We start from the raw sequence: 55548 nt of genomic DNA, 5'->3' as shown, positions 1-55548 counted from the left end.
AACAACCTCGAGCACGCCACCCGCAACCTGCTGCAGACCAACATCCGTACCGTGCTCGGCTCCATGGAACTGGACGCCATGCTCAGCCAGCGCGACGCCATCAACGAGCGCCTGCTGCGCACCGTGGATGAAGCCACCGCACCGTGGGGCATCAAGATCACCCGTATCGAGATCAAGGACATCAGCCCGCCGGCCGACCTGATGGCCGCCATGTCCGGGCAGATGAAAGCCGAGCGGGTCAAGCGTGCGCAGATCCTCGAAGCCGAGGGCCTGCGGGCGGCTGCCATCCTCACCGCCGAAGGCAAGAAACAGGCGCAGATCCTCGAGGCCGAGGGTGAGCGTCAGGCGGCCTTCCTGGAATCGGAGGCCCGCGAGCGCCAGGCCGAAGCCGAAGCCCGCGCCACCCAGGTGGTGTCCGAGGCCATCGCCAACGGCAACGTGCAGGCCATCAACTACTTCGTGGCGCAGAAATACGTCGACGCGCTGGGCAAGCTGGCCTCGGCCAACAACAGCAAGGTGGTGCTGATGCCGCTGGAGGCCAGCCAGGTGATCGGCGCCGTCGGCGGCATCGGCGAAATCGTGCGGGCCACCTTCGACGGCAAGAAGGGCTGAGCATGTGGGACTACCTGCAACACCTGTCGTTCTGGGACTGGCTGGCGCTCGGTACGCTGCTGCTGATCCTGGAGGTGTTCGGCGCCGGCGGCTACCTGCTGTGGATCGGGGTGGCGGCGGCGGGCGTGGGCGTGATCACCTTCGTCGTCCCGCAGCTGCCGTGGACCTTGCAGTTCCTGCTGTTCGGCCTGCTGTCGGTATTCACCGCAGTGTTCTGGTGGCACCGTCAGCGCAGCAATGCCAGCCCCAGCGATGCGCCGGGGCTGAACATGCGCGGCCAGGAACTGATCGGCCGGACCTTCGTGGTGCAGGAGGCCATCGTGGGCGGTCGCGGCAAGATCAAGGTCGGCGACGGGGTGTGGATGGTCCGCGGGCCGGACCTGCCGGTGGGCACCCCGGTGCAAGTGCTGTCGCAGGACGGCGCGATACTGCAGGTTGGCCCCGCACCGTAGGCCCTGGGGAACTTGCCTGGGGAAATCACGATCCAACGCACCATAATAGCCCCCACACTGGAGTAAGCCCCATGCGCGTCAAACTTGCGGTTGCCACCCTTGCCTTGTTGTCGCTGCCGGTTGGCTCGGCGATGGCTGATGGCTTCTGGCGTGATGTGATTTCGTCCGGTGCCACCACCGGCTCCACCTACCTGACCTTCAAGGACCACAAGCTGGTGGTGGCGGCGCAGGAAGATGCCAGCAGCTATGTGGCCAGCAACGGCCAGATCAGCGGGCCGTATCTTGAGGCTGCCATGCAGCGTGTGCGTGCCGAGCAGCCAGGGCTGCAGGTCAGCGACATGGAGCTGGCCAATGCGATCCTGGCGCAGAATGCCGTGACCGAGTAATCACCTCGCCGGCAATGCCGGCTCCTACAGGAGCCAGCCTTGTCGGCCACGAGGCCCTGGCCTCAGCGATAATCCTCCACCGGCACACACGCACAGAACAGGTTGCGGTCCCCGTACACGTTGTCCACCCGGTTCACCGCCGGCCAGTACTTGTGCAGCCGCGCATGGTGGCTCGGCGCAACACCCTGCTCGATCGAGTAAGGTCGTTCCCACACCCCCAGCACATCCGCCAAGGTATGCGGCGCCCGCTTGAGCGGGTTGTCCTCGGCTGGCCAGTTGCCGTTCTGCACCTCTGCAATCTCTGCCCGAATCTTCAGCATCGCCTCCACGAAGCGGTCCAGCTCGGCCTTGGACTCGCTCTCGGTCGGCTCCACCATCAAGGTGCCCGGCACCGGGAACGACATGGTCGGCGCATGGAACCCGTAGTCCATCAGGCGCTTGGCCACATCCTCTTCGGTGATGGCGGTCAGCGTCTTCAAGGGCCGCAGGTCGAGGATGCACTCATGCGCCACCCGCCCATTGCGCCCGCGGTACAGCACCGGGAACGCGCCGCCCAACTGCTGGGCCAGATAGTTGGCCGACAGGATCGCCACCTCGCTGGCATCGGCCAGTTGCGGCCCCATCATGGCGATGTACATCCAGCTGATCGGCAGGATGCTCGCACTGCCCCAGGGCGCCGCACTGACCGCGGTGTTCTGCGGGTCGGGCCCGGGCACCGGCACCACCGGATGGCTGGCCACGAACGGTGCCAGGTGTGCACGCACGCCGATCGGGCCCATGCCCGGCCCGCCACCGCCATGGGGAATGCAGAAGGTCTTGTGCAGGTTCATGTGCGATACATCGGCACCGATGTCCGCCGGCCGCGCCAACCCGACCTGGGCATTGAGGTTGGCGCCATCCATGTACACCTGGCCACCGTGGCTGTGGATAACTTCGCAGATCTCACTGATGCCTTCCTCGTACACGCCGTGGGTCGACGGGTAGGTGGCCATCAGGCAGGCCAGGCGCTCACCCGCCGCCAGGGCCTTGGCCTTGAGGTCGACCAGGTCGACGTTGCCCGCCACATCGCATTCCACGATCACCACCTGCATGCCGGCCATCTGCGCAGACGCCGGGTTGGTGCCGTGCGCCGAGGCCGGGATCAGGCAGATATCGCGCTGACCCTGCTGGCGGCTGCGGTGGTACTTGCTGATCGCCAGCAGCCCCGCGTATTCACCCTGGGCACCGGAGTTGGGTTGCATGCAGATGGCATCGAAACCGGTGATCGCGCACAGCCAGCGCTCCAGCTCGTCGATCATCGCGGTATAGCCCTGGGCCTGGGTGAGCGGCGCGAACGGGTGCAGGTTGGCGAAGGCCGGCCAGGTGATGGGGATCATCTCGCTGCTGGCGTTGAGCTTCATGGTGCACGAGCCCAGCGGGATCATCGACTGGTTGAGGGCCAGATCCTTGTTCTCCAGCTGCTTGAGGTAACGCAGCATCTCGGTTTCGCTGTGGTGCAGGTTGAACACCGGGTGCGTCAGAAACGCCGACTGGCGCTGCAAGGCGTCGGGGATGCCGCTGTGCTGCGCCTGGGCATCCAGCTCGGCCACGCTCAGCCCATGGTCGGCGCCCAGAAAGATGCCGAACAGGCGCAGCACCGTGGCCTCGTCACAGGTTTCATCCAGGCTTACGCCCAGGTGCCCGCGGCCCAGGATGCGCAGGTTGATCTGCGCGGCCTCGGCGCTCTGGATGATCGCGGTCTGGCTGCCGCCGACGTCCAGGGTCAGGGTGTCGAAGAAGTGCTCGTTCAAGCGCTTGAGCCCCTTGGCTTGCAGGCCGGCAGCCAGGATCACCGTGAGCCGGTGCACCCGCTGGGCGATGCGCCTGAGCCCTTCGGGCCCGTGGTACACGGCATAGAACCCGGCGATGTTGGCCAGCAGCACCTGCGCGGTGCAGATGTTGGAGTTGGCCTTCTCGCGGCGGATGTGCTGTTCGCGGGTCTGCAGGGCCATGCGCAGCGCCAGGTTGCCGCGCGCGTCCTTGGAAACGCCGATGATGCGCCCTGGCATGGCGCGCTTGAAGTCGTCGCGGCAGGCAAAGTAGGCCGCGTGCGGGCCGCCGTAGCCCATGGGCACGCCAAAGCGCTGGGTCGAGCCGAGCACCACGTCGGCGCCCTGCTCGCCCGGCGGGGTCAAAAGCACCAGGCTCAGCAGGTCGGCGGCGACGCAGGCCAGCGCCTGCTGGGCATGCAGCTGCTCGATGGCCGGGCGCAGGTCGTGCACCCCGCCGTGGGTGTTGGGGTATTGCAGCAGCGCGCCGAACACCCGGTGCTTGTCCAGGTTGTCCAGCCCATCGACGATCAGCTCGAAGCCGAAGCCCTCGGCGCGGGTCTGCAATACGGACAGGGTCTGCGGGTGGCAATGTTCATCGACGAAGAACGCATTGCTGCGCGACTTGGCCATGCGCCGTGCCAGAGCCATGGCTTCGGCAGCGGCCGTCGCTTCGTCGAGCAGCGAGGCATTGGCCAGGTCCAGCCCGGTCAGGTCGATGACCATCTGCTGGTAATTGAGCAGCGCCTCCAGGCGACCCTGGGCGATCTCCGGCTGATACGGCGTATAGGCGGTGTACCAGCCGGGGTTCTCCAGCACGTTGCGCAGGATCACCGTGGGCGTCAGGGTAGCGTGGTACCCCATGCCGATCAGGCTGGTCCACACCTGGTTCTGCTCGGCGTAACCGCGCAGTTTTGCCAGGGCGGCCTGTTCATCAAGCGCCGGGGGCAGTTCCAGCGGGCGGTTCAGGCGAATGCCCGGCGGGACGGTCTGCTCGATCAGTTCACTGCGACTGCTCAGGCCCAGGGCCTGCAACATCGCCTGCTGCTCGGCCGCATCCGGGCCAAGATGACGACGCAGGAACGGGTTGGGATCGTGCAGTTGGCTCAGGGACGGCGACTGGGACATAGCGGCTCTCTCTTCCAAGACCAAGCCTCGAGGGGTCGAGGCTTATTGAGTCTAGGAAGGGATTGCCGTTCGTGCGGGAAAAACTACTCGCCGATGGCGGCCTTGTAGCCGGCGGCGTCCAGCAACTGCTCCAGCTCTGCCGGGTTGGACGGCTTGAGCTTGAAGATCCAGCTGGCGTAAGGATCGTTGTTCAGGTTCTCAGGGCTGTCGCTGAGGTCTTCGTTGACCGCGATCACTTCGCCGCTGACCGGCGCGTAGATATCCGAAGCGGCTTTCACCGACTCCACCACCCCGGCGGCGTCCTTGGCCGCGAACACCTTGCCGACCTCGGCCAGTTCGACGAATACCACGTCGCCCAGGGCTTCCTGGGCGTGGTCGCTGATGCCCACGGTGACGGTACCGTCGGCTTCCAGCCTGGCCCACTCGTGGCTCTCGGCAAAACGCAGGTCGGCGGGGATATTGCTCATAGTGTCTTTCCTCAACAGGTCAGCGGTCGGCCCGCCGGAATGAATTCAGATCAGGATCTTGCCCTGGCGCACGAAGGTCGGCTTGACCACCCGTACCGGGTACCACTTGCCGCGAATTTCCACCTCGGCGCGGTCGGCGGTAGCCACCGGCACGCGGGCCAGGGCAATCGCCTTGCTCAGCGTAGGAGAGAAACTACCACTGGTGATCTCCCCTTCGCCAATCTGTGCGATTCGCACCACCTGATGCGCACGCAGCACACCGCGTTCCTCGAGCACCAGGCCGACCAGTTTCAGCTGCACGCCTGCGGCCTGTTCGGCCTCCAGCGCACGGCGTCCGATGAACTCGCGGTCGGCCGGTTCCAGGGCGATGTTGTGGGCCAGGTTGGAGGTCAGTGGCGAGTGTGCCTCGTCGATGTCCTGTCCGTACAGCGTCATGCCCGCTTCCAGGCGCAAGGTATCGCGCGCGCCCAGCCCGCTGGGGGCAATACCGGCGCCGACCAGGTCGTTGAAGAACGCCGGGGCCTGCTCTGCCGGCAGGGTGATCTCCAGGCCGTCTTCGCCGGTGTAGCCGGTACGCGAGATGAACCAGTCGCCACTGCTGCGGCCTTCGAAGGGGGCCAGTTCACGAATCAGCGCCGCACGGTCGCTGCTCACCAGTTCGGCCAGCTTGTCCCGCGCATGCGGGCCCTGCACAGCGAAGATCGACAGTTCGGGACGCTCGCGCACCTGCACGTCGTAGTCGCCGATATGGGCCTGCAGCCAGGCCAGGTCCTTGTCGCGGGTGGCGGCGTTGGCCACCAGGCGGTAGCCGTCGTCGGTGCGGTAGACCAGCAGGTCGTCGATCACACCGCCCTGTTCGTTGAGCAGGGTGCTGTACAGGGCCTTGCCGTGGGCATTCGGGCTGGCTACATCGTTGGCCAGCAACCAGCGCAGCCAGGGCGTGGCCTGGGCGCCGTGCACATCGATCACGGTGAGGTGCGAGACATCGAAGACCCCGCAGTCGCGGCGCACCTGGTGGTGCTCCTCGACTTGCGAGCCGTAATGCAGGGGCATGTCCCAACCGCCAAAATCGACCATCTTGGCGCCAAGCGCCAGGTGCAGGTCATAAAGAGGCGTACGCTGTCCCATGGGTTTCTCCTTCCGGGCGTGGCGAGGCTGCGGCTGAGGGCAGCGTTTCAGCTACCCGGTGCTGATCGGCCGCAGCGAATGCCGCGCATTGTAGCCGCAAGGGCGCAGCCTTACACCCTCAGTGACTCTGACCCGGGTGACGCGCCGAACGCCTTATCAAACCGATGACCGGCAGCAGCCCCACCAGCACCAGCGTCAACGCCGGCAGCGAGGCACGCGACCACTCGCCCTCGCTGGTCATCTCGAATACCCGCACCGCCAGGGTGTCCCAACCGAACGGGCGCATCAGCAGGGTGGCGGGCATCTCCTTGAGCACATCGACGAACACCAGCAGCGCTGCGCTCAGCGCACCCGGCACCAGCAGCGGGAGATACACCTTGAAAAACAATCGCGGGCCGCTGACCCCGAGGCTGCGCGAGGCCTCCGGCAGCGAGGGCCGAATGCGCCCCAGGCTGTTTTCCAAGGGGCCGTAGGCCACGGCGATGAAGCGCACCAGATAGGCCAACAGCAGTGCCGCCAGGCTGCCCATCAGCAGCGGGCGGCCGGCACCGCCAAGCCAGCTCGAAAGCGGCACCACCAGCTGGTTGTCGAGGTAACTGAAGGCCAGCATGATCGACACCGCCAATACCGAGCCGGGCAAGGCGTAGCCCAGGTTGGCCAGGCTGACCCCGGCGCGCACCACGCGGGTGGGGGCCTGGCGTCGGGCAAACGCCAGCAGCAGTGCCACCGCCACGGTGATCAGCGCAGCCATGGCGCCCAGGTACAGGGTATGCAGGATGAGCGCGCCATAGCGCTCGTCGAGGTCGAAACGCCCGCGCTGCCAGAACCACACCAGCAACTGCAGCACCGGGATAACGAACGCGCAGGCAAACACCAGCAGGCACCAGCTGCTGGCAGCCAGCGCCTTGACCCCACGCAGGTGGTACAGCGCCGCCACCCGGGGCCGCTCGTTGCTGCTGCGTACCGCACCGCGGGCCCGGCGCTCGCCGTACAGCACCAGCATGACGGCCAGCAGCAGCAGGCTGGCGAGCTGGGCGGCGCTGGAGAGGCTGAAGAAGCCGTACCAGGTCTTGTAGATGGCGGTGGTGAAGGTGTCGAAGTTGAACACGGCCACCGCGCCGAAGTCGGCCAGGGTTTCCATCAGCGCCAGCGCCACGCCCGCGCCGATCGCCGGCCGCGCCATGGGCAGGGCCACGCGCCAGAAGGCTTGCAGCGGCGATTGCCCGAGCACCCGCGCCGCTTCCATCAGGCCCTTGCCCTGGGCCAGGAAGGCGGTACGTGCCAGCAGGTAGACATAGGGGTAGAACACCAGCACCAGCACGATGATCACCCCGCCGGTGGAGCGCACGCGCGGCAGGCGCATGGGGCCGAACCATTCGCGCAGCAGGGTTTGCACCGGGCCGGAGAAGTCCAGCAAACCGACGAAGACGAACGCCAGCACATAGGCGGGGATGGCGAAGGGCAGCATCAATGCCCAGTCGAGCCAGCGTCGGCCGGGGAATTCGCACAGGCTGGTGAGCCAGGCCAGGCTCACGCCCAGCACGGTGACGCCGACGCCCACGCCGAGGATCAAGGTCAGGGTGTTGCCCAACAGGCGGCTCATCTGGGTGTCGAGCAGGTGCGACCAGATCTGCAGGTCGATGCTCTGCCACGACAGCACCAGCACGCTCAGCGGCAGCAGCACCAGCGCGCAGACGGTGAAGACCAGGGGGTACCAGCGGCGTTGGGCGGGGTGTGACACGGGGGGAGATCTCTGGCGAAGGTGAGAGCGACCGCGTTGCGGTCTATCGCGGGTCAAGCCCGCTCCCACAAGGGCCACGGTGATCCCTGTAGGAGCGGGCTTGACCCGCGATGGGCCCCGACAGGGGCCCCGCAAGAATAAAGCCTTGCGCTCAGTTCCAGCCAGCCCGATCCATCAGGCGAATCGCTTCAGCCTGACGCTTGCCCGCCACTTCCACCGGCAGGCTGTCGGCCTTGAACTTGCCCCACGCCGCCACTTCTGCCGAAGGTTCCACCTTGGGGTTGGCCGGGAACTCCTGGTTCACATCGGCGAAGATCTTCTGCGCCTGCGGTCCGGTCATCCACTCCACCAGCTTGATCGCGGCCTCCTTGTGCGGCGCGTGCCGGGTCAAGCCGATGCCCGACAGGTTGACGTGCACGCCACGGTCGGCCTGGTTGGGCCAGAACAGCTTGATCGGCAGTTGCGGCTGCTCCTTGTGCAGGCGGCCATAGTAGTAGGTATTGACGATGCCCACGTCGCACTGCCCGGCCTCGATGGCCTTGAGCACTGCCACGTCATCCGAGAACACGTCGGTGGACAGGTTGTTCACCCAGCCCTTGAGGATCTCTTCGGTCTTCTCGGCGCCGTGGGTTTCGATCAGGGTCGCGGTCAGCGACTGGTTGTAGACCTTCTTGGCGGTACGCAGGCACAAGCGCCCTTCCCATTCCTTGCCGGCCAGCGCCTCGTAGGTGCTCAGCTCCTCGGGCTTGACCCGGTCGGTGGCGTAGGCAATGGTCCGTGCGCGCAGGCTCAGGCCGGTCCAGTCATGGGACGAAGCGCGATACTGCGGGGGAATGTTGGCGTCGATCACGGCCGACTTGATCGGCTGCAGGATACCCATCTGCTCGGCCTGCCAGAGGTTGCCGGCATCCACGGTCAGCAGCAGGTCGGCCGTGGCGTTGCTGCCCTCGGCCTTGATGCGCTGCATCAACGGCGCTTCCTTGTCGGTGATGAACTTGACCTTGACCCCGGTTTCCTTGGTGTAGGCATCGAATACCGGCTTGATCAGCTCGTCGATGCGCGAGGAATACACCACCACCTCGTCCGCCGCCTGTGCGGTACCGCCCAGCAGGGTGAGCGCCAGGGCGGCGAGTAGATGCTTGCGTGGCAACATGAAGGCGGTCCTCGGAATGCGGGAGAGGCGCAAATGGTAGTGAATGCCATTTGCCTTCTCAACCGAACTGCCAAGGGAGGAGTTACCAGATGTTGCGGTGCCGCCTCAGGCCCGTGCCAGCTCCGGCAGGTCGCCGCTCAGCCCCAGCGCCTGGCGCACGAACAGCGCCTTGGCCTCCGGCAGTTGCTCCACCCACTTCAGGCCACTGTTGCGCAGCCAGCGCAGCGGCAGCGGGTCGGCCTGGAACAGGCGCTCGAAACCCTCCATTGCGGCCATCAAGGCCAGGTTGTGCGGCATGCGCCGTCGTTCGTAGCGGCTCAGCACGCGCACGTCGGCCAGGCGCTCGCCGCGCTCATGGGCATGCTGCAGCACTTCGGCCAGCACCGCCGCGTCCAGAAAGCCAAGGTTCACGCCCTGCCCGGCCAGCGGGTGAATGGTATGTGCCGCATCGCCGATCAACGCCAGGCCCTCGGCCACGTAGCGCTTGGCATGGCGCTGGCGCAGCGGTACGCACAGCCGTGGGTCGGCCGCCAGCACCGTGCCCAGGCGGCCCTCGAAGGCCCGCTCCAGCTCGGCGCAGAAGGCTTCGTCCGGCAGGGCCATGAGGCGCTCGGCCTGCGCAGGCGTGGTCGACCACACGATGGAGCACCAGTGCTGCTGGCCGTCGCGCAGCAGTGGCAGAAACGCCAGCGGGCCGTCATCGGTGAAGCGCTGCCAGGCCGTGGCCTGGTGCGGCTCGGCACAGCGTACGCTGGTCACGATGGCGTGGTGCAGGTAGTCCCACTCACGGGTTTGGCAGCCGGTCAGGCGGCGCACCGCCGAGTTGGCGCCGTCAGCCGCAATCACCAGCGGCGCGCGCAGGGTGCGGCCATCGGCCAGGGTCAGCAGCCAGTCGTCGCCACTGCGGCGCATCTGCTCCAGGCGGGCGTTGGCCAGCAGGCCGATCTCGCTGTCGTGCAGGCGCTGCAGCAGACCGTCCTGCACCACGCGGTTCTCGACGATGTGGCCGAGCACCTCGGCGTGCACGCTGGCGGCCGAAAAGTGGATCTGCCCGGTGCCGCTGCCGTCCCACACGTGCATGTCCGAATACGGGCTCAGGCGCCGCTCGCGGATGTGCTGCCAGGCGCCCACGCGCTCGAGGATGCGCTGGCTGGCCATCGACAGCGCGCTGACTCGCGGCTCGAAGGGCGCCTGTGCATCGAACGGCTTGACCGTCAGGGGGCTGCCGTCGAGCAGCAGGATGTCCAGGCCACTGTGCTGCAAGGCCAGGGCCAGGGCGCTACCGACCATTCCGGCACCGACAATCAACAGATCTGCGCGCATTTCCATGCTTTCAAGCCCGATAAAGAGAAGAAGGGGTCATTGGCCAGGCTGGTCCGGGCGTGTACCCAGGCCCATGGCCTGGCGGGCGAACCAGCGCTTGGCCGGGGGCAGCAGGTCCAGGCCCAGCAGGCCCAGGTTGCGCCCGGTGGCGAGCAACGGCTGGCCGCTGCCGAACAACCGCGTGACCTTGTCGGAGAAGCCCACGGTCATGTCCTGGTCCAGGCGCTGGCGCTCGCGGTAGGCCTGCAGGGTCGCCAGGTCGCCCGGTACTTCAGGCCCGGCCAGCAGACCGTCGGCCAGCGACTGCACGTCGCGCAGCGACAGGTTGAAACCCTGCCCGGCAATCGGATGCAGGCTGTGCGCGGCGTTGCCCAGCACCACCAGGTGCGAGCGCACCTGCTCCTGGGCCTCTACCAGCGACAGCGGGTAGAGGTGACGCGCGCCCACCTGGCGCAAGGTGCCCAGACGGTAGCCGAACACGCCTTGCAGCTCGGCCAGGAAGGCTCGCTCGTCGATCTCGGCCAGCCGTCTGGCATCCATTCCGGCACGGGTCCAGACCAGCGCGCAGCGGTTTTCCGGCAGCGGCAGCAAGGCCATCGGGCCGTCATCGGTGAAGCGTTCGAACGCCTGCCCGCAATGGGCCTCGCTCGGGGTGATGTTGGCGATCAGCGCACTCTGGTTGTACGGACGCTGGCTGACGTGGATGCCCAACTGCTCGCGCAGCCCGGAACGCCCGCCGTCGGCCAGTACCGCCAGGTCGCAGTCCACCGTGGTGTCGTCATCCAGTGTCAGGCGGTAGCCGTCGGCCAGCGGCTGCATCGCGCTGACCTGCGCCGGGCAGCGCCAAGTCACCACCTCGGCATCCAGCCCCTGCCACAGGCACTGGCCGAGCCAGGCGTTCTCGACCACGTAGCCGAGCGCCGGCACGCCTTCTTCCAGGGCGTCCAGGCGGGTGGCGCCAAAGCGGCCACGGTCGGACACCTGGATCTGGCGGATCGGTTCGGCGCGGCGGCTGATCGGCTGCCACAGGCCCAGACGCTCGTAGATCTGCCGGGTGCCGTAGGAAAGCGCCGAGGAACGTGCGTCGTAACTGGGCTGGAAGCTGTCGCCGGGGGCGAACGGCTCGATCAGCAGGATCTTCCAGCCACGCGCCCTGGCCCCGGCCTGCAGGGCCAGCGCCAGGCTGGCACCGACCAGGCCGCCACCGATGATGGCAAGGTTGACCCGGCTCATGCGGCGTGGCTGCGTGCAGCCGCCATCAATGCTTCGATTTCGGCCACCGTGCGCGGTACGCCGGAGGTCAGGATTTCACAGCCCTGCTTGGTCACCACTACGTCGTCCTCGATTCGTACGCCGATACCGCGCCACTTCTTCGCGACGCTCTGGTTGTCGGCAGCAATGTAGATGCCCGGCTCCACCGTCAGGGCCATGCCCGGCTCCAGCACGCGCCACTGGTCGGCGACCTTGTACTCGCCGACGTCGTGCACATCCAGCCCCAGCCAGTGACCGGCGCGGTGCATGTAGAAGGCGCGATGGGCCTCGGCCTCGATCAGCGCCGGCACGTCGCCCTTGAGCAGCCCCAGCTCCACCAGCCCTTCGGTGATCACCTGCACGGTGGCCTCGTGGGCATGGTTCCAGTGCTTGCCCGGTGCAATCGCGGCAAAGGCTGCAGCCTGGGCCTTGAGAACCAGCTCGTAGATCGCTTTCTGCTCCGGCGAGAAGCGCCCGCTGACCGGGAAGGTGCGGGTGATGTCGCTGGCGTAGCAGTCGATCTCGCACCCGGCGTCGATCAGGACCAGGTCGCCGTCCTTGAGCAGGGCGTCGTTCTGCTGGTAATGCAGGATGCAGGCGTTGCGACCCGATGCCACGATCGAGCCGTAGGCCGGCATCTTCGCCCCGCCCTTGCGGAACTCGTAGTCCAGCTCGGCCTCCAGGCTGTATTCGTGCAACCCGGCGCGGCAGGCCTGCATGGCCCGCACGTGAGCGCGTGCCGAAATCGCCGCGGCCTCGCGCATCACCTTCACTTCCGTGGCCGATTTATACAGGCGCATGTCGTGCAGCAGATGATCCAGCGCAACGAACTCGTTCGGTGGCTGGGCGCCGAGGTTGGCCTTGGAGCGGATCACGTTGATCCACTCCATCAGGTGGCGGTCGAATTCGGGGTGGCTGCCCATGGCCGAGTACACCCGGTCGCGGCCTTCGATCAGGCCCGGCAGGATGTCGTCGATGTCGGTGATGGGGAACGCATCGTCCGCGCCGTATTCGCGTATCGCGCCTTCCTGGCCGGCGCGCAGGCCGTCCCACAGCTCGCGCTCGGGGTTGCGCTCGCGGCAGAACAGCACGTACTCACCGTGCTCGCGGCCGGGGATCAGCGCAATCACCGCCTCGGGCTCCGGGAAGCCGCTGAGGTACTGGAAGTCGCTGTCCTGGCGGTACACATGCTCCACGTCGCGGTTGCGAATGGCCACCGCGGCCGCGGGCAGGATGGCGATGCTGTTGGGTTCCATCTGCGCCATCAGCGCCTTGCGACGACGGGCATACTCCGCTTTGGGGATATGGGCTATTGGCACGAGGAACCCCTGTTCGGCATTTAGTGCAAGGAAGGCTTGGGCGCAGGCGCCTGTGGCTTGGCCAGCTCGGAGAACAGCAGCATCGGTGCGACGCGCAGGTACTCCATCACTTCCATATAGTCGCTTTCGCCGTCTTCGGATTCTTCCAGTGCATCCTGGACCTGGGAAATGGCGTCCAGGTCACCCAGCACTTCCTTGGCTTCGGCACTCAGGCTCAGGCCTGCCGAGTTGAGGCCGAAGCCGTACAGGAAGCCTTTGCACCACTCGCCCAGGGCGATGGCACGCTCGGTCAGCGGGGCATCGTCGGTGGGCAGCAACAGCACGACGGTGACTTCTTCACCGGTGAGTTCGCCCTTGACCATCTCCTGCAGGCCGATCAAAGCGTTACGAACATTGTCTACAGGATCGACTTCCAGCAGGTGGGCCGCATCGGCCAACCAGCCGTCGGCATCGAAGCCGGCACCGGCGCAGCTGCGCCCGAGCAACAAGCCGTGAAGCTCGGCAGGCGAAACAGGGTGACCGTTGCTGGTGAGCAAGGTGGCAAAAGCGGTGTATGGCGAATTCGTAATGGGCATGGGCAGCTAGGCGCCAGACGGCGCAATGACTAGAATGAAGGCCTTGTATCCTAGCACCGGCAGGCGCGCCAAGACCATCGACGCCGCCAATTCGGGGCATGCCGGAACTTAATGAGCGGGTAAGACCCGTCTGACAAAAGCGAGTGGCACGTCATGCCAGAGAACGACCTGCAAGCGCTGATGGGCCGATTCGAGCTGTTGATCGAACGTGTCGAGCAACTAAAGCGGCAAAATGCACTCCTATTAGCTCAGGAAAAATCCTGGCGCGAGGAGCGCGCCCACCTCATCGAAAAAAACGAGATCGCCCGGCGTAAGGTCGAATCGATGATTTCGCGGCTCAAGGCCCTGGAGCAAGACTCATGAGTTCAAGCAATAGCGTCACCGTTCAGATCCTCGACAAGGAGTATTCGATCATCTGCCCGCCGGAAGAGCGCAGCAACCTGGTCAGCGCAGCGCGCTACCTGGACAGCAAGATGCGCGAGATCCGCAGCAGCGGCAAGGTGATCGGCGCCGACCGTATCGCGGTGATGGCGGCGCTGAACATCACCCACGACCTGCTGCACAATCAGGAGCGCCCGCAGGCGCCCACCGGCGGTGCCACCCGTGAACAGGTGCGCGACCTGCTCGAACGTGTCGATCAGGCATTGGCCGACGACGCGGGTTCAAAACCGGCCTGAGTTTCGGGTATACTCCGACCACTCCCTGGAGTGCTTGCCAGTCGGTCATGTCCCTGAGCCGATACGCACAACCACGGGGGTTGCACGTGGGGCCGGTGTGCATGTCCGCTTGACGGAAAGCCTTAACGCCTCCTGTAATCTCCACCTTGAACTTTCGGGTTCAAGGGCTACACCGACAGCGGTTCGTCGGGGAGCCTGAATTCTCCAGCCTGCGCCCACCCAGCGGCGCACGCACATGCACTGCCACCCCTGCGTGGCAGTCGCCCCAGGGACCGCCCGTGCCATGACCGACACCGCGCCGCTTACCCGCCCCCAACTTCGTCGTCTGCTCCGTGATGCCCGCCGTGCCCTCAGCCCGGCCGAACAGCGCCGTGCCGCGCGCGGCCTGTACCGGCAACTGGCGCAGCACCCGCTGTTTCGTCGTGCCCGGCACATTGCCCTGTACCTGCCCAACGACAGCGAGATCGACCCGCGCCTGCTGCTGCGCGAAGCTCAACGTCGAGGCAAGCATACCTACCTGCCGGTGCTGCACGCCTGGCCCAGAACCCGCATGGCCTTCCAGCGCTTCGAGCACGGTGAAAAACTGCGCCCCAACCGCTTCCGCATCCCCGAACCACGCATCAATCTCACACGCCAGCGACCCACCTGGGCACTGGACCTGATCCTGCTGCCGCTGGTGGGTTTCGACGAGACGGGTGGGCGACTGGGCATGGGCGGCGGGTTCTATGACCGCAGCCTGGCGTATCAGGGGCGGCGCAAGGCCTGGAAGAAACCCCTGCTGCTGGGGCTGGCGCACGAATGCCAGAAAGTGCAACGACTGGCCCAGGCCAGTTGGGACGTGCCGCTGCAGGGCACGGTATCGGACAGGGGGTGGTACCTGGCACCCTGAACGGGCGCCGCAAGGCTCAACGCTTGACGGGGGTCGGGGCGGCCGGCATCTCGTAGGCGGCTGTTTCGAGTTTCTGTTCCCACAGGCTTTGTGCATAGCCGGTGGTGACCACACCCAGGCCAAACAGAAAAACGAGCACCCAGAGCAAATCCGGTTTGCGATTCATCGATTGCCCCCCTCAGGCAAACTCATCACGATGACAGCAACGGTTTTTATTATGCCGTGCAGCAGCGTCAAGCTTAAAATGCGCGCATTCTCCGACAACCTGGTGCCACACGCAAACGTTGACGCCAACCGGCTGTCGGTTTCATGCAACAGGTTATTTCAAACTTTGTCTGGAGCGTCAACGATGGCCTACTGGCTGATGAAATCCGAGCCCGACGAGCTCTCGATCGAAGACCTCGCCCGCCTCGGCCAGGCGCGCTGGGACGGGGTGCGCAACTACCAGGCGCGCAACTTCATGCGCGCCATGGCGGTGGGCGACCTGTTCTTCTTCTACCACTCCAGCTGCCCCGAGCCCGGCATCGCCGGTATTGCCCGCATCACCACCGCCGCCTACCCCGACCCCACCGCACTGGACCCCGAGAGCCACTACTTCGACGCCAAGGCCAACGCCGAGAAGAACCCGTGGAGCGCAGTGGACGTAGAGCATGTGGAAACCATGCGCAAGGTGCTGGGCCTTGGCTACCTCAAGCAACAGCCGGCACTGGCCGAACTGCCACTGGTACAGAAGGGCAGCCGCCTGTCGGTGATGCCAGTGACGGACGAACAATGGGCCGCGGTGCTCGCACTACGTTAATTTCGCGTAAGATGCCCACTCGTTTGATACGTATCAACCCGCCACGGTAGGCAAAACGTCAGACTCTGACGTCAAACGCAGCAGGATGCAGGTGCATGTCGATGAGCCAACACACCCCCAAACTCTTTGCCGGCGCGCTGATTGCGCTGCTGGTGGCAGCCGGCGGCCTGGGCTACTGGAAGTCCATGCACGACCGTCTGCCCGAAGGCCTGAGCATGGGCAACGGTCGCCTTGAGGCCACCGAGGTGCAGATCGCCACCAAAGTGCCGGGGCGCCTGGCCGAAGTGCTGGCCGACGAGGGCGACGTGGTGCACAAGGGCCAACTGCTGGCGCGCATCGACACCCGCACCATGGAGGCCCAGCGCAACCAGGCCGAAGCCGAAGTGCTGCGTGCCCGCGAGAACTACGCGGCCGCCCAGGCCACCGTGCAGCTGCGCCAGAGCGAACAGCTGCTGGCCAGCCAGGAACTCAAGCGCGTGCGCGAACTGTTCCAGCGCAAGTACTCCAGCCAGCAATTGCTCGACCAGCAGCAGGCCCGCTACGACACCAGCAATTCAGCCGTGGTGGCAGCGCGAGCGCAACTCGCGGCAATCAAGGCCGCCATCGGTGCCGCCGAGGCCCAGGTGGCCCAGCTCACCAGCGAAATCGACGACAGCAGCCTGCGCGCGCCCATCGATGGCGTGATCCAGCTGCGTCTGGCCGAACCGGGCGAAGTGCTCGGGGCCGGCGGGCGCGTACTGCTGCTGATCGACCCCAGCGACCAGTACATGAACCTCTATCTGCCCGCCTCCACCACCGGCAAACTGACCGTGGGCGACCAGGCGCGCATCGTGCTCGATGCCCTGCCCGACCGCGCGCTGCCGGCCAAGATCAGCTTCGTGGCAGCCAAGGCGCAGTTCACCCCCAAGCAGGTGGAAACCCGTGACGAGCGCCAGAAGCTGGTGTTTCGCGTCAAGCTGCGCCTGACCGAGCCCAGCGCGGTGCCCCAGGCCAAGCCGGGCATGCCCGGCGCCGGCTATGTGCGTAGCGCCCCCGTGGACTGGCCGGCCAACCTGCAATGACGGCCCTGGCGCTGCAGGCGCGTGGCATCAGCCACCGCTACGGCTCCCTCGAGGCCCTACAGGACATCTGCTTTGAACTGCCGGCAGGCACCCGCTGCGGCCTGATCGGCCCGGACGGTGCGGGCAAGTCGAGCCTGCTGGGGCTGATTGCCGGGGTCAAGAAGCTGCAACAGGGCGAGTTGCAGGTGCTGGACGGCTCGATCCGCCAGCGCCGCCACCGCAACAGCCTGTACCCGCGCATCGCCTTCATGCCCCAGGGCCTGGGCGGCAACCTGTACCCCGAGCTGTCGATCAGCGAGAACATCCGCTTCTTCGCCACGCTGTTCGGCCTGAGCCGCTCCGAGTGCGACACGCGCATGCACGCGCTGCTGCTGGCCACCGACCTGGAACGCTTTGCCGAGCGCCCGGCAGGCAAGCTCTCCGGGGGCATGAAGCAGAAACTCGGGCTGTGCTGCGCACTGATCCACGAGCCCGACCTGCTGATTCTCGACGAGCCCACCACCGGCGTCGACCCGCTGTCGCGCCGGCGCTTCTGGGAGCTGGTGGAGCAGGTGCGCGGCGAGCGTCCGCAACTGACCCTGCTGGTGGCCACCGCCTACATGGAAGAGGCCGAACAGTTCGAGCACTGTCTGATGCTCGACCGTGGTCGCCTGATCGCCCAGGGGCTGAGCCGCGAGCTGGCCGGCGCCACCGCCAGCGGCAAGCTGGACGACGCCTTCACCTGCTACCAGAGCCAGCAGCAGGATGACCGCAGCCGCACCCAGGCGCCGCTGGTGATCCCGCCACGCCCGGCCCACGACGGCGACATCGCCATCGAGGCCCATGAACTGACCCTGCGCTTCGGCGACTTCACCGCAGTGAACAAGGTCAGCTTCGCCATCGGCCGTGGCGAGATCTTCGGTTTCCTGGGCTCCAACGGCTGCGGCAAGACCACCACCATGAAGGTGCTCACCGGCCTGATGCCGGCCAGCGAAGGCAGCGCCACCCTGCTCGGCCGCCCGGTCGACGCCAAGGACCTGGCCACGCGCAAGCGCGTCGGCTTCATGTCCCAGAGCTTTTCGCTGTATGGCGAACTGAGCGTGCGTCAGAACCTCGAGCTGCACGCACGCCTGTTCGACCTGAACAAGGCCGACAGCACCCCGCGCATCGCCGAACTGATCGAGCGCTTCGACCTGGGCGACATTGCCGACCAGCAGTCCGGCGCCCTGCCGCTGGGCCTGCGCCAGCGCCTGTCGCTGGCCGTGGCGGTGCTGCACCGGCCTGAAGTGCTGATCCTCGACGAACCCACCTCCGGCGTCGACCCGGCCGCACGCGACGACTTCTGGCGCCTGCTGATCGAGCTGTCCCGCGAGCAGGGCGTGACCATCTTCCTGTCCACCCACTTCATGAACGAGGCGCTGCGCTGCGATCGCATCTCGCTGATGCACGCCGGCCGTGTACTGGCCTGCGATACCCCGGCCGCGCTGCAACAGCAGTTCGGCGGCCAGACCCTGGAAGACGCCTTCGTCACCTGCCTGGAACAGGCGCAGAACAGCAGCCCGGCGCCGACCGAGGCCCAACCGGTGAGCACCACCGCCGAGACCGCCAGCCCGCCACCCCGCAGCGGCTTCAGCTTCGTGCGGCTGTTCGCGGTAGCCACCCGCGAAGGCAAAGAGCTGCTGCGCGACAGGGTGCGCCTGGCCTTCGCCCTGCTCGGTGCGCTGTTCATGATGGTGATCTTCGGCTATGGCATTTCGCTGGACGTGGAGAACCTGGCATTCGCGGTCTACGACCAGGACCAGAGCCCGCAAAGCCGTCTGTACCTGGAAGCGTTTCGCGGCTCGCGCTACTTCGCCGAACAGGCGCCGATCCGCGACGCCGCGCAACTGCACAAGCGCCTGCAACGCTCGGAAATCAAGCTGGCGCTGGAGATTCCCCCCGGCTTTGGCCGCGACCTGAATGCCGGGCGCCAGCCGGTGGTGGCGGCCTGGCTCGATGGCGGCATGCCGTTTCGCGCCGAAACCAGCCGCAACTATGTGGAGGCCGTGCATCAGGCCAACCTCGAACAGCTCGCCGCGCTGAGCAGCCGCGCACAACCAGGCCAGGCAGCGGTGAAACTTGAAACCCGCTTTCGCTACAACCAGGACGTGATCAGCGTGAACGCCATCGGCCCCGGGGTGATGGCGCTGATCCTGGCATTCATTCCCGCGATGCTCACGGCACTGGGCATCGTGCGTGAAAAAGAGCTGGGCTCGATCACCAACTTCTACGCCACGCCGCTCACGCGCCTGGAGTTCCTGCTCGGCAAGCAGGCCCCGTACCTGCTGGTGAGCCTGGTCAACCTGGCGTTGCTGGTGGCGATGAACCGCTGGCTGTTCGGCGTGCCCTTCAAGGGCAGCGCGCTGGCCCTGGCCTGCGGCGGGGTGCTGTACCTGCTGGCCACCACCAGCCTGGGGCTGCTGATCTCGGCATTCACCCGCACCCAGATCGCGGCGATCCTGGGCACCATGATCATCACCAGCCTGCCGACCATCCAGTTCTCCGGGCTGATCGTGCCGCGCTCTTCTCTCGATGGCGCGGCAGCACTGATGGGTCAGCTGTTCCCGGCCGGCTACTTCCTCGACATTGCCGTCGGCACCTTCACCAAGGCCCTGGACCTGCGCGAACTATGGCCGCAGTGCCTGGCCCTGTTCGGGTTCTTCGCCGGCTTCACCGGGCTGAGCCTGATCATGCTGAAAAAGCAGGAGGTCTGATGCAGCGCCTGGCCCATATCTACCGCCTCGGTCTCAAGGAGCTGACCAGCCTGCGCCACGACAGCGTGCTGCTGCTGTTTCTGCTGTATGCCTTCAGCGTGGCCATCTACATGCCCGCCGCCGGCTCTGTGATCGGCGTGCACAACGCCAGCGTGGCCATCGTCGACGAAGACCACAGCCTGGTCTCGCGCAAGCTGGGCGAGGCGCTGCAACCGCCGGAGTTCCAGCCGGCGGTGACGCTGCCCTACGACCAGCTCGACCAGGCCATGGACAGCGGCCAGTACACCTTCGTGATCAATATCCCGGTGAACTTCCAGAGCGACCTGCTGGCCGGGCGCACCCCGGAACTGCAGGTGAACGTCGACGCCACCGCCATGAGCCAGGCGTTCATGGGCGCCGGCTACATCGGGCGGATCTTCGAACGCGAGCTGCTCGACTACGCCAAGCAGGCCGTGCAGAGCCCGGCGCTGCTGAGCCCACGGGCGCTGTTCAACCCCAACCTGGAGGGCGGCTGGTTTCTGGCGGTGATCCAGATCGTCAACAACATCACCATCCTGGCCATCGTGCTGACCGGCACTGCGCTGCTGCGCGAACGCGAGCATGGCACCCTCGACCACTTGCTGGTACTGCCACTGACGGCACTGGAAATCATGCTGGCCAAGATCGGCAGCAACGCGCTGGTGGTGGTGCTGTGCACCTGGGTGTCGCTGGAGGTGGTGGTCAAGGGGGCATTGGGAGTGCCGCTGGCCGGCTCCATGGGGTTGTTCCTGGGCGTGACCGCGCTGTACCTGTTCGCCAGCACCGCGCTGGGGATCTTCCTCGCCACACTGGCGCGCTCGACCCCGCAGTTCGGCTTGCTGGCGATCCCGGTGATCATCCCGATGCTGTTGCTGTCGGGCGGCAGCACGCCGCTGGACAGCATGCCGCAATGGCTGCAGTGGGTGATGCAACTGTCACCCTCCACCCACTTCGTCAGCCTGGGTGCCGCGATCCTGTTCCGCGACGCCGACGCATCGGTGGTGTGGCCGGACCTGCTGGCGCTGGCGGCGATCGGCCTGGCGTTCTTTGCGATCGCCCTGGCACGCTTTCGCCGCAGCCTGGCCTCGTGACTACTGCACGATCAGGTTGTTGAACAGCAGGTCGGCCACCACCGGCCGGCCTTCTTCGCCGTTGAGCACCTGCTGCACCTGCTTGAGGGCTTCCTGGCGAAGGTGTTCCTTGGCCTCGACGTTGCTCATGCCGTCCAGGCTCTGCTGGGTGAACAGGGCCACCAGCTGGTTGCGGATCAGCGGTTCGTGGTGCTTGACCGCGGCCGCATCCACATCGTTGTCCACGCGCAACGCCACATCGGCCTTGTACACGCGCAGCTTGGGGCCGCCATCAAGGGCATAGTTGCCCACCAGTGGCGGGGTCAGGGAGATGTACGACACCTTCGGCGCGCCCTCTCCGTCCTTGGCTTCTTCGGCCATGGCCGCCGCTGGCAGCATCAGGGCCAGTACCATCAAGATCCACGCTTTCACCAATTCGCTCCTCAAACAGTTGGCGCCAGCATACCCAGCGCCTTCGCCAAACCCAAGCCCGGGCTTATGCCGGCTTATCAGGCCGGGGCATGCTCGTTGACCCGACACCCTGCCCACCTACACTTATCGGCCACCACCCGCAAAGGAATAGCCCTGATGAAAGCCGTGTTGTGCAAAGCCCATGGTCCGGCCAGCGACCTGGTCCTCGAAGAGGTCGCCAGCCCCGTGCCCAAACGCAATGAAGTGCTGGTGCAGGTGCATGCGGCGGGGGTCAACTTCCCCGACACCCTGATCATCCAGGGCAAGTACCAGTTCCAGCCGCCACTGCCGTTCTCGCCGGGTGGCGAAGCAGCAGGGGTAGTGCTGGAGGTGGGCGAAAAGGCCGGGCCGTTGCAGGTGGGCGACCGGGTGATGGCGCTGACCGGCTGGGGCAGCTTTGCCGAGCAGATCGCGGTGCCGGGCTACAACGTGATGCCGATCCCGGCGCACATGGACTTCGCCACGGCTGCCGCATTCGGCATGACCTACGGCACCTCGATGTACGCGCTCACCCAGCGCGGGCAGTTGCAAGCCGGGGAAACCCTGCTGGTGCTGGGCGCGTCGGGCGGGGTCGGGCTGGCAGCGGTGGAGATCGGCAAGGCCCTGGGCGCGCGGGTGATCGCAGCGGCCAGCAGCGCCGACAAGCTGGCCGTTGCCAAGGCTGCCGGTGCCGACGAGCTGATCAACTACAGCGAAAGCGGCCTCAAGGAGGAAATCAAGCGCCTGACCGGTGGCCAGGGCGTGGACGTGGTTTTCGACCCGGTGGGCGGCGAGCTGTTCGAGCAGGCGGTGCGCGGGCTGGCGTGGAACGGACGGATGCTGGTGGTGGGGTTCGCCAGCGGGCAGATCCCGCAGTTGGCGGTGAACCTGACGCTGCTCAAGGGCGCGGCGGTGCTGGGGGTGTTCTGGGGTGCGTTCGCGCAGCGCCAGCCGGCGGATAACGCCGCGAACTTCAAGCAGCTGTTTGCGTGGCATGCCGAGGGCAAGCTGAAACCGCTGGTGTCGCAGACCTACCCACTGGCCGATGCCGGGGCTGCAATCGAGCAGTTGGCGGGGCGCAAGGCGGTGGGCAAGCTGGTGGTGTCTGTGCGATAGCCAAGCCCGCTCCCGCACTGCCCTGTGGGAGCGGACTTGACCCGCGATAGAGGCGTGAACGTCAGCTCATGTCCCAGGCCAGCAGCACCTGCTTGCACCCACGGCACACGAACTTGTAGAACCCGGTATCCCCGCCCGGCGCATACCCTACCGCGGCCCACGACCAGTCCTCCACGGTCATGCCGTTGTACTCGGCCCAGTGCTCCCGGGTCGCCGGCGTGGCCTCACTGATGTCCTCGGCGCTGGCGTCCCCGTGGAACTCGCAGGCGTCACCGCAATGGTGCATCCACTGGCTGTCCTGCCATGTGGGATAGCCCGGCGTGCGATAGGCGATCTCGTCGAGCACCTCAGGCTTTATGCCCGCCTCCCCCATCGCATACACATCATGGAAACTGCCGTCGTAGCGCCTGGCCGCCGAACCATCGGCGATGCACCACGGGCAGATATCGCCCTCGAGTGTCTGCGCGGTGTACAGCGTGCCGTCATACAGGTAACCACGCGCCTGCCCGCAGCACACGCAAGCCTCGCTGCTGGCCACGATGTAATGAACCTTGCCGGGGTAATAGGTAAAGACCGGAAGTGGTGTTGTCATGGCACTCCTTCTCACAGCTGCTTGAGCGCAAGGTCACGCAGTTGCTGCGGCCAGGCGTCGATGAACATCAGGTCGGGCTGCCCGGCGCAGCGCCGCTCGATAGACGGCAGCGCTGCCTCGAACGCCTGCTGCGCCTGCTTGAACTGCACCAGGGTGGGCGATGCGGGTGACGTCCTGGCCAGCAAGCCGATGGACGTGGCCACGCTGTCCATCTGCCACAGCGGCTGATGCGAGCGGATCTGACGGTAGGTGGCCAGGTAGTAACTGAACAGCTTGCACTGCAGCTGCGGCAACGCGGCCTGGGCATCCAGGGTCATCGCCATGGACTGCTCATCCATGCGAAAGAGCAGGCTCTGCACCACATCGGTTTTCAGCGGCTCGCCCGCGGCCACCGTCCAGGGTTCGAACCGCACCTTTGCGATGGCCGCTTCTGCAGACGCACTGAACAACGCATGATCACTGTGCTTGACGGTTACATGGCTGACCGAGCCATCGCGCGAATCGACCTGGTAGCCGATGCGCACAGCGCCCTCCAGGCCCACCAGCCTCATGGCCCTCGGGTACACCGGGGCCGGGGGCTGTGCGAACGTGGGCACATGCTCGGCCTGCACGGCGCAGCACCAGCACAACAGTATTCCAAGCCAGCGTTTCATCCCTGATTCCCAACACGTCCATTGATAAGGGGCGCGATGGTACCGCAGGCTTCACGCCTTGTCCGCCGAATGACAACGCTTGAAGCGTGCCTCCAGGTTGCGGTCGGGCATGGCATGGGTGCGCAGCGCCGAAAGGGTCTGCTCGACATAGTCGCGGGTGGTGCCGTAGCGGCCCTTGGCGCTGGCCAGGATATGGCTGAGCAAGGTGTCGGGCAGGTTGCCGGCATAGCACGGCAGGTGCCGCTCCAGCACGAAGCCCAGTGCCTGCACCTTGCTGCCGTCCTCGAGGCGGCAGTTGAGCCAGTGCGGACGGTACGCCGGGTACGGCATCTCGCGCTGCCACAGCGCCAGCAATGAATCCTCCAGGCGCTCTTCGGGCAGCCGATAGGCAAAGCCGCTGCACGAGCCACCACGGTCCAGACCGAACACCAGCCCCGGGCACTCCGGAGTGCCGCGGTGCTCGTGGGACCACAGGTACAGGCCGCGATGATAGCCATGCACGCGTGCGCGCCGGCGCTCGGCCGCGCTGCATTCCGGTCGCCAGATCAGCGAGCCATAGGCAAACAGCCAGACCGGGCCGCCCTGATGGCGGGACATGGTGTGATCAACCGATTGTCGAAGTTGCTCGTGGGTCAGTTGCTGACCGAAGTCGAGCACCGGAGGGTACGCCAAACTCGAGGGTGCAGTTTCAATTGCCGACATGATCGCCGCCAGAATTCCTCGTGAACTACTGAAGTGGCCCACTGTAAAGTCATTGCACTAACAATACATCGACCGTACGGCAGATGGCCGCTCGAATACAAGCCCCCGTTGCAAACAAAGCCCCCAGCACCGGGGCCTTCAGGCCTGCTGTTTCAAGTGTAGTAATAGTTTTTGGCGGTGCTTGCAATAATTAACGCGACCAGCACTTATAACCAACGAGGCACAATCGGGTTATTTGAATCGGCGCGTTATTGCAACGCGCCGTTATTACCTAAGTTAGCCGCGCGGGGCATAAGCGAATACATCGGCGCGCATCTGGTGTGCGTCCATGCCAGCGTCCACCAGGGCATCGAGGGTGGCGTAGATCATGGTGGGCGAGCCACTGGCATACACGTGCACGCCCGCAAGGTCGGCAATGTCTTCGCACACGGCCTCGTGCAGCAGTCCGCAGCGCCCCTCCCAGCCGCACAAGTCGCTCACTACCTTGTGCAGGAACAGGTTGGGCAGCGTTGCCCACTCGTCCCAGTGCTCGATCTGATAGAAGTCTTCCGGGCGGCGCACTCCCCAGTACAGGTGCACCGGGTGCTTGAAGCCGCTGGCCCGGCAATGTTCGATCAGGCTGTGCATCTGCGCCATGCCGGTACCGGCAGCAATCAGTACCAGCGGCCCGTCCGGCAGTTCGGCCAGGTGCGTGTCGCCAAACGGCAGCTCCACCCGCGCCATGCGGTTGCGCTGCAACTGTGCGATCAGTTCCAGTGCACTGCTCTCGCGGGCCAGCACGTGCAGCTCCAGGTCACGCCCGCTGTGTGGCGCCGAGGCCAGCGAGAACGCGGCCTTGTCGCCAGCTTCGCGCTCGATCATCAGGTACTGCCCGGCGTGGTAGCGCGGCGGCTTGCCGGCCGGCGCGCGCAGACGCACGCGCCACACGTCGCCGCCCACCTCGACACATTCGCTCAACTGGCAGGCCAGCTTGCGCACCGGCAGCTCGCCCAGGGCCAACACGCCATCCCACAGCAACACGCAATCCTCCAGCGGCTCGGCGATGCAGGTGTACAGCTCGCCATGGTCCTTCACCTCGCCATCCTGGCGCACACGGCCTTCCACCAGCAGTGCCGCGCACACATGGCAATTGCCATTGCGGCAGCTCTGCGGGCAGTCATAGCCCAGACGACGGGCCCCATCCAGTATGCGCTCACCAGGGTTCAGTGCCAGCACCGCCCCGGAGGGCTGCAAGGTAACCTGCATCAGTCTATTCCCAACTGTGTCCACAGCTCATCGATGCGTCGGGTGACGGCCTCGTCCTTGACGATGACACGCCCCCACTCGCGGGTGGTTTCGCCCGGCCACTTGTGGGTGGCATCCAGGCCCATCTTCGAGCCCAGGCCGGAAACCGGCGAGGCGAAGTCCAGGTAGTCGATCGGCGTGTTGTCGATCATCACGGTATCGCGCTTGGGGTCCATGCGCGTGGTGATGGCCCAGATCACGTCGTTCCAGTCCCGCGCGTTGATGTCGTCGTCGGTGACGATCACGAACTTGGTGTACATGAACTGGCGCAGGAACGACCACACCCCCAGCATCACGCGCTTGGCGTGCCCTGGGTACTGTTTTTTCATGGTGACCACCGCCATGCGGTACGAGCAGCCTTCAGGCGGCAGGTAGAAGTCGGTGATCTCGGGGAACTGCTTCTGCAGGATCGGCACGAACACTTCGTTCAGCGCCACGCCCAGAATCGCCGGTTCGTCAGGCGGACGCCCGGTGTAGGTGCTGTGATAGATCGGCTTGGTGCGGTGGGTGATGCGCTCCACGGTGAACACCGGAAAGCTGTCGACCTCGTTGTAGTAGCCGGTGTGATCGCCATACGGGCCTTCGGGCGCCATCTCGCCGGGGTGGATCACGCCTTCGAGGATGATCTCGGCGGTGGCGGGCACCTGCAGGTCATTGCCGCGGCACTTGACCAGCTCGGTACGGTTGCCGCGCAGCAGGCCGGCGAAGGCGTACTCGGACAGGCTGTCGGGCACCGGGGTCACCGCGCCGAGGATGGTCGCCGGGTCGGCGCCCAGTGCCACGGCCACCGGGAACGGCTGGCCAGGGTGCTTCTCGCACCACTCGCGGTAGTCCAGCGCGCCGCCACGGTGGCTCAACCAGCGCATGATGACCTTGTTGCGGGCGATGACCTGCTGGCGATAGATACCCAGGTTCTGGCGGTCCTTGTTCGGACCTCGGGTCACGGTCAGGCCCCAGGTGATCAGCGGCGCCACGTCGCCCGGCCAGCAGTGCTGGATCGGCAGCGCGCCAAGATCGACGTCGTCACCTTCGATCACCACGTCGTGGCAGGGCGCATCCTTGACCACCTTGGGCGCCATCGAGATGACCTTCTTGAAGATCGGCAGCTTCGACCAGGCGTCCTTCAGCCCCTTGGGCGGCTCGGGCTCCTTGAGGAAGGCCAGCAGCTTGCCGATCTCGCGCAGTTCGCTGACCGACTCGGCGCCCATGCCCATGGCCACGCGCTCCGGGGTGCCGAACAGGTTGCCCAGCACCGGGATGTCGAAACCGGTAGGGTTCTCGAACAGCAACGCCGGGCCCTTGGCACGCAGGGTGCGGTCGCAGACCTCGGTCATTTCCAGGATCGGGGAGATGGGGACCTGAATGCGCTTGAGTTCGCCGCGCTGTTCCAGGCCGCGGATAAAGTCGCGCAAATCGCGATACTGCATGCGGGAGCCTCGTGTTCGCCGTAGCGGTCGGGGTGCAAAGTGTAGCGCCGAACCCCGCCCGCCAGAATAGACAATGTACAGATAGCAAAAAGCCGGGTTTCCCCGGCTCTTGCGTACCGCCCGTGTTACTTGCGCTTCATCGACAGGAAGAACTCGTCGTTGGTCTTGGTCTGCTTGAGCTTGTCGACCAGGAACTCGATGGCAGCGATCTCGTCCATCGGGTGCAGCAGCTTGCGCAGGATCCACATGCGCTGCAGCTCGTCGTCGGCGGTCAGCAGCTCTTCGCGACGGGTACCCGAACGGTTGATGTTGATGGCCGGGAACACGCGCTTCTCGGCAATGCGACGGTCCAGGGGCAGTTCCATGTTGCCGGTACCCTTGAACTCTTCGTAGATCACTTCGTCCATCTTCGAGCCGGTCTCGACCAGCGCGGTGGCGATGATGGTCAGCGAACCGCCTTCCTCGATGTTACGTGCAGCACCGAAGAAACGTTTCGGCTTCTCCAGGGCGTGGGCGTCGACACCACCGGTCAGCACCTTGCCGGAGCTCGGGATCACGGTGTTGTAGGCACGGGCCAGACGAGTGATCGAGTCGAGCAGGATGACCACGTCCTTCTTGTGCTCGACCAGGCGCTTGGCCTTCTCGATGACCATCTCGGCCACTTGCACGTGACGGGTTGGCGGCTCGTCGAAGGTGGAGGCGACCACTTCGCCGCGCACGGTGCGCTGCATCTCGGTCACTTCTTCCGGGCGCTCGTCGATCAGCAGCACGATCAGGTGGCACTCGGGGTTGTTGCGGGTGATGTTGGCCGCGATGTTCTGCAGCATGATGGTCTTGCCCGCTTTCGGCGGGGCGACGATCAGGCCGCGCTGGCCCTTGCCGATCGGCGCGCACAGGTCGATGACGCGACCGGTGAGGTCTTCGGTGGAACCGTTGCCGGCTTCCATCTTCAGGCGCTTGTTCGGGAACAACGGCGTCAGGTTTTCGAAGAGGATCTTGTTCTTCGCGTTTTCCGGACGGTCGTAGTTGATGGTGTCGACCTTGAGCAGCGCGAAGTAGCGCTCGCCTTCTTTGGGCGGGCGGATCTTGCCGACGATGGTGTCACCGGTACGCAGGTTGAAGCGACGAATCTGGCTGGGCGAGACATAGATGTCGTCCGGGCCGGCCAGGTACGAAGCGTCAGCCGAACGCAGGAAGCCGAAACCGTCCTGGAGAATCTCCAGCACGCCGTCACCGGAGATTTCCTCGCCGCTTTTCGCGTGCTTTTTCAACAGGGAGAAAATCACGTCCTGCTTGCGCGAACGGGCCATATTTTCTATGCCCATCTGTTCGGCCAATTCGAGCAGATCGGTAATCGGCTTTTGCTTGAGTTCAGTCAGATTCATAAGGGGAATGACGTAATCATGTAAGAAGGGGGAATTAAGCTTCTGGCTTAATGAAGCCGCGCCGCAGAGAAGGCGACAGGATCGCGTACTAATTCGAATTGAGGTGCGTCGGCGACGGCGTGCAGGGGGCACTGAAAGAAACAGTGCGAGGCCGAATGTATCACTTGCATTTTCTGGCGTCTAGTCACCAGACAGAGAAAAGCCCCGACGAATGCGGGGCTTTTTTCGACTCAGATATTGGCGTCGAGGAACGCCTGCAGCTGAGACTTGGACAATGCGCCGACCTTGGTCGCCTCGACATTGCCGTTCTTGAACAGCATCAGCGTCGGGATGCCACGCACGCCGTGCTTGGCTGGGGTTTCCTGGTTTTCGTCGATGTTCAGCTTGGCGACGGTCAGTTTGCCCTCGTAGGTAGCGGCGATGTCGTCCAGAACCGGAGCGATCATTTTGCATGGGCCGCACCATTCAGCCCAGTAGTCGACCAGCACCGGACCTTCAGCCTTGAGCACGTCGGCTTCGAAGGTGGCGTCGGTGACGTGTTTGATAAGATCGCTGCTCATGGAAGTCTCCAAGGTCGTAAGCAAAAAAACGTGGCCCATCATAGCCGCCATCGCCGTAGACAGGAAGCCACGCGCGATTGACTGTAACTATAGTTGTGCGAGACGTTGCATATCGACTGTCACACAAAAGTCATAAAAAAGACTCGCAACTGCGTCAGGTCAAGCCTTGCCACACTGCGCGTTGGCGTCGGCGGCGGATCGTGGCACGATTGCCGGGTTATCGACCGAGAACCCATCACCATGCCGCAAAACCCAGCCAAGAATCTGTCCCTGATAGCCGCCATCGACCTGGGCTCCAACAGTTTTCACATGGTCGTGGCCAAGGCCCACCACAACGACATTCGCATCCTGGAGCGGTTGGGGGAAAAGGTTCAGCTGGCCGCCGGCATCGACGAAGAGCGCCAGCTCAGCGAAGAGTCCATGCAACGCGGGCTCGACTGCCTCAAGCGCTTCGCCCAGCTGATCAACGGCATGCCTGACGGCGCGGTGCGCATCGTCGGCACCAACGCCTTGCGCGAAGCGCGCAACCGCGGCGAATTCATCCGCCGCGCCGAAGCCATTCTCGGACACCCGGTGGAGGTGATTTCCGGCCGTGAAGAAGCACGCCTGATCTACCTGGGCGTCTCCCACACCCTCGCCGACACCCCCGGCAAGCGCCTGGTGGCCGACATCGGCGGCGGCAGTACCGAATTCATCATCGGCCAGCGCTTCGAGCCCCTGCTACGCGAAAGCCTGCAGATGGGCTGCGTGAGCTTCACCCAGCGTTACTTTCGCGACGGCAAGATCACCCCGGCGCGCTATGCCCAGGCCTACACCGCCGCGCGCCTGGAGCTGATGAGCATCGAGAACGCCCTGCACCGCCTGACCTGGGATGAAGCCATCGGCTCCTCGGGCACCATCCGCGCCATCGGCCTGGCCCTGAAGGCCGGCGGCATGGGCAACGGTGAGGTCAACGCCGAAGGTCTGGCCTGGCTCAAACGCAAACTGTTCAAGCTGGGCGATACCGACAAGATCGACTTCGAAGGGGTCAAGCCCGACCGGCGCACCATCTTCCCGGCGGGCCTGGCGATCCTGGAGGCGATCTTCGACGCGCTGGAACTGCAACGCATGGACCACTGCGAAGGTGCCCTGCGCGAAGGCGTGCTGTACGACCTGCTGGGCCGCCACCACCACGAAGACGTGCGCGAACGCACCCTGACCTCGCTGATGGAGCGCTACCACGTCGACCAGGGGCAGGCGGCACGGGTCGAGCGCAAGGCGCTGCATGCCTTCGACCAGGTGGCCAAGGCGTGGGATCTTGAAGACGGGATCTGGCGCGAACTGCTGGGCTGGGCGGCCAAGGTGCACGAAGTGGGGCTGGACATCGCCCACTATCATTACCACAAGCACGGCGCCTACCTGATCGAGCACTCCGACCTGGCCGGCTTCTCCCGTGAAGACCAGCAGATGCTGGCACTGCTGGTGCGCGGGCACCGGCGCAACATCCCCAAGGACAAGTTCGCCGAATTCGGCGACGACGGCGTGAAGCTGATTCGTCTGTGCGTGCTGCTGCGCTTCGCGATCCTGTTCCACCACATCCGCGGCACCCAGCAGATGCCGACGGTCAAGCTGCATGCCGCCGGCCAGAGCCTGGATGTGGAGTTCCCGGCCGGCTGGCTGGAACAGAACCAGCTGACCCAGGCCGATTTCGGCCTGGAAGCCGAATGGCTGGACCGGGTCGGCTTTACCCTCAGCGTACGATAAGCACCGGGTTGCTCAGGCGCTCGAGCAGAGTGGCCTGGGCACTGCGCGGGTTCTGGTTGCCGGTCGGCGTGCTGCGCACATAGCGGCCGTCCGACTGCAGCAGCCACGCGTGGGTGTTGTCGGTCAGGTACCCCTCCAGCTCCTTCTTCACCCGCAGGATCAGCTTCTTGCCCTCCACCGGGAAGCAGGTCTCGACACGCTTGTCGAGGTTGCGCTCCATCCAGTCGGCACTGGAAAGGAACATCTGCTCTTCCCCGCCATTGAGGAAGTAGAACGCCCGGGTGTGTTCCAGGAAGCGCCCGATGATCGAGCGCACGTGGATGTTGTGCGAAACGCCCGGAATGCCCGGACGCAGGCAGCACATGCCACGCACCACCAGGTCGATGCGCACGCCCGACTGGCTGGCCTTGTACAACGCCTTGATGATCTTGGGGTCGGTCAGCGAGTTGAACTTGGCGATGATATGCGCCGGCTTGCCTTCCAGGGCGAACTGGGTCTCGCGCGCGATCATGTCGAGCATGCCCTTCTTGAGGGTGAACGGCGCGTGCAGCAGCTTCTTCATGCGCAGGGTCTTGCCCATGCCGATCAGCTGGCTGAACAGCTTGCCGACGTCCTCGCACAAGGCGTCGTCGGAGGTCAGCAGGCTGTAGTCGGTGTACAGGCGGGCGTTGCCGGCGTGGTAGTTGCCGGTACCCAGGTGCGCATAACGCACGATCTCGCCGGCCTCGCGCCGCAGAATCAGCATCATCTTGGCGTGGGTCTTGAACCCGACCACGCCATAGATCACCACCGCACCCGCCGCTTGCAGGCGGCTGGCCATCTGCAGGTTGGACTCTTCGTCGAAACGCGCGCGCAGTTCGATCACTGCAGTGACCTCCTTGCCGTTACGCGCCGCATCCACCAGCGCGTCGACGATCTCGGAGTTGGCGCCGCTGCGGTACAGGGTCTGGCGCACGGCCAGCACGTGCGGGTCTTTCGCCGCCTGACGCAGCAGGTCGACCACCGGGGTGAACGACTCGAAGGGGTGCATCAGCAGGATGTCCTGCTTGCTGATGACACTGAAAATGTTCTCGCTGTTCTGCAACAGCTTGGGAATTGCCGGGGTGAACGGGGTGTACTGCAGCTCCGGGTGGCTGTCCAGGCTGGTGATGCTGAACAGGCGCGTGAGGTTGACCGGGCCATTGACCTGGTACACCTCGTGCTCGCTCAGGCTGAACTGCTTGAGCAGGTAATCGGACAGGTGCTTGGGACAGGTATCGGCCACTTCCAGGCGCACCGCATCGCCATAGCGACGCGAGAACAGCTCGCCACGCAGGGCACGGGCCAGGTCTTCGACGTCCTCGGAGTCCAGCGCCAGGTCGGCGTTGCGGGTCAGACGGAACTGGTAGCAGCCCTTGACCTTCATGCCCTGGAACAGGTCGTCGGCGTGCGCATGGATCATCGACGACAGGAACACGTAGTTGTCGCCGGGGCCACCGACGTCTTCCGGCACCTTGATCACCCGCGGCAGCAGACGCGGCGCCGGAATGATCGCCAGGCCCGAATCACGGCCGAACGCATCGATGCCTTCGAGCTCGACGATGAAGTTCAGGCTCTTGTTCACCAGCAGCGGGAACGGGTGGGTCGGGTCCAGGCCGATCGGGGTAATGATCGGCGCGATCTCGTCGCGGAAATAGCGGCGCACCCAGGTCTTGAGCTTGGTGGTCCAGTGACGCCGGCGGATGAAGCGAATCTGGTGCTTTTCCAGCTCCGGCAGCAGCACGTCGTTGAGGATCGCGTACTGGCGGTCCACTTCGCTGTGCACCAGCTCGCTGATGCGCGCCAGCGCCTGGTGCGGCTGCAGGCCGTCGGCGCCGGCCTGCTCGCGAGCGAAGGTGATCTGCTTCTTCAGGCCCGCCACACGAATTTCGAAGAACTCATCCAGGTTGCTGGAAAAGATCAGCAGGAACTTCAGTCGCTCCAGCAGCGGGTAGGACTCGTCCAGCGCCTGCTCCAGCACGCGGATGTTGAACTGCAGCTGGGACAATTCGCGATGGATGTACAGGCTGCTGTCGTCCAGGCCCGGCACGGCAATCGCCGGCACCGCCGGGGCCGGAGCCACCACGGGCGCCTCGGCTTCGACCACCGGCGCGGGCTCGAGGTCCGGCGGGGTTTCGACCAGTTGCTCGGGCACCGGCTGGGCATCCTTCACTTCGACTTCGGTAAGTGCTTCGTTATTCATCTAGCGTTCCTGAAGGGCGTTACTGCCCTCTCATCAATTGTGCGGCGCGAACAGCGAAATAGGTCAGGATGCCGTCGGCGCCCGCCCGTTTGAAAGCGGTGAGGGATTCGAGGATAACCCCTTCCGAGAGCCAGCCGTTCTGGATCGCGGCCATGTGCATCGCGTACTCGCCACTGACCTGGTAGACGAAGGTCGGCACCTTGAACTCGTCCTTGACCCGCGCAAGGATATCCAGATACGGCATGCCTGGCTTGACCATTACCATGTCGGCGCCTTCGGACAGGTCGGCGGCCACTTCATGCAGGGCCTCGTTGGTGTTGGCCGGGTCCATCTGGTACGAGGCCTTGTTGGCCTTGCCCAGGTTCAGCGCCGAGCCGACCGCGTCGCGGAACGGGCCGTAGTAGGCGCTGGCATACTTGGCCGAGTAGGCCATGATGCGCACGTTGACATGACCGGCCAGCTCCAGGGCTTCACGGATCGCCTGGATCCGCCCGTCCATCATGTCCGACGGGGCCACCACCTGGGCGCCGGCCTCGGCATGCGACAGCGCCTGGCGCACCAGGGCGTCGACGGTGATGTCGTTCTGGACGTAGCCTTCCTCGTCGAGGATACCGTCCTGGCCGTGGGTGGTGAACGGGTCCAGTGCCACGTCGGTGATCACCCCCAGCTCCGGGAAGCGGTCGCGCAGGGCGCGGGTGGCGCGCTGGGCAATACCGTCCGGGTTATAGGCTTCGGCGCCATCCAGCGACTTCCTGTCCAGCGGGGTCACCGGGAACAGGGCCAGCGCCGGAATACCCAGCTTCACCCACTCCTCGGCGGCCTGCAGCAGCAGGTCGATGCTCAGGCGCTCCACGCCCGGCATCGAGGCGACTTCCTCGCGACGGTTTTCGCCGTCCAGCACGAACACCGGCAGGATCAGGTCGTCAACAGTCAGTGTGGTTTCGCGCACCAGGCGACGGGAAAAGTCGTCACGGCGGTTGCGACGCAGGCGAGTGGCAGGAAACAAACGGTTAGCGGGGGTAAAGCTCACGGCAGACTCCTGAGCCCGCGCAGGCGGGCGAGCGCGACAGTTATAAGCAGCCATTATGACGCCCGTATGACGACCTGAGGCAACCCTGCGACTTATGGACGCATTCATTCTCCTTGTAGGAAATGTTCACGTCGAGACACATTTGGACACTTTCCCTAAAGCCTCCCAGGGGGTAGGCTGCGCGTTCATTTCGCCAGCACCCAGAAAATGCTTGAACAATTCCTGCAGGATTTCGGCTATTTTGCCCTTTTTCTAGGCACCTTTTTTGAAGGTGAGACCATACTGGTTCTCGCCGGATTTCTTGCGTTCCGTGGCTACATGGATATCAACATGGTGGTGCTGGTTGCCTTCTTCGGCAGCTATGCCGGCGACCAGCTGTGGTACTTCATGGGGCGTCGTCACGGGCGCAAGCTGCTGGCGCGCAAGCCGCGCTGGCAGATGATGGGGGACCGTGCGCTGGAGCACATCCGCCGCCACCCCGACATCTGGGTGCTGAGTTTCCGTTTCGTCTACGGCCTGCGCACGGTGATGCCCGTTGCCATCGGCCTGTCCGGCTACCCGCCGCGCCGCTACCTGCTGCTCAACGGCATCGGTGCCGCAGTATGGGCACTGGCCCTGGGCGCGGCCGCCTACCACTTCGGCGCCATCCTCGAAGGGCTGCTGGGCAACGTGAAGAAGTACGAGCTGTGGGTACTCGGTGCCCTGGTGGTACTGGGCGCCCTGCTGTGGCTGCGCCGGCGCTTCAAGGCCGCCCGCATTGCCCGCCAGGAAGCCGCCGAGGCCCAGGCCGAACAGGCGCGGGCCCAGGCCCGGGAGCAGCACACTGGCGAAGGTGGCGACCGGCCATAGGCCTGGCTGCTCGCTCTCACGACTGAACACTCCCCCTGCATTGCGATCTATGTAGAGAGCCTGGCGAGAATGGCCAAATCAGGGGACATTTAGCGCCTTGAACGGGAGTAGTGAGCATGACCAAGAAAAAAGTTGCGGTGATCCTTTCCGGTTGCGGTGTGTACGACGGTGCCGAAATTCACGAGAGCGTCATCACCCTGCTGCGCCTTGACCAGCGTGGCGCCCAGGTGCAGTGCTTTGCGCCGAACATCGCGCAGATGCATGTGATCAACCACCTTACCGGCGAAGAGATGCCCGAAACGCGCAACGTGCTGGTGGAGTCGGCGCGCATTGCGCGCGGCGAGGTCAAGGACCTGCGTGAAGCGAATGCGGACGACTTCGACGCACTGATCGTGCCCGGTGGCTTCGGCGCTGCGAAAAACCTCTCCAACTTCGCCGTGGAAGGCGACAAATGCTCGGTCAACCCCGATGTGCTCGCACTGGCCGAAGCCTTCGCCGAAGCGGGCAAGCCGGTGGGCCTGATCTGCATTTCGCCGGCCCTGGCGGCCAAGATCTACGGGCCAGGCGTGGTCTGCACCATCGGCAACGATGCCGACACCAGCGCGGCCGTGGTCAAGATGGGCGGCACCCATGAAGAATGCGATGTGCACGACATCGTCGAAGACACTCAGCGCAAGCTGGTCAGCACCCCCGCCTACATGCTGGCGCAGAGCATCGGCGAGGCGGCGGGCGGGATCTACAAGCTGGTCGACCGGGTGCTGGAACTGACCCACGAGGCCGACTGAGGCATCACTGCGGGTAGGCGCGTGCCAACCGCGTGAGAATGCGGTCCAGCGCATTGGCGAAGGCCTGTTTCTCACGCTCGCCGTAGGGCGCCTGCCCACCACCGACCTGGCCCTGCTCGCGCAGGTCGGTGAACAGGTTGCGCACCGCCAGCCGCTCGCCCATATTGCGCTCGTCGAATTCGCGGCCACGCGGATCGAGCGCGGCCACCCCCTTCTTGACCAGCCGATCGGCCAGCGGCACATCGCTGCAGATCACCAACTCGCCGGGCACGGCGTGTTCCACCAGGTAGTCGTCGGCAGCATCCGGCCCACTGGGCACCACGATGAGCCTGACGCAGGCAAAGGCCGGCTTGATCTGGCCCTGACCGGCGACCAGCACCACCTCGAACTGGCGCTTGAGGGCAAATTTGACCAGTTGGTCCTTGGCCGCCTTGGGGCAGGCATCGGCGTCGATCCAGACACGCATGGTTGGGTTATCCACCGCAAAGAGAACAAGGGGCACAGTATCCCTGCATTGGCGCGGCGTTGCAGCATTCGCCGACAAGCCAGCGCAGGGGCCCTCGATCAGTGCACCGAAACCCGCCGCCCTGCCAGCCAACTGCGCCCGTACAACACTGCAATGGCCACCAGCGCCAACGCCTGCGCGGCCAGCGAATACGCATCGGCATGAATCCCCAGCCAGTCGAAGTCGAAGAACGCCACCGGCCGCGTACCGAACACCCCCGCCTCCTGCAACGCCTTCACCCCATGCCCGGCGAACACCACCGACAACGCGCACAGCAGCGCCGCGTTGATGCTGAAGAACAACGACAGCGGCAATTTCGCCGACCCGCGCAGAATCACCCACGCCAGACCCACCAGCAGCACCAGCGCCGTCGCCCCGCCGGCCAGCACCGCATCGTGCGCCGCAGGCCCGGCCTGCAGCCACAGGGTTTCGTAGAAAAGGATCACCTCGAACAGTTCGCGGTAAACCGAAAAGAACGCCAGCACGGCAAAGCCGAAGCGGCCGCCGCCCCCCACCAGGCTGCTTTTGATGTAGTCCTGCCAGGCCGCCGCATGGCGCCGGTCGTGCATCCACACCCCCAGCCACAGCACCATCACGCAGGCGAACAGGGCGGTGCAGCCCTCCAGCAGTTCACGCTGTGCGCCCCCCACGTCGATCACGTAGGCAGCCAATGCCCAGGTGGCAAAGCCCGCCACCAGGGCCAGCGCCCACCCCACGTTGACGCTGCGCACCGCCGACTGCTGCCCGGTATTGCGCAGGAAGGCCAGAATCGCCGCCAGCACCAGGATTGCCTCCAGCCCCTCGCGCAGCAGAATCAGCAGGCCGGAGATGAAGCTCAGCGACCAACTCAGGCCATCGCCACCCAGCAGCTTGGCCGATGCTTCGAGCTTGGCCTTGGCCGCCGCCAGGCGTTGCGTCACCTGCTCCACCGGCAAGCCGTCCTGCAACCCCTGGCGGTAGGCCATCAGGGCCTTTTCGGTGTTCTTGCGCAGGTTGGCATCGACGTTGTCCAGGGCGCTTTCCACCAGCTCGAAGCCCTCCAGGTACGCCGCCACCGATAGGTCGTAGGCCTGCTCGTGGTCGCCGGCACGATAGGCGGCCAGGCTCTGTTCGAGGGTGGTGGCGGTGTAGTCGATCAGTTGGCCAGGGCCGCGTTGCGCCGCTGGCGGCTTGGCGCGCTGGGCGCGAAAGGCGGCAGCCGCCTCGCCACCCTGGGTGTCACGCACCTGCGCCGGGGTGAGCTGCGCCAGCTCGGCCAGGCTGAAGCGCCGGTCGGCCTGCACAGCACCAGGCTCGGCGCTGAAGCCGGCAATGTAGCTGGCCACATCCCAGCGCTGGCGCTCGTCGAGCTGGTCGGCGAACGCCGGCATGTCGCTGCCCTCGATGCCCTGCTCCATCACCCGGTACAGCTCGGCCAGGCTCAGGGTGTCGAGCCGCGCCGCCTGGCGCAGATCGCCCGGCGGTGGTTCCAGCCCCAACCCCGCCGGCCCATCGCCGGCGCCGCCGTCACCGTGGCACACCGAACAGTGCTGGGCGTACAGCGGTGCACCGCGGGCCGGGTCCGGGGTAATCAGCGGCGCTTGCGGCGCGGCACTGCTCAAGGCACTGCCCAGGGCCAGCAGCGGCCCTAGCAGCCAGGCGAACACACGGGGGCGGGGCATCATGGGAGCCAATCTCGAACAGGAATGAGGAGGATTGCATTGTTCACTTCCACTTGCGCCGGCTCAAGCACCACCCGGAAGTTTCATGAAAAATTTTGAAACAAGTTTATCTCCTACCCCGGGAATCGACTTATTCCTACACCACACGGGAAATGTGACTACTGGCACATCCAAGAAAAAATGAAGCACAAGGCCATTAATTAGCCAGTCATTGCGTCTATAATGCCGCGCCTTTCGTTATAGCGAATGGAAATACAGGCTCCTCTGCTAAGAGGATTTGGAACTAGCGTCCAAAGGGATCACCGCCACTCGCCGGCGCCTAACGTCACTTTTCAGGGAAGAGATTCAAGATGGCCTCCCGTGTCCTCACCGTCGCCACGCTGTGCGCGATCGTCCAACTGACGGGCTGCGCAGCGTTTCGCAGCTACGACAGCGAACTCCAGGAAACCAACCAGCAGCTGGCCAGCGGCAACGTCGACGCGGCCCTGGCCCTGCTGGAAAAGAACAACAAGGGTGAGGACAAGGACCTTCTCTACTACTTCGAGAAAGGCGAACTGCTGCGCTCCAAGGGCGATCTGAGCGGTAGCCAGGATGCCTGGCGCGAAGCCGATAGCGTGGTGTTCAAGTGGGAAGAGTCGGTGAAGCTGGACACCGCCAAGTACCTGAGCCAGTTCGGCAGCTACCTGGTCAACGACAAGGTGCGCCGCTACGAAGGCTACGACTACGAAAAAGTCATGCTGACCACCCAGATGGCCCTGAACCTGCTGGCGCAGAATGATTTCGACGGTGCCCGCACCGAAATCAAGAAAACCCACGAACGTGAGGCCGTGATCGCCGAGCTGCGTGACAAGGAATACCTCAAGCGCGAAGAAGAGGCCGAGAAGGAAGGCGTCAAGACCGAGTACAAGGACCTGCAGGGCTACCCGGTGGCCGCCCTGGACGCGCCTGAAGTGGTCGGTCTGAAGAACAGCTACCAGAGTGCGTTCAGCCACTACCTGTCCGGCTACGTATACGAAGCACTGGGCGAAAAAGGCCTGGCTGCACCGGGCTACCGCAAGGCGGCCGAACTGCGCCCGAACACCGCGCTGCTCGAGCGTGCGCTGCTCGACCTCGACAAGCCTGCCGCCAAGGGCGCCGACAGCGACGTGCTGATCGTGGTGCAGAGCGGCCTGGCGCCGGCCCGCGACTCGGTGCGCATCCCCCTGCCCCTGCCAATCAGCGGCAATCTGGTGATCACCCCGCTGTCGTTCCCGATCATCAAGGAAGACACCTCCACCGCGCACTTCAGCGAGATCTACCTGAACGACAAGACGCTCTCGCTGACCGCGCTCAACAGCACCACCGCCATGTCGCGCCGCGCGCTGCGTGACGACATGCCAGGTATCATCCTGCGCACCAGCGTGCGCGCCATCACCCGTGGCGTGGCGCAAAAGCAGCTCAACGACGTCAACCCGCTGGCTGGTCTGGCCGTGGGCATCGCCTCGGCCGTCACCGAAGGCGCCGACACCCGCACCTGGCGCACCCTGCCGGACGACACCCTGGTTGCCCGCGTGCGCCTGGCCCAGGGCGAGCACCAGCTGAGCCTGCCGTCGAACCTGGGCGTCAGCAAGATCGCCGTGAAGATCGATCGCCCCTATCAGGTCGTGGCCCTGCGCGTCGTGGGCAACCGCGTCTACGCCGGTGGCCCGGCCCTGCAAGTCACCCAGCCTGCGCCGGCCGCCGCCGTCGCCAGCCTCAAGTAAGCCAAGGAATCGCCATGCGCCTCAAGCTTCTCGCCGCGCTCGCCACCGCCACCCTGCTGGCCGGCTGCGCCACCCCACCACCGCCCGCACCGGGCAGCGCCGCCAGCAAGGTGGTCGTGATGGGCAAACTGAGCAACATCGATATCGGCCCGATGCGGGTTGCCCGCGAAAACGGCTTCATGACCGTCAAGGTCTCGCTGACCAACACCAGCCGCAGCAACAAGACGATGTTCTATCGCTTTGCCTGGCTGGGCAACGACGGCTTCCCGGTCGCCAGCGAAGAAAGCTGGAAGACCCTGAGCCTGTACGGCTCGCAGTCCACCGTACTGCCAGCGATTGCCCCGGTCCCCCAGGCCACTGACTTCCGCATTGAAGTCCAGGCCCAGTAATTTTCAATTTTCAGGAGATGCTCAACATGATGTTCGCTCGTTTTTCCCTGCTGGCCGTAGTGGTCGCGCTGGCCAGCGGCTGCGCCAACAACTCCCCTGTACTGGGCGGCAAGAACATTGGCTACGGCGACAGCAAGGCCGTTGAACTGGTCACCAACGAGTTCGGTTCCACCGACCTGCAGATGATCGCCGAAAGCATGACCCGCTCGCTGGCCCAGTCCGGCATCCTGCAGGGCCGTCCGGTGGTTCAGGTCTACGACGTGAAGAACAAGACCAGCGAGTACATCGATACCCGCGAGATCACCACCTCGATCAAGACCCAGCTGATGAAGACCGGCACCGCCCGCTTCGCCAGCGACAACAACCAGATGCAGAGCCAGGTCGACCAGCTCAAGCTGCAGAACCAGAGCGGCCTGTACAAGAAGAACACCGTGGCCAAGACCGGCAACATGATCGCTGCCAAATACCGCCTGGAAGGGTCGATCAGCTCGATCGTCAAGCGCAGCAGCGACTACAAGGACGTGTTCTACAAGTTCAGCCTGCAGCTGATCGACGTGGAAAGCGGCCTGGCCGAGTGGATGGACGAAAAAGAAATCCGCAAGACCACGGAGCGCTAAGCAATGCGTGCATGGATGGGCATCATCGGCCTGGCTTGCGCGTTCGGCGTGCAAGCGGCCCCCAAGGTAGCGGTCACCGACCTGGCTTATCAGGAGCGCGTGGAGCAGTACATCCACATGGTCTCGGCGAGCAGCAACTCGAATGCGAGCATGTACCACGCCAACGCGTCGTCCAGCTACAGCGAGTTCGAAAGCAGCCAGAGCTACATCGAGCAGACCGAGCTGCGCAAGTTCAGCGGTGACATCAAGGGCGAGATCCTCAAGTCCGGCATGTTCCAGTTGGTGCAGGGCACGCCGTACACGGCCAAGGCCAAGCAGGACGTGTATGACGTGATCGCGCGGATCAAGGCGGGCAACTACAAGGGCGCCGACTACGTACTGTTCGGCACCCTGTCGGATATCGACTTCCAGCGCGATATCACCTCGATCGACAACACCAACAGCTACTCGGCGATCCTGGGCCTGACCCTGGTGGCCGACTTCAGCCTGATCAACACCCGTACCTACGAGATCACCTCGGCGTTCACCGCCATGGGTGAAGGCCAGGACACCAAGCTGGTGAACAGCCAGGACGTGCGGGTCAGCCTGAACCGTCCGCGGGTGGTGCGTGAAGTGTCCAAGGAACTGGGCATGGATGTGGCCAGGCAGCTCAAGGAGCAGCTGGTGGGTGTGATGCCGGATCAGGAACGTGCGCCGATGCGCAACAACCTGCCGCCGGATGAACCGGCGCAGATCTTGCGCTGAGCATGCAAAAGGCGACCTTCGGGTCGCCTTTTTTATTGGGTGTCTGTGCTGGCCTCTTCGTCGGCAACGCCGGCTCCCACAAGAACAGTGGTGACCCGCGATGGAAGGCGCAGCCTTCCGGTCTTAGACCGGCGCCCGGCGAATGGTCGCCAGCAATGTCGCCGCACCCAGGAACAACCCGGCAAACGTGCGGTTCATGCGCCGCTGCTGCCGGGGTGTGCGCAACAGGCGCAGCACCCGCGCCGCCAACCCGGTATAACCCGCCATCACCAGCAGGTCCACCGCCACCATGGTGCCGGCGATCGTCAGGTACTGCGGCAGCAGCTCGGCATGCGGATTGATGAACTGCGGCAGCACCGCAAGCATGAAGATCAGCGCCTTGGGGTTGCTGACGTTGACCAGAAAACCACGGAACACCAGGCTCAGCGGCTTGCCGATGGGGCGTACCGTCGAGTCGTCGGCCAGGTCTGCCGGCAGCGCTCGCCACTGTTTCACGGCCAGGTAGATCAGGTAGGCAACGCCAAACCATTTGATGACCTGGAACGCGGTAGCCGAGGCAGCGAGTACCGCGCCCACGCCGGCGGCAATGATCGCGATCTGCATCACCAGCCCCAACTGCAGGCCCAGCGCGTTCCAGTAGCCGCGCCAGAAGCCGTACTGCAGACCGCAGGACATGGACGCAATGGCCCCCGCCCCCGGCGAAAGACTGATTACCCAACAGGCAGCAAAAAAAGCCAACCACGTTTCCAGCGACATCACACACCTCGGCCCGGACCCTTGTTCAAGGGTTCCACGCTAATGCGCCGCTGAAAAAATCACCACATTTTTTTGCAGCCGGTGTTCAGGCCCCGGGTTTCGGGCTTTCGCTTACCACGGCCAGGCCGTCCGAACCGCGCCAGCGGCGCACGCTCTTCTGGAAGAACTGGCTGTTGGGCACCTGCACCAGTGCGCCGCCCGCCTCGGGCAGTTCGACCAGGGTGGTGAACAGCAGGTTGATCGCGGTCACGCGGCCCTTGACCCCCGGCTTGTCGAGGGTCTCGACCAGCTCGACAACGTCGCCGATGCGAAACGGCCCCACGGTGAAGATCAGCACCGCGCAGAGCAGGTTGGACAGTACGCTCCACATCGCGAAGAAGGCCACCGCCGCCACCGCGACAAAGCCCGACAGGGCCGTCCACAGCACCGTGGCCGAAACACCCAGGCGCTCCAGCACGAAGATCAGCGCGCTGCCCATGATCAGCCAGCGCAAGCCGCCGCGCAGCGGCACCATCAGCTCCGGCGGCAACGGGTAACGCTCGCTCAGGCGAGTCAGGCAGCGCGCCACCAGGCGTTGCAGCAGGTACGCCGCGACCAGGATCAGCAGTATCTGCAGGCCCATCCAGAAGGGGCCGATCCACTCGACCGGCAGCAATCCCTGCATCGACTCCATCAGGACAACGCCTCCAGCTCGGCCTGCATGCTTTCAAGCACTTCGAGCGCTTGCATCCAGGCTTCTTCCAGCTCGCCTTCGCGCACCTTCAGCTTGGCCTGGCGGGCCAGCAGCTCGCGCAGCTCGTCCTTGCGCGCCGCTTCATACAGCGCGCTGTCGCTCAGGCTGGCATCGACCCCGGCCAGCTCTTCATGCAACTTGGCCAGCTCGGCTTCGAGCTTGTCGGCCTGGCGCTTGTGCGGGGCCAGTTGCTGGCGCAACGCCGCCGCAGCCTGGCGCTGGGCCTTCTTGTCGGTCTTGTCGGGGTTGACCGGTGTGGTGCTGACCGGGGCATTGCGCTGACGATACTCGACCAGCCAGCGGGTGTAGTCGTCGAGGTCGCCATCGAAGGTCTCGACCTTGCCGTCTGCCACCAGCAGGAAGTCGTCGGTGGTGCTCTTGAGCAGGTGACGGTCGTGGGACACCACCAGTACCGCGCCACTGAACTCCTGCAGGGCCATGGTCAGTGCCAGGCGCATCTCCAGGTCCAGGTGGTTGGTCGGTTCGTCGAGCAGCAGCAGGTTGGGCCGCTCCCAGGCAATCAGCGCCAGGGCCAGGCGGGCCTTTTCGCCGCCGGAGAAGTTCAGCACCGGCTCGTCGATGCGCGCACCGCGAAAATCGAAACCGCCGAGGAAGTCGCGCAGGGTCTGCTCGCGCTCGGTGGGGGCCAGGCGCTGCAGGTGCAGCAGGGGGCTGGCCTTGCTGTCCAGCGAATCGAGCTGGTGCTGGGCAAAGTAGCCCACCACCAGATTCTCGCCGCGCACCAGGCGTCCGGCCAGCGGCTCCAGCTCGCCGGCCAGGTTCTTGATCAGGGTCGACTTGCCGGCGCCGTTGGGGCCCAGCAGGCCGATGCGCGCACCCGGGGTGAGCTGCAGCTTGACCTTCTCCAGCACGGTCTTTTCGCCATAGCCCAGGCGGGCTTCGGCAAGGTCGAGCAGCGGGCTGGAGATCTTCTCGGACTCGCGGAAGGTGAAGTCGAACGGCGAGTCGACATGCGCCGCCGAAAGCTCCTCCATGCGCTCCAGTGCCTTGATGCGGCTTTGTGCCTGGCGCGCCTTGGTGGCCTGGGCCTTGAATCGGGCGATGTACTTTTCCATGTGGGCGCGTTGCGCCTGCTGCTTCTCGTACGCCTGCTGCTGTTGCGCCAGGCGTTCGGCACGGGCGCGCTCGAAGGCGCTGTAGCCGCCGCGGTAGAGGGTCAGCTTGCACTGTTCCACGTGTGCCACGTGGTCGACCACCGCATCCAGGAAATCGCGGTCGTGGGAAATCAGCAGCAGCGTGCCGGGGTAGCTCTTGAGCCAGTCTTCAAGCCACAGGATCGCATCCAGGTCCAGGTGGTTGGTGGGCTCGTCGAGCAGCAGCAGGTCGCTGGGGCACATCAGTGCCTGGGCCAGGTTCAGGCGCATGCGCCAGCCGCCGGAGAAGTCGCCGACGCGCCGGTCCATCTGTTCGTTGCTGAAGCCCAGGCCGGCCAGCAGCTTGCGGGCGCGGGCATCGGCGGTATAACCGTCGGCGCTGTCGAGCTCCACATGCAGGCGGGCCAGGGCATTGTTGTCGTGCGCGGCCTCGGCGGCTGCGAGCGCAGCCTGTACCTCGCGCAGGCGCACGTCGCCATCGAGCACGTAGTCCACCGCCAGGCGATCGAGGGTATCGACCTCCTGGCGCATGTGCGCGATGCGCCAGTCGCCGGGCAGTTGGCATTCGCCCGAATCGGGCGTGAGCTCACCGCGCAGCAAGGCGAACAGGCTGGATTTGCCGGCGCCGTTGGCACCGATCAGGCCGGCTTTCTGGCCGGCGTGCAGGGTCAACTCGGCGCCTTCTAGCAGGCGCTGGGGACCACGCTGTAAAGTGAGGTTCGAAAGTCTGATCATAATGGCCGCGGAGTCTACCAGCTTCGATGGCAACTGGCGCGAGTAGGACCATGCACACCGACCTGTGGAATTTCGCTCTGCACCTGTACGCCCGGCCGGGCGTGGAGGCTGCCTGCCTGGCCTTGCAGGACGAAGGGGCCGATGTGTGCCTTCTGCTGTGCGGGGCGTGGCTTGAAGCCGGCAGGGCCGGGGTGACCCCCGAGCGCGTACAGCACCTGCAACAGCTGGCCGCTGCCTGGCAGCAGCATGTGGTGACACCGCTGCGTCAACTGCGCCGGCAATGGCGTGCAGACGCGCAGCACGACCCGCAGCTGACGCACTTGCGCGAGCAGGTCAAGGCACTGGAACTGGAGGCGGAGCGAACATTGCTGGCGCGCCTGCAACAGGCTAGCGAAGGCTGGATGAATCAGGGTGTGGCAGGTGACTGGCTGGCCGTGCTGGCCCCCCAGGGCACCCGGCACCACGACGCGCTGCAGGTGCTGCGCGTCGTGGCGGTGGCGGATCAGGAAGCAGTCGAGGGCGACTGAGTCACTGGGGTCGTCACGGGTGCAGCGGCAGGCGAAGCAGCCGGTGCGGCCGTGGTGGCCGCAGCAGGTGCCGAAGTCGCCGGTTTGGCAGCAGCGGGTTTGGCGGCCGGCTTGGCGGGTGCGCGGGTAGCGGCGGGCTTGGCGGGGGCCTTGGCAGCAGCAGGCTTGGCAGCTGGCTTGGCCGGAGCCTTGGCAGCGGCGGGTTTGGCAGCTGGCTTGGCGGCTGCAGGTTTGGCAGCTGGCTTGGCCGGAGCCTTGGCCGCAGCAGGTTTGGCAGCTGGCTTGGCGGGCGCCTTGGCAGCGGCAGGTTTGGCAGCTGGCTTGGCGGGGGCCTTGGCGGCTGCGGGTTTGGCAGCAGACCTTGCCGGAGCCTTGGCTGCTGCAGGTTTGGCAGCTGGCTTGGCCGGAGCCTTGGCAGCGGCTGGCTTGGCCGCGGCAGTTTTGGCCGCTGGCTTGGCGGCGGCTTTGGTAGCGGCTGGCTTGGCTGCAGCCTTGCGGGCCGGGGCCTTGGTGGCCGACTTGGCCGCTACCGGAGCAGCCTTGGCCGAACGCGAGGTCAGGGCCTTGGACGCTGCTTCCTGCACCTTGCCGACGCCTTGGGCGAGCTTCAGGCTTTCCTGCGCATCACGCTTGAGCTGCACGATGTACAGGCGGGTTTGCGACTGGCGATCCTTGAGCGAATCGAGCAGGGTTTCCAGTTCGCCTACGGCGCCCTTGGCCTTGTTCTGCGCCTTGTTCTTGCCGGCGACCGCAGCGTCCTGAAGTTTGAGACGCGACTTGTGAAGTTTTTCCTGCGCCTTGCCCCGTTGTTTTTCCAACTTGGCCAACAGTTTTTCAGCATCAGCCAGTGCTTGCGAGCAGGCACTTTCCAGATGCTCGAGCAAACTGCCCGAGAGTTGATGTAGCAGGTGTAATGGCGTACTGACTGGCTTCTTACTGGCCGACATGGCTTACCTCCTGGCTGACGAGAATGCGGCTCATACTAGACCTTCTGCTGCTACCGCCGCTAGGGCATGTTGACAGTAAGTAGGACGCCGCGTTGCATGCCTGGGCAAAGTTGTTATGGCTGCAGCTGCGCACAAGTGTAGATGCTGTTAAAAAGGCTGTCGGAATTTGCTCTATGCAAAGATTCATCCGGCCCTCACCATGCACTCAAACCACCTGGAGTGAGCCTGTGCCACGCTACCTGTTACTGCTCTTGCTGCTCGCCCTGCCCTGCGCATTCGCAGACACCACCGAGCCACCGGCAAGTGCTCACGACCTGTCCTATAGCGTCGGCGCCAGCCTGGGTGAACGGTTGCGCAACGAGATGCCCGAGCTGCAGCTCGATGCCTTGATCCAGGGGTTGCAACAGGCCTACGCGAACAAGCCCCTGGCAATCAGCCAGGCACGGCGCGAAGCGATTCTCAGCCAGCACGAGGCCCAGGCCAGCGAGGCCGCCGAGCAGTCGCAGGTGGAAATGCTGATGGCGGTGGAAACCCGTTACTTGGCCACCGAACGCGCCCGTGCCGGAGTACGAGAACTACCCGAAGGCGTACTGGTGACCGAACTGGTCAAGGGCAATGGTGCCTCACCCAGGGCCGATGGCCGGGTGCAGGTACGCTACGTCGGCAAGCTGCCCGATGGCAGCGTGTTCGACCAGAGCGAACAACCGCAGTGGTTCAGCCTCAAGAGTGTGATCGAGGGCTGGCAGGTGGCGTTGCCACAGATGGCTGTCGGGGCGAAATGGCGTGTGGTGATTCCGTCGGCCAAGTCCTACGGAGCCGATGGCGCAGGCGATCTGATTCCGCCGTTCACGCCACTGATCTTCGAGATCGAACTACTGGGGGTTGCCGACTGAATGTCGGCAACGGAGGAGACAGGGATCAGGCCTGGACGGCCTCTTCTTCCTTGTGCGCGTTGTGCAGCACTTCGATCAGGCAATCCTCAAGCTCGAAGCGCTCGTGGAGCAGGCTGCCCAGCTCGCTGAGCTTCTTGGCGAAGCGCTCCTGGTCGGTACAGTTGCCCTTGTCGCAGTGATCGTTGAAAGCCGACGCGATATCGGTAATGGCACTGATACGAGGGCTGATCTGCTTCGCCAGTTCCAGGCCCTTGTCATCTCCGAACGCCTTGGCTTCAGCCACCAACTGCTCACTGACCTCGAAGTGCCAGGCGGAGACGTAATCGACCAGTATCGCGCAGAAGCCGAGGTTCTTGTCCTTGTCCGCAAAAGCCGGTTTGGCATCGCGCAATGCGCGAAAGGCCGTGACCAGTTCGGCCCGCTCGTCCAGCCAGCGGTCAATCAGCTTGTGAACCCCACCCCAGCGTTCCTGAGCATTCTGACAACTATCTAACATGGCGGTGTCTTCCCTTCTGGGTCATGCCGCTGCGCCCCGTCGTGCGAGGTATGCACAACAAAGGGAGAAAGCAGCAGAACGGCATCGAGCAGCAGTGTTTTGGGTATGCGTGCAAGGGAGATTATTCCCGCGCGCCCTTGCCTTCAAGGTACGCAGGCGACAAGTTTCATACAAGTGTTTAATCGCCGCACCCGCGGCCATCGGTCGATTGCCCAGCCCCCGCCGGCAAGCGTCAGGGTTTCAATGACTTGCCCGTGGCCGCTGGCTGCACGTACAGCAGCCGCGCCAACGCCAGCGCCGCCAGCAGCAGGAAGGCCAGGAGGCTCCACTCCGGCAGGCTCAGGTCCAGAAAGCTCCAGGTGATCGAAGCGCAATCGGCCGAACCGAGCAGCATGGCGTGCAGCACGTCGGCAAGGCTGCCTTGCTCGATGAGCGCACCGAGGGGCATCGAGCAGGCCTCACCCGCCGCCACCCCGCTGCCCTGCAACCAGATCTGGCGCACCGCCAGCAAGCCGCCCCCCAGCGCCAGGCCCAACGCCGCAGCCGCATAGCGACGCGCACCCGGCTGACCCGGTGCATGCAGGCGCGCGGCCAGGCAGACACCGGCAAACACAACCAGCAATACACGCTGGCTCTGGCACAGCGGGCAAGGCACCAGCCCTTTGGTGAATTCGAGGTAAAACGCACCGGCGAGAATCAGTAACGACGCGACGAAAGCCAGGGAGAACAATGAGCGCAAACAGGCCAATGGCATGGCAAGTCCAGGTGCGGGAAAGACATGTAACAACGGTAGAGGAAAATCGAGCCTTGTTTCAAGGCACGACAGGCGCGATAAATCGCTGAAACATAAGGGAAGTGTCGAAGAGTTGAGGTGGATATTTCCTCTGTAACTCAGCGAAAAGTTACCCACCCCCGCAACCAGCCAAACAGTACGGGTTTAACCTGGGGCTAAACCCGTACGACGTCAGGCCCGGACGGCTTCAGGCAGAGGCAAGGCCAGCAGGCGCTCATCCAACAGGCCCAGGCCCTCCTGAAACAGCTGGTTGCTGCGCTCGGTGTCGCCCAGGCCGGCCAGCAGACGGGCCAGCTCGGCGCAGGCCTCAGGGTTGCGCTGCCGGCGCAGGCTGTCTTCGAAGTAGTCGCGCGCCTTGCCCCACAGACGATTCTGCAGGCTCAGACGACCCAGGGTCAGCAACAGGCTGGGATCGTCCGGGTGCTGCTTGAGCCAGCCCTCGGCCGTCTGCAACTGACGCGCCGGGTCGCCGCCTCGCACCAGCCCGTACAGCCGGGCCAGGTGGCTTTCGTATTCGCGCTGCAGGGCCGTACGCAGGACCTTCTCGGCGTCGCTTTCGGCGCCCAGCTGGCGCAGTTGCTCGGCATACGCCAGCACCAGTTGCGGCTCCTGGCGTTGTGCCGAGGTCAGTTGCTGCCAGGCACGTTCAAGGGACTGCTGTGCGGTCTGGTCGTCCTGCTCGCGGCGTGCGGCCAGGCTCAGGTTTTCGCCCCAGGCCCGCCGCTCCAACTCGCCCAGTTCCGCGGCAGACAACACCTTGTCCTTGCGCAGCTCCGGCAGCAGGCGGATCACCGCGCTCCAGTCGCCACGCTGCTGGTACAGACGCTGCAACTGGCGCAGCACCTGCACGTTGTGCGGGTGGCGCTCGTGCATCGCCTGCAGGGTCACCAACGCTGCCTCGGTGTCACCGCGGTCGACCTGCAACTGCGCGTGGGTCAGGGCGATGGCCAGCTCGGCTTGCGGCTGGCGTTCCAGGGCACGTTCCAGCAGGTTGTCGCTGTCCTCGGTGCGCCCCAGTTCGTTGGCAGCGCGGGCCGCCCCGAGGTAATAGAGCAGCGGCTGGCGTTCGGCCTCGGCAGCGCGATGCAGATGGCGCTGGGCACTGGCCCAGCGGCCCTCGGCCAGGTCCAGTTGCCCCTGCTCGATGGCCAGGCGTGTACGCCGGCTGCGGTTGCGCCGCGACCATGGGTTGACCACCCCGCCCGAGGTGAACACCAGGCCCAGCACGAAGCGCACCATCAGCACCACGAGCACCACGGCCAGCAGCAGGGCCAGGGTCGCCCACAGGCTCGACTCGTAGCGGAAGCTGTCGTAGGCGATCAGCACGTATCCGCTATGCCGGGCCACGGCGATACCCAGCAGGGTCGCGGCGATGATCGCCACCACCACCCACAGGTAGGCACGTTTCATGGGGTGCCCTCCTCATGACCTTGTGCCGCCGGCTGGCGCGTGATCGATTCTTCGGCGGGCAGGTGGCGACGCTCGAGGTAGGCCTGGACCGCACCGAGGCTGTCGGCCAGGTCCGGCGTCACTACCGACACCGGCTCGTTCGCCACCGCGTTGAGCTGTTCGAGCATCGACTGGCTCTGCTCGTTGTCGTGGTTGAAGTTGGCCAGCAGCACGCTGCGCGCTTCATCCAGCGCCTGGGCATAGACCTTCGGCTCGCCGTTGAGCGCGGCCCACTGCGCCTGCTCCAGGGTCAGGCTCAGGGCCAGGCGCACCTGGTTCAGGGCCTGGCCGGCCAGCAACGGCTTGACGTTCTTGTCGGCATTGAAATCGATACGGAAGTAGCGCGACAGCTGCGCCCACCACTGTGACCAGCGGCTGGCACCGTCGCCGTCGGCAGCCAGGCCGAACAGCGGTTCGCCGCCTTCTTCGAATTCGGGGGCCATGGCGGTGAGCTGCACTACCTGCTCGCGCAGCGCGGCCAGCTTGAGGAACAGCCCGGTGCGGTCCGGTTGCTTGACGCTGTTCAGGGTGGCCAGGCTGCGTGCCAGCTGTTCGCGGGCAGCGAACGAGGCCGGGTCGCTCTGCTCGCGCAGGATCTGGTCGGCGCCTTCGACCAGCGCCCGAGCGCTGGTGATGTCCTGCAATGCCGACAAGCGCAGGCTGGCCAGGCGCAGCAGGTGCTCGGCCTCGGCCAGGCGCCAGTCCTTGCGGCTGGCACCGAGCACGGTCTCCAGACGCTGGCTCAGACGTTGCTGGTCGCCCTGCAATTGCGCCACCAGGCGCCGGCGCTCTTCGAGCTCGGCGGCCGGTGGCAGGTCGGCCAGGCGTGACGACAGTCGCTGCTCGCCCTGCTGCAAGGCCTGGGCCTGGGCATTCAAGGCCTGCAATTGTTCGCTCTGGAGCTGGTTGGCGCCCTGCAGGTGGCGCACCTGCCAGACACCCCAGCCACCGATTGCGACACCTGCCGCACCCAGCAGCAGGGCGAACAGTGCCAGACCGGTGCCGGCCCGCTTGGCAGGGGCGGCGGGCGTTTGCGCGGGCGCTTCTGGCGCCGGCTGCAGATCATCGTTGGGCAAGGCAGTTTCGCTCACGTATCCATCCTTTGCATTGGGGCACCTCGCCAGACAGCTTAGCGCCTTAGGAGGCGGGCGCAGGGGTTTCCTGCAACGCCGCCAGCAAAGCCGTGGCACTGGCACCACGGCAATCCACTACATTCTGTGCGCCAGCGGCGCGGGCCTGCTCGGCAACACGCGGGCTCGGCACGAACAGCGGCCACGCGGCCAGTCGCGACCAGTCGCTGCCAGCCAGCTGGCGCAGGTGTTCAAGACCCTGCCCACTGCTGACCACCACGCCGTTCAGGCGTTCCGCATCGATGCGTCGCATCAGTGTGCCGACCGGGTACTCGGGCAGGCAGCGGCGGTACAGGGGCAGATAATCGACACTAGCACCCTGCGCGGTCAATCGCTCGGCCAACAGCTCGCGACCGTCTTCGCCACGCATGATCAGAAAGCGCGGCTGGGGCTGTGCGAAAACTTCCTGCAGCCGGGTCAGTTGCAGCAGGGCTTCGCTGTCATCCCCCAGTGGCGGGAAGTGCACTTCGCAGCCATGGGCCTGCAGGATCGCGGCGGTAGCCGCCCCCACCGTGAACCACGGCAGGGCCGGCGTGCGGGGCCAGTACTGGTCGAGCAGGGCCAGGCCGAGCCGGGCTGCCGGCTTGCTGACCACGATGACCGCAGCATAGTCGGCCAGGCCGAGCACGGTGCTGCGCTGCGCATCGGTCACCGGCAGCGCTTCGATCTCGAGCAGCGGCAGGCTGCTGCCGAACACCCCGGCCTGGGCCAGGGTCGCGGCCAGTGCCGCGCAGTCGTCGGCCGGCCGGGTCAGCAGCAGGCGCCAGCCGTTCACGGGTGGCCGGCCTCGCCATACACCGCCTTGAGAATGTCTTCGGCGCCCTGGTTCAGCAGGTCTTCGGCGACGCGTACACCCAGTGCATCCGCGTCTGCGCGCGGTGCACGTGCCTCGGCGCTGAGCAACAGGCCGCCGGCCGGTTCGCCCACCAGGCCGCGCAACCACAGCTGCTCGCCCTCGAGCACGGCGTAACAGGCGATCGGTACCTGGCAGCCGCCGTTGAGGTGCTTGTTCATGGCCCGTTCGGCCACCACGCGGTCAGCCGTATCGGCGTGGTGCAGCGGCGCGAGCAAGGCATGGATTTCGGCGTCGGTGGTGCGGCACTCGATGCCTACCGCGCCCTGGCCACCGGCTGGCAGGCTGTCGTCGACGCTGATGCTGGCGGTGATGCGGTCTTCGAAACCGAGGCGGATCAAACCGGCAGCCGCCAGGATGATCGCGTCGTACTCGCCGGCATCGAGCTTGGCCAGGCGGGTGTTGACGTTGCCGCGCAGGAAGCGGATCTCGAGGTCGGGGCGGCGGGTCAGCAACTGCGCCTGGCGACGCAGGCTGGAGGTGCCGACAATGGCGCCTGCCGGCAGTGCATCGAGGCTGGCATAGGTGTTGGAGACAAAGGCATCGCGCGGGTCTTCGCGTTCGCAGATGCAGAACAGGCCCAGGCCTTCGGGGAAGTCCATCGGCACGTCTTTCATCGAGTGCACGGCGATGTCGGCTTCCTGCTCCAGCAACGCGGTTTCCAGCTCCTTGACGAACAGGCCCTTGCCGCCGATCTTCGACAGCGGCGAGTCGAGCAGCTTGTCGCCGCGGCTGACCATTGGCACCAGGGTCACCACCAGGCCGGGGTGTGCCTGTTCGAGGCGGGCTTTTACATAGTCGGCCTGCCACAGGGCAAGGGCACTTTTGCGCGTGGCAATGCGGATTTCACGAGTGGACATGGATCGATCCGTACGAGATAGATGCGCGGGATGATAACAGCTCAATCCGGGCTGCTAGCAGATCTATGTCAGTGGAGGGGTCGACCGTCCCTGGTCAAGCAGTGCTCCCGCCCCGCCCTAAAGCTGCTGCATCATCTTGCGTACGCCGGCCACATGGCGGCGGCTGACAATCAGGGCATCGCCATTGAGGCCCTTGAGAAAAAGCTGGAAATGCCCCAGCGGCGTGCGCTGCAGGCGTTCGATACGGTCGCGGGCCACCAGCGCGTTGCGGTGGATACGCACGAAGCGCTCGCCGAACTCGTCTTCCAGAGCCTTGAGCGGTTCGTCCAACAGCACCTCGCCGCCCTCATGACGCAAGGTCACGTACTTGTGATCGGCGATGAAGTAGATCACCTGGTCGATGGGAATCAGCTCGATGCCCTTGCGGGTCCTGGCGCTGATGTGGCTGCGCGGCCCGTTGCCGCTTTCGGCGCCGGGGCGGGTCAGCGCCGCCAGCTGCACGCGGTTCGGGCGCTCGGCCTTGCGCAGCGCGTCGCGCAGGGCATCGGCCTGAACCGGCTTGAGCAGATGGCCCAGGGTGCTGTCCTTGAACGCCTGCACGGTGAATTCGTCATCCCCCGTACAGAACACCACGGCCGGTGGCGCTTCGCGCTCGCACAACCGGGCCGCCACCTGCAGCCCGTCCATGCCGGGCATGCGGATGTCGAGCAGGACCACCTCGGGCTTGAGGCTGTCGATCAATGCCAGGGCCTCTTCGCCATTGGTGGCGCTGGGCTCCAGCACGGTATAGCCCTCCAGCTCGCCGAGCATTCGGCTCAGGCGTTCCCGGGCTTGGGGTTCGTCATCAACGATCAGGACATTCATATAGCGCTGGATTCCTGCGTGAGTCTCGCACAAGGATAGCGTAGACAGGTGAAGTGACGACCGTCACGGCGATCCACGCTCAGACTCGCACGAGGGCTAAAGATTCACTGGGAGGGCGAAACCTGCCAATCCTCTGTCCAACTGTAGACGGTTGCAGGCACGCTGCCGTTCAATCGATAAATATCCTTTTGCATCGCCCCTGTCGTGGCCCCCGGCTGCGACACAAACCCGCAGTTGCGCCGACCGCCGAGCCCCGTGAGCCCCGGCAACCCTGCTATCATCTGCGCCACTTTTTCCGTTCACGCCTTACACGAGTGAATCCATGAGCACCGACAAGACCAACCAGTCCTGGGGCGGCCGTTTCAGCGAGCCGGTCGACGCCTTCGTCGCCCGCTTCACCGCCTCCGTCACCTTCGACCAGCGCCTGTACCGCCACGACATCATGGGTTCGATCGCCCACGCCACCATGCTGGCCAAGGTCGGCGTGCTCACCGATGCCGAGCGCGACAGCATCATCGACGGCCTGACCACCATCCAGGGCGAAATCGAGGCCGGCAACTTCGACTGGCGCATCGACCTCGAAGACGTGCACATGAACATCGAGGCACGCCTGACCGACCGCATCGGCATCACCGGCAAGAAGCTGCACACCGGGCGCAGCCGCAACGACCAGGTGGCCACCGACATCCGCCTGTGGCTGCGCGACGAGATCGACCTGATCCTGGCCGAGATCACCCGCCTGCAAAAAGGCCTGCTGGAGCAGGCCGAGCGCGAAGCCGACACCATCATGCCGGGCTTCACCCACCTGCAGACCGCCCAGCCGGTGACCTTCGGGCATCATCTGCTGGCCTGGTTCGAAATGCTCAGCCGCGACTACGAGCGCCTGGTGGACTGCCGCAAGCGCACCAACCGCATGCCGTTGGGCAGCGCCGCACTGGCCGGTACCACCTACCCGATCGACCGTGAACTGACCTGCTCGCTGCTGGGCTTCGAAGCGGTGGGCGGCAACTCGCTGGACGGCGTGTCCGACCGTGACTTCGCCATCGAATTCTGCGCGGCGGCCAGCATCGCGATGATGCACCTGTCGCGCTTTTCCGAAGAGCTGGTGCTGTGGACCAGCGCGCAGTTCCAGTTCATCGACCTGCCGGACCGCTTCTGCACCGGCAGCTCGATCATGCCGCAGAAAAAGAACCCCGACGTCCCCGAGCTGGTACGCGGCAAGACCGGCCGCGTGTTCGGCGCCCTGACCGGCCTGCTGACCCTGATGAAGGGCCAGCCGCTGGCCTACAACAAGGACAACCAGGAAGACAAGGAACCGCTGTTCGATGCCGCCGATACCCTGCGCGATTCGCTGCGGGCATTTGCCGACATGATCCCGGCGATCAAGCCAAAGCACGCGATCATGCGCGAAGCCGCGCTGCGCGGGTTCTCCACCGCCACCGACCTGGCTGATTACCTGGTACGCCGCGGCCTGCCGTTCCGTGATTGCCACGAGATCGTCGGCCACGCGGTGAAGTACGGCGTGGACACCGGCAAGGACCTGGCCGAGATGAGCCTGGACGAACTGCGCCAGTTCAGCGACCAGATCGAGCAGGACGTGTTTGCCGTGCTGACCCTGGAAGGCTCGGTGAACGCGCGCAACCACATCGGCGGCACCGCACCGGCCCAGGTACGTGCAGCCGTGGCCCGCGGCCAGGCGCTGCTGGCCAGCCGCTGAGGCATTCGCCAGGCCCGTCTGGCGGGCCTGGCTGCGCTGAAGTCAGCGCTTGCCGGTACGCACCATCTCGAGGAAGGCCGGCATCTGGGCTTCCTTGTCTGCGGCGTTTCTCTGCACGTTGGGGTTCTGCTTGAAGTGTTCGAGCAGGGCCTTGGCCTGCGGGAAGTCCGCCAGCACATCCATGTCGAACACCTTCTTGCCCACCGCATACGCCAGGTCGACGCTGTAGCAGAACAGGATGTCCGCCAGGGTCATCTGCTCGCCCGCCACATAGGGAGCGAAGGCACCGTTGCGCTTGAGGGCGGCAAGACCCGCCAGCAGCTCGGCCTTGGCCTTTTGCTTGATGGCCGGGTCCACCTGGGCACCGAAGAACGCCTCGGGGTAGCAGGCTCGGGCCGGCAGCTCGATGTACAGCTCGATCTCCTTGGCCAGTTCGCGCACCTTGGCCTGGGCGAACACGCCCTCGGGCAGCAGCGCCTTGCCGGGCTGGGTCTGCTCGATATAGTCAAGGATCAGGTTGGTCTCACTGAGAAAGCCGTGCTCGGTCTCCAGCACCGGCACCTTGCCGCAGGGGCTGATCTTCAGTGATGCGGGGCCGGGGCCGCCGAAAAACAGCACCTCTTCGAAGTGCACGCC

At 65.2% G+C, this 55548-nt stretch carries 54 protein-coding genes, 1 other RNA gene and 2 pseudogenes (2 of these 57 running past the window's edge); 22 read left to right on the top strand and 35 right to left on the bottom strand.

From position 1 onward, the window contains the following. The 3 genes from QMX96_RS03840 to QMX96_RS03830 form a co-directional block, all read left to right on the top strand. Positions 1–612 carry the 3' portion of an SPFH domain-containing protein gene (locus QMX96_RS03840; protein ID WP_043863416.1) on the top strand. It extends 309 nt beyond the left edge of the window, so the window shows 612 of its 921 coding nt (coding positions 310–921); the start codon falls outside the window, past its left edge; it ends in the stop codon at positions 610–612. Between the two features lie 2 nt (positions 613–614). Continuing rightward, on the top strand, positions 615–1064 hold the full coding sequence (locus QMX96_RS03835) for an NfeD family protein (protein WP_054915507.1): 450 nt from the start codon (positions 615–617) through the stop codon (positions 1062–1064). A 71-nt stretch (positions 1065–1135) separates the two neighbouring features. Continuing rightward, positions 1136–1450, top strand: a complete 315-nt coding sequence (locus tag QMX96_RS03830; RefSeq protein WP_043863414.1) for a DUF2388 domain-containing protein — start codon at positions 1136–1138, stop codon at positions 1448–1450. A 62-nt stretch (positions 1451–1512) separates the two neighbouring features. Here the strand turns inward: QMX96_RS03830 and gcvP are convergent, their stop codons facing one another. The 9 genes from gcvP to QMX96_RS03785 form a co-directional block, all read right to left on the bottom strand. Continuing rightward, positions 1513–4386 carry an aminomethyl-transferring glycine dehydrogenase gene (gene gcvP / locus QMX96_RS03825; RefSeq protein ID WP_104572817.1) on the bottom strand — a complete coding sequence of 958 codons (2874 nt, stop codon included), beginning with the start codon at positions 4384–4386 and terminating at the stop codon, positions 1513–1515. Positions 4387–4469: 83 nt separating this feature from the next. Continuing rightward, entirely contained in the window at positions 4470–4853 is a 384-nt protein-coding gene (gene gcvH / locus QMX96_RS03820) for a glycine cleavage system protein GcvH (protein ID WP_043863412.1), read from the bottom strand. A gap of 45 nt (positions 4854–4898) precedes the next feature. Further along, complete coding sequence (gcvT, locus tag QMX96_RS03815; RefSeq protein WP_282361198.1) at positions 4899–5981, bottom strand: glycine cleavage system aminomethyltransferase GcvT; 1083 nt, start codon at positions 5979–5981, stop codon at positions 4899–4901. Positions 5982–6099: 118 nt separating this feature from the next. Next, positions 6100–7722 carry an iron ABC transporter permease gene (locus QMX96_RS03810; RefSeq protein WP_043863410.1) on the bottom strand — a complete coding sequence of 541 codons (1623 nt, stop codon included), beginning with the start codon at positions 7720–7722 and terminating at the stop codon, positions 6100–6102. A 151-nt stretch (positions 7723–7873) separates the two neighbouring features. Further along, positions 7874–8875 carry an extracellular solute-binding protein gene (locus tag QMX96_RS03805; RefSeq protein ID WP_043863409.1) on the bottom strand — a complete coding sequence of 334 codons (1002 nt, stop codon included), beginning with the start codon at positions 8873–8875 and terminating at the stop codon, positions 7874–7876. A 105-nt stretch (positions 8876–8980) separates the two neighbouring features. Next, a complete protein-coding gene (locus QMX96_RS03800; RefSeq protein ID WP_167400227.1) occupies positions 8981–10198 on the bottom strand; it encodes a 2-octaprenyl-3-methyl-6-methoxy-1,4-benzoquinol hydroxylase in 1218 nt (405 codons plus the stop codon). A 36-nt stretch (positions 10199–10234) separates the two neighbouring features. Then, the gene (ubiH, locus tag QMX96_RS03795; RefSeq protein WP_043863407.1) at positions 10235–11431 is read right to left on the bottom strand and encodes a 2-octaprenyl-6-methoxyphenyl hydroxylase; all 1197 of its coding nucleotides are present in this window, start codon (positions 11429–11431) and stop codon (positions 10235–10237) included. Next, positions 11428–12762 (bottom strand): Xaa-Pro aminopeptidase, encoded by a 1335-nt coding sequence (pepP, locus tag QMX96_RS03790; protein ID WP_043863469.1) that lies wholly within the window; start codon positions 12760–12762, stop codon positions 11428–11430. The genes ubiH and pepP overlap by 4 nt, the downstream gene beginning before the upstream one ends. 26 nt (positions 12763–12788) lie before the next feature. Next, a complete protein-coding gene (locus tag QMX96_RS03785) occupies positions 12789–13343 on the bottom strand; it encodes a YecA family protein (RefSeq protein WP_043863406.1) in 555 nt (184 codons plus the stop codon). Positions 13344–13496: 153 nt separating this feature from the next. On the opposite strand from QMX96_RS03785, the gene QMX96_RS03780 reads away from it, so the two are divergent. The 4 genes from QMX96_RS03780 to QMX96_RS03765 all read left to right on the top strand — a co-directional run bounded on the left by QMX96_RS03780 (position 13497) and on the right by QMX96_RS03765 (position 14909). Then, positions 13497–13706 carry a TIGR02449 family protein gene (locus QMX96_RS03780; protein WP_043863405.1) on the top strand — a complete coding sequence of 70 codons (210 nt, stop codon included), beginning with the start codon at positions 13497–13499 and terminating at the stop codon, positions 13704–13706. Then, a complete protein-coding gene (locus tag QMX96_RS03775) occupies positions 13703–14020 on the top strand; it encodes a cell division protein ZapA (RefSeq protein ID WP_043863404.1) in 318 nt (105 codons plus the stop codon). Before QMX96_RS03780 ends, QMX96_RS03775 begins: the two co-directional genes overlap by 4 nt. A 19-nt stretch (positions 14021–14039) precedes the next feature. Then, a non-coding RNA gene (ssrS, locus tag QMX96_RS03770) (6S RNA) lies at positions 14040–14217 on the top strand. A gap of 86 nt (positions 14218–14303) precedes the next feature. Then, positions 14304–14909 carry a 5-formyltetrahydrofolate cyclo-ligase gene (locus tag QMX96_RS03765; protein ID WP_043863403.1) on the top strand — a complete coding sequence of 202 codons (606 nt, stop codon included), beginning with the start codon at positions 14304–14306 and terminating at the stop codon, positions 14907–14909. A 16-nt stretch (positions 14910–14925) separates the two neighbouring features. On the opposite strand, the gene QMX96_RS03760 is transcribed toward QMX96_RS03765, so the two are convergent. After that, entirely contained in the window at positions 14926–15075 is a 150-nt protein-coding gene (locus tag QMX96_RS03760) for a hypothetical protein (protein WP_167400226.1), read from the bottom strand. Positions 15076–15258: 183 nt separating this feature from the next. On the opposite strand from QMX96_RS03760, the gene QMX96_RS03755 reads away from it, so the two are divergent. From QMX96_RS03755 to QMX96_RS03740, 4 genes are all read left to right on the top strand, one after another. Continuing rightward, positions 15259–15708, top strand: coding sequence for an EVE domain-containing protein (locus QMX96_RS03755; protein ID WP_282361197.1), 450 nt, complete (start codon positions 15259–15261; stop codon positions 15706–15708). Between the two features lie 101 nt (positions 15709–15809). Further along, positions 15810–16769 (top strand): HlyD family efflux transporter periplasmic adaptor subunit, encoded by a 960-nt coding sequence (locus QMX96_RS03750; RefSeq protein WP_080922916.1) that lies wholly within the window; start codon positions 15810–15812, stop codon positions 16767–16769. Then, positions 16766–19501 carry a ribosome-associated ATPase/putative transporter RbbA gene (rbbA, locus tag QMX96_RS03745; protein ID WP_282361196.1) on the top strand — a complete coding sequence of 912 codons (2736 nt, stop codon included), beginning with the start codon at positions 16766–16768 and terminating at the stop codon, positions 19499–19501. The genes QMX96_RS03750 and rbbA overlap by 4 nt, the downstream gene beginning before the upstream one ends. After that, positions 19501–20610 (top strand): ABC transporter permease, encoded by a 1110-nt coding sequence (locus tag QMX96_RS03740; protein ID WP_043863399.1) that lies wholly within the window; start codon positions 19501–19503, stop codon positions 20608–20610. The genes rbbA and QMX96_RS03740 overlap by 1 nt, the downstream gene beginning before the upstream one ends. Here the strand turns inward: QMX96_RS03740 and QMX96_RS03735 are convergent, their stop codons facing one another. After that, positions 20611–21021, bottom strand: a complete 411-nt coding sequence (locus QMX96_RS03735; RefSeq protein WP_054915500.1) for a flagellar basal body-associated protein FliL — start codon at positions 21019–21021, stop codon at positions 20611–20613. A 156-nt stretch (positions 21022–21177) separates the two neighbouring features. Here QMX96_RS03735 and QMX96_RS03730 point away from each other — a divergent pair, with 156 nt between their 5' ends. Further along, the gene (locus QMX96_RS03730) at positions 21178–22155 is read left to right on the top strand and encodes an NADPH:quinone oxidoreductase family protein (protein WP_058541749.1); all 978 of its coding nucleotides are present in this window, start codon (positions 21178–21180) and stop codon (positions 22153–22155) included. 61 nt (positions 22156–22216) lie between these two features. Here QMX96_RS03730 and QMX96_RS03725 read toward each other — a convergent pair whose 3' ends face one another. The 7 genes from QMX96_RS03725 to trxA all read right to left on the bottom strand — a co-directional run bounded on the left by QMX96_RS03725 (position 22217) and on the right by trxA (position 28758). Then, positions 22217–22747 carry a CbrC family protein gene (locus QMX96_RS03725; RefSeq protein ID WP_054915498.1) on the bottom strand — a complete coding sequence of 177 codons (531 nt, stop codon included), beginning with the start codon at positions 22745–22747 and terminating at the stop codon, positions 22217–22219. Between the two features lie 11 nt (positions 22748–22758). Further along, entirely contained in the window at positions 22759–23400 is a 642-nt protein-coding gene (locus QMX96_RS03720; protein WP_282361195.1) for a TonB family protein, read from the bottom strand. A 51-nt stretch (positions 23401–23451) separates the two neighbouring features. After that, a complete protein-coding gene (locus QMX96_RS03715) occupies positions 23452–24102 on the bottom strand; it encodes a gamma-glutamylcyclotransferase (RefSeq protein ID WP_043863394.1) in 651 nt (216 codons plus the stop codon). A 276-nt stretch (positions 24103–24378) separates the two neighbouring features. Continuing rightward, positions 24379–25347: a CDP-6-deoxy-delta-3,4-glucoseen reductase gene (locus tag QMX96_RS03710; RefSeq protein WP_043863393.1), complete on the bottom strand. Its 969-nt coding sequence runs from the start codon at positions 25345–25347 to the stop codon at positions 24379–24381. Next, the gene (gene ubiD / locus QMX96_RS03705; RefSeq protein WP_043863392.1) at positions 25347–26813 is read right to left on the bottom strand and encodes a 4-hydroxy-3-polyprenylbenzoate decarboxylase; all 1467 of its coding nucleotides are present in this window, start codon (positions 26811–26813) and stop codon (positions 25347–25349) included. Before ubiD ends, QMX96_RS03710 begins: the two co-directional genes overlap by 1 nt. Positions 26814–26938: 125 nt before the next feature. After that, positions 26939–28198: a transcription termination factor Rho gene (gene rho, locus QMX96_RS03700; protein ID WP_043863391.1), complete on the bottom strand. Its 1260-nt coding sequence runs from the start codon at positions 28196–28198 to the stop codon at positions 26939–26941. Between the two features lie 230 nt (positions 28199–28428). Further along, a complete protein-coding gene (gene trxA, locus QMX96_RS03695; protein ID WP_043863390.1) occupies positions 28429–28758 on the bottom strand; it encodes a thioredoxin TrxA in 330 nt (109 codons plus the stop codon). A gap of 240 nt (positions 28759–28998) precedes the next feature. Here trxA and ppx point away from each other — a divergent pair, with 240 nt between their 5' ends. Beyond that, positions 28999–30501 carry an exopolyphosphatase gene (ppx, locus tag QMX96_RS03690; RefSeq protein WP_282361194.1) on the top strand — a complete coding sequence of 501 codons (1503 nt, stop codon included), beginning with the start codon at positions 28999–29001 and terminating at the stop codon, positions 30499–30501. Here ppx and ppk1 read toward each other — a convergent pair. Continuing rightward, positions 30488–32722, bottom strand: coding sequence for a polyphosphate kinase 1 (gene ppk1, locus QMX96_RS03685; protein ID WP_043863388.1), 2235 nt, complete (start codon positions 32720–32722; stop codon positions 30488–30490). The two genes, ppx and ppk1, sit on opposite strands and share 14 nt — an antisense overlap. Positions 32723–32741: 19 nt before the next feature. Then, the gene (gene hemB / locus QMX96_RS03680) at positions 32742–33752 is read right to left on the bottom strand and encodes a porphobilinogen synthase (RefSeq protein WP_043863387.1); all 1011 of its coding nucleotides are present in this window, start codon (positions 33750–33752) and stop codon (positions 32742–32744) included. A 207-nt stretch (positions 33753–33959) separates the two neighbouring features. Between hemB and QMX96_RS03675 the strand changes: the two genes are divergently transcribed. Both QMX96_RS03675 and elbB read left to right on the top strand, forming a co-directional pair. Continuing rightward, the gene (locus QMX96_RS03675) at positions 33960–34601 is read left to right on the top strand and encodes a DedA family protein (protein WP_043863386.1); all 642 of its coding nucleotides are present in this window, start codon (positions 33960–33962) and stop codon (positions 34599–34601) included. 116 nt (positions 34602–34717) lie between these two features. After that, entirely contained in the window at positions 34718–35386 is a 669-nt protein-coding gene (gene elbB / locus QMX96_RS03670; RefSeq protein WP_043863385.1) for an isoprenoid biosynthesis glyoxalase ElbB, read from the top strand. Between the two features lie 4 nt (positions 35387–35390). On the opposite strand, the gene QMX96_RS03665 is transcribed toward elbB, so the two are convergent. Both QMX96_RS03665 and QMX96_RS03660 read right to left on the bottom strand, forming a co-directional pair. Continuing rightward, positions 35391–35852, bottom strand: coding sequence for a YaiI/YqxD family protein (locus QMX96_RS03665; protein WP_043863384.1), 462 nt, complete (start codon positions 35850–35852; stop codon positions 35391–35393). A 98-nt stretch (positions 35853–35950) separates the two neighbouring features. Continuing rightward, positions 35951–37474, bottom strand: a pseudogene (locus QMX96_RS03660) (FTR1 family protein); the annotation flags it as partial. 428 nt (positions 37475–37902) lie between these two features. Between QMX96_RS03660 and QMX96_RS03655 the strand changes: the two are divergent. From QMX96_RS03655 to QMX96_RS03640, 4 genes are read left to right on the top strand one after another with little or no spacing between them, the layout of a single operon-like run. Next, positions 37903–39294 carry a hypothetical protein gene (locus QMX96_RS03655; RefSeq protein WP_282361193.1) on the top strand — a complete coding sequence of 464 codons (1392 nt, stop codon included), beginning with the start codon at positions 37903–37905 and terminating at the stop codon, positions 39292–39294. Between the two features lie 14 nt (positions 39295–39308). Then, the gene (locus QMX96_RS03650) at positions 39309–39683 is read left to right on the top strand and encodes a YcfL family protein (RefSeq protein WP_043863382.1); all 375 of its coding nucleotides are present in this window, start codon (positions 39309–39311) and stop codon (positions 39681–39683) included. A gap of 29 nt (positions 39684–39712) precedes the next feature. Then, on the top strand, positions 39713–40300 hold the full coding sequence (gene lpoB / locus QMX96_RS03645) for a penicillin-binding protein activator LpoB (RefSeq protein WP_043863467.1): 588 nt from the start codon (positions 39713–39715) through the stop codon (positions 40298–40300). A 3-nt stretch (positions 40301–40303) separates the two neighbouring features. Next, the gene (locus QMX96_RS03640; protein ID WP_043863381.1) at positions 40304–41044 is read left to right on the top strand and encodes a hypothetical protein; all 741 of its coding nucleotides are present in this window, start codon (positions 40304–40306) and stop codon (positions 41042–41044) included. A 123-nt stretch (positions 41045–41167) separates the two neighbouring features. Here QMX96_RS03640 and QMX96_RS03635 read toward each other — a convergent pair whose 3' ends face one another. The 3 genes from QMX96_RS03635 to QMX96_RS03625 form a co-directional block, all read right to left on the bottom strand. Beyond that, the gene (locus tag QMX96_RS03635) at positions 41168–41800 is read right to left on the bottom strand and encodes a LysE family transporter (RefSeq protein WP_043863380.1); all 633 of its coding nucleotides are present in this window, start codon (positions 41798–41800) and stop codon (positions 41168–41170) included. A gap of 85 nt (positions 41801–41885) precedes the next feature. After that, complete coding sequence (locus QMX96_RS03630) at positions 41886–42473, bottom strand: mechanosensitive ion channel family protein (RefSeq protein ID WP_043863379.1); 588 nt, start codon at positions 42471–42473, stop codon at positions 41886–41888. After that, positions 42473–44383: an ATP-binding cassette domain-containing protein gene (locus QMX96_RS03625; protein WP_043863378.1), complete on the bottom strand. Its 1911-nt coding sequence runs from the start codon at positions 44381–44383 to the stop codon at positions 42473–42475. Before QMX96_RS03625 ends, QMX96_RS03630 begins: the two co-directional genes overlap by 1 nt. A gap of 50 nt (positions 44384–44433) precedes the next feature. Between QMX96_RS03625 and QMX96_RS03620 the strand changes: the two genes are divergently transcribed. After that, positions 44434–44910 (top strand): TIGR02444 family protein, encoded by a 477-nt coding sequence (locus QMX96_RS03620; RefSeq protein ID WP_058541743.1) that lies wholly within the window; start codon positions 44434–44436, stop codon positions 44908–44910. On the opposite strand, the gene QMX96_RS03615 is transcribed toward QMX96_RS03620, so the two are convergent. Next, complete coding sequence (locus QMX96_RS03615; protein ID WP_123753393.1) at positions 44886–45857, bottom strand: AlgP family protein; 972 nt, start codon at positions 45855–45857, stop codon at positions 44886–44888. The genes QMX96_RS03620 and QMX96_RS03615 overlap by 25 nt on opposite strands. Positions 45858–46084: 227 nt before the next feature. Here QMX96_RS03615 and QMX96_RS03610 point away from each other — a divergent pair, with 227 nt between their 5' ends. Beyond that, on the top strand, positions 46085–46750 hold the full coding sequence (locus tag QMX96_RS03610) for an FKBP-type peptidyl-prolyl cis-trans isomerase (RefSeq protein WP_078480668.1): 666 nt from the start codon (positions 46085–46087) through the stop codon (positions 46748–46750). 25 nt (positions 46751–46775) lie between these two features. On the opposite strand, the gene QMX96_RS03605 is transcribed toward QMX96_RS03610, so the two are convergent. From QMX96_RS03605 to QMX96_RS03570, 8 genes and pseudogenes are all read right to left on the bottom strand, one after another. Then, positions 46776–47246, bottom strand: a complete 471-nt coding sequence (locus tag QMX96_RS03605) for an Rsd/AlgQ family anti-sigma factor (RefSeq protein ID WP_043863375.1) — start codon at positions 47244–47246, stop codon at positions 46776–46778. A 232-nt stretch (positions 47247–47478) separates the two neighbouring features. Next, positions 47479–48000, bottom strand: a complete 522-nt coding sequence (locus QMX96_RS03600; RefSeq protein WP_043863374.1) for a disulfide bond formation protein B — start codon at positions 47998–48000, stop codon at positions 47479–47481. A 210-nt stretch (positions 48001–48210) separates the two neighbouring features. After that, entirely contained in the window at positions 48211–49449 is a 1239-nt protein-coding gene (locus QMX96_RS03595; protein ID WP_282361192.1) for a heme biosynthesis HemY N-terminal domain-containing protein, read from the bottom strand. Continuing rightward, a complete protein-coding gene (locus QMX96_RS03590) occupies positions 49446–50579 on the bottom strand; it encodes a uroporphyrinogen-III C-methyltransferase (protein WP_043863372.1) in 1134 nt (377 codons plus the stop codon). Before QMX96_RS03590 ends, QMX96_RS03595 begins: the two co-directional genes overlap by 4 nt. A 46-nt stretch (positions 50580–50625) precedes the next feature. Continuing rightward, the gene (locus QMX96_RS03585) at positions 50626–51393 is read right to left on the bottom strand and encodes a uroporphyrinogen-III synthase (protein WP_058541739.1); all 768 of its coding nucleotides are present in this window, start codon (positions 51391–51393) and stop codon (positions 50626–50628) included. Beyond that, a complete protein-coding gene (gene hemC / locus QMX96_RS03580) occupies positions 51390–52331 on the bottom strand; it encodes a hydroxymethylbilane synthase (protein ID WP_043863370.1) in 942 nt (313 codons plus the stop codon). The genes QMX96_RS03585 and hemC overlap by 4 nt, the downstream gene beginning before the upstream one ends. A gap of 117 nt (positions 52332–52448) precedes the next feature. Next, positions 52449–53195, bottom strand: a complete 747-nt coding sequence (locus QMX96_RS03575; RefSeq protein WP_043863369.1) for a LytTR family DNA-binding domain-containing protein — start codon at positions 53193–53195, stop codon at positions 52449–52451. Further along, positions 53192–53299, bottom strand: a pseudogene (locus tag QMX96_RS03570) (sensor histidine kinase); the annotation flags it as partial. The pseudogene QMX96_RS03570 and the gene QMX96_RS03575, both read right to left, overlap by 4 nt. A 218-nt stretch (positions 53300–53517) precedes the next feature. On the opposite strand from QMX96_RS03570, the gene argH reads away from it, so the two are divergent. Further along, positions 53518–54912, top strand: coding sequence for an argininosuccinate lyase (gene argH / locus QMX96_RS03565; RefSeq protein ID WP_043863368.1), 1395 nt, complete (start codon positions 53518–53520; stop codon positions 54910–54912). Positions 54913–54954: 42 nt separating this feature from the next. Here the strand turns inward: argH and QMX96_RS03560 are convergent, their stop codons facing one another. Next, positions 54955–55548, bottom strand: the 3' portion of a protein-coding gene (locus QMX96_RS03560; RefSeq protein WP_282361191.1) for a glutathione S-transferase. The gene runs 69 nt beyond the window's last position; only the last 594 of its 663 coding nucleotides appear in the window; the start codon falls outside the window, past its right edge — the gene reads right to left on this strand; the stop codon is at positions 54955–54957.

The organism is Pseudomonas sp. PS01300 (assembly GCF_029960155.1).
In the GTDB taxonomy this organism is placed as follows: domain Bacteria; phylum Pseudomonadota; class Gammaproteobacteria; order Pseudomonadales; family Pseudomonadaceae; genus Aquipseudomonas; species Aquipseudomonas palmensis.
Note: the sequence above shows the minus strand (reverse complement) of the source record. Positions and strands in the feature narration are given on the sequence as shown.

What these genes read in the sequence shown, in the direction of transcription:
- ppk1 (WP_043863388.1), bottom strand. Translation starts at nt 32,722, where the DNA reads ATGAATAACGAAGCACTTACCGAAGTCGAAGTGAAGGATGCCCAGCCG.
- QMX96_RS03575 (WP_043863369.1), bottom strand. Translation starts at nt 53,195, where the DNA reads ATGAATGTCCTGATCGTTGATGACGAACCCCAAGCCCGGGAACGCCTG.
- QMX96_RS03595 (WP_282361192.1), bottom strand. Translation starts at nt 49,449, where the DNA reads ATGAAACGTGCCTACCTGTGGGTGGTGGTGGCGATCATCGCCGCGACC.
- QMX96_RS03665 (WP_043863384.1), bottom strand. Translation starts at nt 35,852, where the DNA reads ATGCGTGTCTGGATCGACGCCGATGCCTGCCCCAAGGCGGCCAAGGAC.
- ubiD (WP_043863392.1), bottom strand. Translation starts at nt 26,813, where the DNA reads ATGCAGTATCGCGATTTGCGCGACTTTATCCGCGGCCTGGAACAGCGC.
- QMX96_RS03650 (WP_043863382.1), top strand. Translation starts at nt 39,309, where the DNA reads ATGCGCCTCAAGCTTCTCGCCGCGCTCGCCACCGCCACCCTGCTGGCC.
- QMX96_RS03760 (WP_167400226.1), bottom strand. Translation starts at nt 15,075, where the DNA reads ATGAATCGCAAACCGGATTTGCTCTGGGTGCTCGTTTTTCTGTTTGGC.
- QMX96_RS03720 (WP_282361195.1), bottom strand. Translation starts at nt 23,400, where the DNA reads ATGAAACGCTGGCTTGGAATACTGTTGTGCTGGTGCTGCGCCGTGCAG.
- QMX96_RS03635 (WP_043863380.1), bottom strand. Translation starts at nt 41,800, where the DNA reads ATGTCGCTGGAAACGTGGTTGGCTTTTTTTGCTGCCTGTTGGGTAATC.
- QMX96_RS03600 (WP_043863374.1), bottom strand. Translation starts at nt 48,000, where the DNA reads ATGCCATTGGCCTGTTTGCGCTCATTGTTCTCCCTGGCTTTCGTCGCG.
- QMX96_RS03785 (WP_043863406.1), bottom strand. Translation starts at nt 13,343, where the DNA reads ATGCCCATTACGAATTCGCCATACACCGCTTTTGCCACCTTGCTCACC.
- QMX96_RS03765 (WP_043863403.1), top strand. Translation starts at nt 14,304, where the DNA reads ATGACCGACACCGCGCCGCTTACCCGCCCCCAACTTCGTCGTCTGCTC.
- QMX96_RS03775 (WP_043863404.1), top strand. Translation starts at nt 13,703, where the DNA reads ATGAGTTCAAGCAATAGCGTCACCGTTCAGATCCTCGACAAGGAGTAT.
- QMX96_RS03725 (WP_054915498.1), bottom strand. Translation starts at nt 22,747, where the DNA reads ATGACAACACCACTTCCGGTCTTTACCTATTACCCCGGCAAGGTTCAT.
- QMX96_RS03625 (WP_043863378.1), bottom strand. Translation starts at nt 44,383, where the DNA reads ATGATCAGACTTTCGAACCTCACTTTACAGCGTGGTCCCCAGCGCCTG.
- QMX96_RS03805 (WP_043863409.1), bottom strand. Translation starts at nt 8,875, where the DNA reads ATGTTGCCACGCAAGCATCTACTCGCCGCCCTGGCGCTCACCCTGCTG.
- QMX96_RS03615 (WP_123753393.1), bottom strand. Translation starts at nt 45,857, where the DNA reads ATGTCGGCCAGTAAGAAGCCAGTCAGTACGCCATTACACCTGCTACAT.
- QMX96_RS03755 (WP_282361197.1), top strand. Translation starts at nt 15,259, where the DNA reads ATGGCCTACTGGCTGATGAAATCCGAGCCCGACGAGCTCTCGATCGAA.
- QMX96_RS03655 (WP_282361193.1), top strand. Translation starts at nt 37,903, where the DNA reads ATGGCCTCCCGTGTCCTCACCGTCGCCACGCTGTGCGCGATCGTCCAA.
- QMX96_RS03800 (WP_167400227.1), bottom strand. Translation starts at nt 10,198, where the DNA reads ATGCGCGCAGATCTGTTGATTGTCGGTGCCGGAATGGTCGGTAGCGCC.
- ubiH (WP_043863407.1), bottom strand. Translation starts at nt 11,431, where the DNA reads ATGAGCCGGGTCAACCTTGCCATCATCGGTGGCGGCCTGGTCGGTGCC.
- hemC (WP_043863370.1), bottom strand. Translation starts at nt 52,331, where the DNA reads ATGTCCACTCGTGAAATCCGCATTGCCACGCGCAAAAGTGCCCTTGCC.
- QMX96_RS03630 (WP_043863379.1), bottom strand. Translation starts at nt 42,473, where the DNA reads ATGGAGTCGATGCAGGGATTGCTGCCGGTCGAGTGGATCGGCCCCTTC.
- QMX96_RS03835 (WP_054915507.1), top strand. Translation starts at nt 615, where the DNA reads ATGTGGGACTACCTGCAACACCTGTCGTTCTGGGACTGGCTGGCGCTC.
- QMX96_RS03640 (WP_043863381.1), top strand. Translation starts at nt 40,304, where the DNA reads ATGCGTGCATGGATGGGCATCATCGGCCTGGCTTGCGCGTTCGGCGTG.
- QMX96_RS03830 (WP_043863414.1), top strand. Translation starts at nt 1,136, where the DNA reads ATGCGCGTCAAACTTGCGGTTGCCACCCTTGCCTTGTTGTCGCTGCCG.
- QMX96_RS03750 (WP_080922916.1), top strand. Translation starts at nt 15,810, where the DNA reads ATGAGCCAACACACCCCCAAACTCTTTGCCGGCGCGCTGATTGCGCTG.
- QMX96_RS03715 (WP_043863394.1), bottom strand. Translation starts at nt 24,102, where the DNA reads ATGTCGGCAATTGAAACTGCACCCTCGAGTTTGGCGTACCCTCCGGTG.
- ppx (WP_282361194.1), top strand. Translation starts at nt 28,999, where the DNA reads ATGCCGCAAAACCCAGCCAAGAATCTGTCCCTGATAGCCGCCATCGAC.
- QMX96_RS03780 (WP_043863405.1), top strand. Translation starts at nt 13,497, where the DNA reads ATGCCAGAGAACGACCTGCAAGCGCTGATGGGCCGATTCGAGCTGTTG.
- QMX96_RS03605 (WP_043863375.1), bottom strand. Translation starts at nt 47,246, where the DNA reads ATGTTAGATAGTTGTCAGAATGCTCAGGAACGCTGGGGTGGGGTTCAC.
- gcvH (WP_043863412.1), bottom strand. Translation starts at nt 4,853, where the DNA reads ATGAGCAATATCCCCGCCGACCTGCGTTTTGCCGAGAGCCACGAGTGG.
- QMX96_RS03675 (WP_043863386.1), top strand. Translation starts at nt 33,960, where the DNA reads ATGCTTGAACAATTCCTGCAGGATTTCGGCTATTTTGCCCTTTTTCTA.
- QMX96_RS03710 (WP_043863393.1), bottom strand. Translation starts at nt 25,347, where the DNA reads ATGCAGGTTACCTTGCAGCCCTCCGGGGCGGTGCTGGCACTGAACCCT.
- QMX96_RS03620 (WP_058541743.1), top strand. Translation starts at nt 44,434, where the DNA reads ATGCACACCGACCTGTGGAATTTCGCTCTGCACCTGTACGCCCGGCCG.
- gcvT (WP_282361198.1), bottom strand. Translation starts at nt 5,981, where the DNA reads ATGGGACAGCGTACGCCTCTTTATGACCTGCACCTGGCGCTTGGCGCC.
- QMX96_RS03740 (WP_043863399.1), top strand. Translation starts at nt 19,501, where the DNA reads ATGCAGCGCCTGGCCCATATCTACCGCCTCGGTCTCAAGGAGCTGACC.
- trxA (WP_043863390.1), bottom strand. Translation starts at nt 28,758, where the DNA reads ATGAGCAGCGATCTTATCAAACACGTCACCGACGCCACCTTCGAAGCC.
- argH (WP_043863368.1), top strand. Translation starts at nt 53,518, where the DNA reads ATGAGCACCGACAAGACCAACCAGTCCTGGGGCGGCCGTTTCAGCGAG.
- elbB (WP_043863385.1), top strand. Translation starts at nt 34,718, where the DNA reads ATGACCAAGAAAAAAGTTGCGGTGATCCTTTCCGGTTGCGGTGTGTAC.
- rho (WP_043863391.1), bottom strand. Translation starts at nt 28,198, where the DNA reads ATGAATCTGACTGAACTCAAGCAAAAGCCGATTACCGATCTGCTCGAA.
- gcvP (WP_104572817.1), bottom strand. Translation starts at nt 4,386, where the DNA reads ATGTCCCAGTCGCCGTCCCTGAGCCAACTGCACGATCCCAACCCGTTC.
- QMX96_RS03730 (WP_058541749.1), top strand. Translation starts at nt 21,178, where the DNA reads ATGAAAGCCGTGTTGTGCAAAGCCCATGGTCCGGCCAGCGACCTGGTC.
- lpoB (WP_043863467.1), top strand. Translation starts at nt 39,713, where the DNA reads ATGTTCGCTCGTTTTTCCCTGCTGGCCGTAGTGGTCGCGCTGGCCAGC.
- rbbA (WP_282361196.1), top strand. Translation starts at nt 16,766, where the DNA reads ATGACGGCCCTGGCGCTGCAGGCGCGTGGCATCAGCCACCGCTACGGC.